Source organism: Bacillus sp. FSL R9-9497 (genome assembly GCF_038005805.1).
Taxonomy (GTDB): domain Bacteria; phylum Bacillota; class Bacilli; order Bacillales; family Bacillaceae_G; genus Bacillus_A; species Bacillus_A cereus.
In genome coordinates, this window is sequence record NZ_JBBOTY010000001.1 from 1,237,325 (window position 1) to 1,294,995 (window position 57,671).

The window sequence follows — 57,671 nt, forward strand, 5'->3', positions numbered from 1 at the left end:
CAAAAGTAGAGACGGTAACGGCACTTTCGTCTTATAATCTTCCATTTCAAAAGAAAAGTACAGAAAAAACAGTTGTTTATAATGTTACTCCAACGCCCGCGACTGGGTATGTATATAATGGTTTCATCTTTCCTGATAGTGATATTCGAAAATTAACGAGCGCAGATTTAACATATTTATCGAAAGAGCAGTTGAAAATTGCTAGAAATGAAATATATGCAAGGCATGGACATATTTTTCAAAACAGCCTTGGTATAGAGAAAATCCTTATTTTAAAGGAACGTTAACAGATATCGAAACTTATAATATTGAACTAATCAAATCAAGAGAATAGAGCGCTTGAAAAAGGTACAGTGTATATTGCTGTACCTTTTCTATCGTTATTTGGCTGGAGCAGGTTCCCTAGAGAAAAAGATATGAAAGAGAAATGTGACTTTACTTGCCCCTCCTGATGTACTGGCTTGCACATCAGATAAAGAACTAGACGTTAAAGCAGCTTCAGAATGTGGAGGGACGATTATTTTAAGAGCATCTTTTGATTCTGATGATATAGTAACCGTTATTGTATCATCAGAAACATTTACAATTTTAACAGTACCGACTGGAAAGATGGCCTTGCTAGCATGTGATGCAGAAGCGAAGCGGGTAGCTTTCCAAATAGTTTGAGAGAAAGTGTCATTGTCTGATAACCAAGCGCGAGCACTGTATAATGTTGCATTAATGGTAAATTCTTGTTCAAGCGGGAGGGCGGCTTTCGGTTCTTTCGGTTCCTCTGGAAACTGAGCGAGAAGACCAGCGCACATGTATGTTTCACCTACTTTCAATAGTTACTGTTATAGCATATTAAACATGTTGTTTATAAGACACGACAGTTACCTATTCATACATAAGTTTGTGCACCAAATTTGAAGATGAAATTCTCTTTCTTTACAATGGAAGTAGGTGTTATTTCTATAAAATATGGAAAACGTAAAGAGTATGTAAAAAAGAAGGAGTGGTAAAGTGAACTATGTCATTATTGGCGGAGATGCAGCTGGTATGAGTGCAGCGATGCAAATTGTTAGAAACGATGAAAATGCAAATGTTGTAACTTTAGAAAAAGGTGAGATTTATTCATACGCTCAGTGTGGATTACCGTATGTCATTAGTGGTGCTATCGCTTCAACTGAAAAGTTAATCGCGCGCAATGTGAAGACGTTTCGTGAGAAATATGGAATTGATGCGAAAGTGCGTCATGAAGTAACGAAAATAGATACGGAAAAGAAAATGGTGTACGCAGAGCATACGAAGACGAAAGATGTCTTTGAATTTTCGTACGATCGATTATTAATTGCGACTGGTGTACGTCCTGTTATGCCGGAATGGGAAGGACGGGAATTACAAGGCGTTCATCTTTTAAAAACAATTCCGGATGCTGAGCGTATATTAAAAACGCTAGAAACGAATAAAGTTGAAGATGTAACCATTATTGGCGGTGGTGCAATCGGACTGGAAATGGCAGAAACATTCGTCGAACTTGGTAAGAAAGTAAGAATGATTGAGCGAAATGATCATATCGGTACGATTTATGATGCAGATATGGCAGAGTACATACATAAAGAAGCAGATAAGCATCATATTGAAATTTTAACGAATGAAAATGTAAAAGCGTTTAAAGGGAATGAACGAGTAGAAGCAATCGAAACGGATAAAGGTACGTATAAAGCAGATCTTGTTTTAGTGTCGGTTGGAGTGAAGCCAAATACTGATTTTCTTGAAGGGACAAATATACGTAAGAATCATAAAGGAGCAATCGAAGTAAATGCATATATGCAAACGAATGTGCAAGACGTATATGCAGCCGGTGATTGCGCAACACATTACCATGTTATAAAGGAAATTCATGATCATATCCCGCTCGGAACGACTGCTAATAAGCAAGGGCGACTTGCTGGACTGAATATGCTTGATAAACGAAGAGCTTTTAAAGGTACGTTAGGCACAGGCATTATTAAATTTATGGATTTGACACTCGCAAGAACAGGGTTAAATGAAAAAGAAGCAAAAGGACTACATATCCCGTATAAAACAGTTAAAGTAGATTCTACAAATATGGCGGGCTATTATCCAAATGCAAAACCACTTTATTTGAAATTACTATACCGTTCTGACACGAAACAATTATTGGGCGGGCAAGTAATTGGAGAAGAAGGTGTAGATAAACGTATTGATGTGATTGCGATGGCGCTTTTCAATAAAATGAGCATTCATGATTTAGAAGACGTCGACTTAAGTTACGCACCACCATATAACAGCGTTTGGGATCCAATTCAGCAAGCGGCAAGGAGAGCAGAATAGCACTTTTTAAAGTGCTATTTTTTTACAATGAGGGAGTAAATAAAGTTTCACTTTATTTTGAATATACCGTTCCCCCTTGAAAACATAGTACGTATCGCTTATATTTTCATATAGTATTTATTTTTTAAACGAAGCAATGAACGAACCAGGGGGCGCAGTATGGCAATTAATATGAAAACAATTGAAGAATGGATTGTTGAATCAAATACAAGACATGAAGAAGACTTTGGACACGTTGTGGAAGAAATGAAAGAAGTATGTGTCGGACTTGATAACGCGACATTAATTTATACGAAAAATGTATTTTGTTTCGGTAAAAAAGTAGAAGTATTTTTCTTCTTCCAAGACCATGTCGTGATCGGACAAGAAAAAGACGAATATATTGAGATTGAAAAATTAAAGTATGATGCCATTACAAATAGTAATTTAAAAACAAATGACAAAAATACAACGTTAGAATTAAAGTTTGCTAACGGACAATCTATCAATTTAGATAGTTTAAATGATAACTACGGTACGAAAAATTGGTTATTTGCTAGACAAATTAAGAGTATCTTTAAATTAATCTAGTAAAAAAGCACGCCGTCCATCGGCGTGCTTTTAACTATGCAAAGCCCCCTTTAACCAATTCCGCGCTCGATACGCCCCAACTGGAACTTGAATAAGAGACGTTTCATTCCCAGCATCAATACCGTACAATTGATCACATGAATTTGTATCAAAACTTAGTAACGGATGCCCGCCCATCCCCATAGCAGTTGCAGCAAAAACGAGTTTATGAACGAGCATACCTGCTTCCATTTGGTGAATACGGTATCCTCTATAGCCTAATGCACGTGTATAGTAATCTTTCTTTCCGACTACATGTAAGCAAAGTGGTACTTGAAAAAGGTTTACGTTATCCATCGTCATACTAGACTGAAGTGGGTAGCGAAGGTCTCCATATCGAATTGGTTGTATGGAATGTGTTTTACTGTTATAAGCGTAAGCCCCGTTTTCAATATTTTTCACGTTATAAAAACATCCATATAAGGAGACGCGTGCATTTTCATTTGCATACTTACCGTCAAGGTCGTTGTAATAGGGGAAGGAGAGGCTCGCTTCTTGTAGTAAAGTAGCGAGCTCGGCTGCATCCCATTTCGTTAAAATAAAGTCCGCATCAGGAGAATATCGTTTTTTACAAAGTTGTAGGAAATCATACGATAACCGTTCTACTTTTGGTAGCTGTACAGCGTACGCATTATGTTGATAGTGCTCTTCATGAAGTAGTGTTTGGAAGTGTGCTGTCGATTCGATCATAGAAGCTTCATTTATTTTTGTTATCATCGGATATTCATCTACATGTTTTGAGCGAACGAAATGTTCATGTGCGAGCGGCGGAATTTGTTGCAACAACTCATGAGAAGTAACTATTTTATTTTCACGGTAATCATTGTGAAACCAATTAGTTTCTGGCTCTGTACTTAAAGGAATAACGGCATACACACTTTCTTCACCTTCTGACAATCCGAGTAAATGGTTCAGTGCACGGTCTAGAAATTGAAAGTATACGCCGTTCGTATAACCGAACTGTTTTGCACATTCTAGCAATTGTCCAATGAGAACCCCGCTATCTAATCCTTGAAGACGATATGAAAAATTATTGTATTTAAAGAAATTTTTCCAAAACATAGTGGATACGAATGCAGCACCGAAACAATCATGTATATTACAGCGATTACCGAGTGCGTCTTCTAAATAAGCATCGAAATTTCCTTCGCGAAGTAAAATAAGTCGGTGATGCGCGGCGTCATAATGGTAAATGCCGTCTGGGTAATCGTCAATCTTTAAATAGATATACAATTCATTCGGGTATAAGGCACCGCCTGAAGGAATGGATCTACGTAATACATTTCTCTCGCTATTTAGATGACATAATTGTGTTACACCAAATGAATACCAAAGGTAGTGACCAATCTTATTTAGAGTAGGTGTAGTAGAAGAGTTCGATAAAGATAACGGGATTTCTAAGGAGAGCGGGATGGTAGGTACATTTCGATATAATTTATAAGGAAGCGGTGCGTCTTTCCAGTCCACCTCATGATTCGGCATAATTTCATCGATAGAGAAATGGAGATGATGTAAAAAAGTATCTAGCTGCATGAAATCCCTCCTTTACTATGGAAACGGATGTGGATGTGGATTTAATCTTTCATTCGTTAAAGGTTCGTCTGTATATCCAAGTGTCATCGGTACGGTATATACCCGGTCCAGTCCTGTAACTCGAGTAAGATGGTGACCAAACGTCATCGGTAGCATGCCTGGAATAATAACTTTTACACAATGTAATCCGTTCTTTTCTATGAGGGGAACGGTTTGATCTACAACGATTATTTCAAGATTAGATTGATGCAAACGATTTAAAAGTTGGTGGAGATCGGATGTTAAATCCATATCAAATGATTGTGATACATTCATTTCTTGGAACGTTTGCACCGGTGCATCTTCTCGTAAAAGGAAGTGAAGACGTTCTTCCGTTTCTTTCAATCCATACAGCATACTATGGTCTTCCATTTTATTAACGAAATAAGGATCTTGTAAGCATTTTTCGTAGTATTCTCTTTTGTGCTCGAGCTCATCGTCTGTTATAAGTAACATGCCTGCTATTTCTTGAATGGCGCTTTTTAAGGCTCGAATAGGATCTAAATGAGCGCCTCCTGCACAAACAACGTTCATTCCATTTTCACGCGTATTTTTTGCAATTACCCATAAGCTCGGGATGCCGTGTTCCATCGTCGCATTAAAAGTGTGTAATTCATACCCGGTAATCGTACGTAACCGCTGGATCATTAATTGTAATTCTGTATCATTTGCTGAATTAAGATCCAGGCGGGGAAGAGGTAATTCGGCATACCAAGTGAGTAAGAAGGCATCACGCTCTACAATTTCTAAAATGCCGTGAAAAATCGCTTCTTCTAAACTACCGCCAATTGCACATCCATTTGATGTTTCATACACGAAAGCATCTCGATGACCGAGGCTATAATAAGCAATTGATTCAGGAACTAAAAGCGGTCTGTTTTGTGATAAAGAATATCCCCATACCCAGTTTTGCTCATAATCAGGATCAAACGGTTTAAATGGAAAACCATCACGATTATAATGTTCATTGGTATGTACACCGAGCGAGAGGGGATTTAGTGCATGTTCCTCTAAATCATGAAAACTACCATGCACATTTGTCTTTTTCCCTCGAGGTGACATACCACAATATCGTTCTAAACCTTCTAAAATAGCAGTTGCTTCACTTACTGCAAATGAATGGGTTCGGCCTGCAACACCTTCATTTCCAAACATCAATGGCATGTTTATAATGACGTCAGCGAATGGTAATACAGAATGCTGCATTTTGCCGTTCAACATACCGACCCGATAATCTAAATAGTCTCTCGTTAAAAATGTGTTTAATTCATGAATGGAACGGCAGCGATACGTTTCGGTGCTTACTTTTAAACTTGGTTGTAAAGAAACTTCCGCCGCATCCGCAGTATCATCAGGTAAATTACTACATACAGGACAGAGAGGATCTGGAAGAAAAGAATGCCGCGTACATTGTAATGTTTGTAAGTTTAGTAAAATAAGTTCATTTTCTAAAGAAGAATGGTTATAAGTTAATATTTTTTCTGTTTCTGCGCAAATAAGATGGCACATTTGCAACATTCCATTTTGGGTGGCACGTACATCACGTCTCGTTACATTATCTGCTTTAAAGGCATATTTCCGCTGTAGTTCCCACATTTCTTTTTGATCAAAGCCAGCGATAAAACGGCGTCCATCAGAACAATGGGAACATCCGGGCGTAAGAGGATGAATGTAAGGACCGATAATACCTTCACCAAATGAAGTAAAACCACGTAGCCACGGAATATGATTTGAACGAAAAATTAGCTCAGCATCATGATGAATAGTAGAAGGAGATCCATCATGTAATACGAGAGCGAGATGAATATTTTCAGGAAGTTCTTCTGTAAGAGTATGCTGACGAATGATGGAATATTGTTTGCATAATTGATCATGTACATAGTCTGCAAGAAGGCCATCTCCTATAAGCAATATATTTTGAATCATAAACCGTCCTCCTTTGCAATTAATACACCATACACACCGTCTAAGTTTTCTTTCAAAAATGGTTCAATCGCTAAATCAAATACGAAGGGGTAAAAATTATGTTCTTCTAAATGTTGTAAGGCGAGTTGTAAAGATTGTACGCTTGGAATTTCTTCTTCCGCTTGTATTTCCACTCTAAAAGAATACGTGTCATATAAAATAATAGAGGATTCAGGCAAGATATTAGCTCTGTAAGGAATTTCTTCATTTTGAACGTGAAAGAGTGATAGTTGTAGTGCGTTTCGTAACGCTAACGTCATATTAATATTAGATGCACCGTACCATCTATCATTTATACCAACCCAAACGACTGGAAAACTGAGAATCTCTTCACTCATTGCGATTTTAGGCGTTTCATGGATTGTAGAGAGAGCATCGTAATAAAATCTACAATGTTTATCTTGAATATCAGTTAACTCAACAGTTGTAAGTTCCTCTAGCATATGTGACTGCCGCTCATACAGTTTATTGTTTAAATGTTGTTGCAGTGCCCGGTAAAATCCTTCTGTCATCGTTTCTCCAGCACCGATACCGATATTGTTATGTTCAGGAATAAGGCGGTGAATGATTTCTGCTACATATGTTTCAATTCCTGTTAAACCAGCTTCTCGGCGTGCTTCATTATGAGTCAATCCACTGCGAGTCATAAGAGGCAGAAGGGAAGCTGGGCCATCTGATAGTGGAGTGGCTACTTGAATATAGCATTGTGATAACGGTAATTGATATGAATCTTGTTCATCCCATACATGGAATATACCGGCTTCTTTAGAAGTTAATGAGTCGAAAAAGCGGAATACATCAGTTGAAGTATGTTGGCCATACCGATGCTCAAGTTTTTCAGAAAGATTTTCTATCGTATCAATTGTAAAACTTTCATCAGTTGCAAGAGGGTGTTTTATAAAAGGATGCCACGTTCCTTCAAGTGTTTCATAGTTTAATAAAAAGAATTGTGATTCTTTTTCACGATATGAATCATCCGCGACATGTTTAAATAATTCAAAAACGATTACATTTGCTAACATGGCAGATGTAATTGGTGAGACGGAATCCGATGAATTTTCATTTTGCAAAGTCGTTTCATGTAGCCGATGCCATGCGGATTCCCAGCATTCATCACGATTTTCTGTTACGACAGGTCCAGCTATACCGAGTGTTGATAAACAAATAGCTGGTATGAAATTCTTTTTCGTTTCTCTACAAATAGTGTGAACTGTTTTTAAACCGTCAATGTCTCCGTTTTGAGAAACATATAAAATCCAATCAAAAGGTTCGAATACCTCATGTAAGGGACGGTCAATTGTAGTATCGATTTCTTGAAAGAGTACACTGTTATCAACTTCATATGCACGTTCTATTAGCTCATGTATTCTGTCATAGTTTGTTTCATCCCGATCTGTAACGAGGTAATGAAATGTAGGTAAACCAGATTCTAATAAAGAAGAAACTAAGGAAGTAAGCATATTACCAGAACCAATTATAAGGACATTTGCCGCGCGATACGTTTCGAATTTTAGAGCACCTGAATGAGAATCTGCTTCTAAAAATTCAATTTGCGAAGCATATCTATCAAGTAATGCGCTGTTTAATTCATGAGGTGCATCTTGACTTACATCACGGACAAATCCATTTGTATATAAAATCTCTCCAATTTCAAGTACACGATTTTGATAGGGAAGAGGGAGACCATCCGTTATTTCTGCTAAAGAATAATTACCGTCAAACATCGGCATTAATTTTTCAATCCAGTTATAAATTCCGTCACCGTCCATACGAAATGAACTGGCGTTATTTCGAAAATAGACACCCCCGTTTGAATCGGGGAGGAAGAAAGTATCCTTATTTACTTTAAGTTTTGCATGAATTGGAAGGTTATTCATTTTAATCCTCCTTACGTTTAGGCATACATTATTACCTTATGTCATGAAATTTGTCCCGTATGAACACAATAAAAAAAGGCTGTAGAATGAATCATTCTACAGCCTTTAATAGATTTTTAATCTATCAACCTTCTAATAATAATGACTTTGGATCTTCAAGCATATCTTTAACAGCAACAAGGAAGCTAACTGCTTCTTTACCATCAACAATACGGTGATCGTAAGATAAAGCAATGTACATCATTGGGCGGTTTTCCATACGCTCGTTATCAATTGCAACTGGGCGTACTTGGATTTTATGCATTCCTAAAATACCAACTTGTGGGCTATTTAGGATCGGTGTTGACATTAGAGAACCGAACACACCACCGTTTGTAATTGTAAATGTACCACCTTGTAGTTCTTTTAATGAAAGTTTGTTGTCACGTGCTTTTTTACCTAATTCACGAATTTCACTTTCAATTTCAGCGAAATTTAATTGGTTAGCATCGCGTACAACTGGAACAACTAATCCATCTGGAGCTGCTACTGCAATACCGATATCATAGAATTTTTTAATGATAAGCTCGTCACCTTGAATTTCAGCATTTAATAATGGGAATTGTTTTAATGCTGCAACAACTGCTTTTGTGAAGAATGACATGAAGCCAAGACGTACATCATGTTTTTTCTCGAAAGCATCTTTGCGTTCTTTACGTAATTCCATGATCGCACTCATATCAACTTCGTTAAATGTTGTTAACATTGCAGATGTTTGTTGAACTTCTACAAGACGTTTTGCAATTGTTTGACGGCGGCGGGACATTTTCACGCGCTCAACTGGTTTTTCGAATTCCGTTTTTGCAACTGGAGCAGGAGCTGGACTCTTTGGAGCAGCTGGTGCTTCTTTTGGTGCTGCAGCATGAGCTTGTACATCATGTGGTCTCACGCGTCCAAGTGGATCTGTGCTACGTACGTCGTTTAAGTCGATTCCTAATTCACGAGCCATTTTTCTAGCAGCTGGTGATGCGATAGGACGGTTTGTATTTGGTAACCCTTGTAGTGTTGCAGTTTGCTCAGCATTTGGTGCCGCAGCTTTCGGTGCTTCAGTCGTTTCTTGTTTTGGTTGCTCAGCCACTGGTGCAGGTGTACTTACTGCAACTGGTGCTCCATTAGCATCTAAAATTGCGATAGTTGCGCCAACTTCAACTGTATCCCCAGGTTCGCCTAGTAACTTCGATACAATACCTGAATCTTCTGCAATGATTTCTACATTGACTTTATCAGTTTCAAGCTCAACAACGCTGCCACCTTTCTCAACTTTGTCGCCTACGTTGATAAGCCATTGTGAGATAGTTCCTTCAGTAATAGATTCTGCAAGCTCAGGTACTTTAATTTCGATCATTTTAAATGTCCTCCCCTTATTTGCCTAACGGTGTGTTTTTTCTTCTTTTGTTTTCGGTAATCTCCATTTGTGAGCCTGCCCCTGGGCAGAATATCTGCCCAAGGAACAAGCTAGAAACTTTCATTGTTACTTTCTAGTTGCTGAAAACTTCAATTTCTTGTTTATCTTGACGGAAGTTATACTTCACATCTAAAGCGTGTGAAACAATTAGTTCTTGCTCAGCTTTGTGAGCGAATGGATCGCCACCAGATGGGCTAGAGCGATCTGGGCGTCCAATATAACCTGTTTTCACTTTATCTCCAGCTAGTTCGAACAGAATTGGAGCCATGTAATGCCATGCGCCCATATTACGAGGTTCTTCTTGAACCCAAATAATTTCTTCTAAGTTTTTAAAGCGTTTAATAATAGATTGAATTTTCTCAGCAGGGAATGGGTATAGCTGTTCAATACGAACGACATGAATTTCATCTAAGTTGTAGTCATGTTTACCAGACTCGATTTCTGCTGCTAAGTCAATCGCCATTTTACCTGTGCTTAAAACAAGGCGTTTTACTTTGTTTGGTTTCGTGCCAAGGTTTTCTTGTTCTAGAGCAGGTTGGAAACGTCCTTCGCTTAACTGACTAGCAGTTGAAAGCGTAAGCGGGTGACGTAATAAACTCTTCGGCGTCATCAGTACTAATGGTCGAACAGCTTCTGTTCCTAAGATAGATGCTTGACGACGCAGGATATGGAAGTATTGTGCCGCACTCGTTAAGTTGGCAACTGTCCAGTTATTCTCAGCAGCTAACTGTAGGAAACGTTCAGGACGTGCACTAGAGTGCTCTGGTCCTTGACCTTCATAACCGTGTGGTAATAGAAGAACTAAACCAGATTTTTGACCCCATTTTGCTCTTCCAGCTGAAACATATTGATCAAATAATGCTTGCGCAGTATTTGAGAAGTCACCATATTGCGCTTCCCACATAACAAGCGTTTCTGGAGCGAATACGTTATAACCATACTCGTAACCAACAACAGCAGCCTCTGATAACGGACTGTTATGAACAGAGAATGAAGCGTTAATGTTTGGTAAGCGATGTAATGGTGAATATGTTTCATTTGTATCAGTATCGTGTAATACGATGTGACGATGAGCGAATGTACCACGCTGTGAGTCTTGACCAGTTAAACGAATTGGCGTACCTTCTTGTAAAATAGAAGCGAATGCTAATGACTCAGCAAGTGCCCATTCAATTTTACCGTTCTCTTCAAGAGCATCTTTACGGCGTTCAAGAATTTTCTTCACTTTCGGATATACGTTAAAGCCTTCTGGCCAAGATAGTAGACCTTCATTAATTGCACGAAGTGAGTCAAGCTCAACACCAGTATCAATTGACTGAATGCCCTTTGCAACAACATCTGGCACTTTAACGTGAATTGTTGCATCGCTCGTATCAGCTGGTGGTACTTGTGCATAGTCAGATTTTAATTGTTCTTGTGTAAACTGAGTAATTGTTTCAATCTCATCTGCATTTAGAACACCGGCAGCTTGTAATTGATCTGCATAAATTGCTCTTACAGTTGGGTGATTCTTAATCTTTTTGTACACTTGTGGTTGCGTAACTGCTGGGTCATCCATTTCGTTATGACCGTAGCGGCGGTAACCAATTAAATCGATTAAGAAATCTTTTTTGAACAACATGCGATATTGAATCGCAAGGTTAGCAGCTGCAAGACAAGCTTCCGGATCATCCGCGTTCACGTGAACAATCGGAATATCGAAACCTTTTGCAAGGTCACTAGAATATTTTGTAGAACGAGAATCATAGCTATCAGTCGTAAAACCAACTGCATTGTTTGCGATAACATGAATCGTTCCGCCTGTTTGATACGCGTTCAATCTGCTTAAGTTGAGTGTCTCAGATACAATACCTTGACCAGGGAATGCAGCATCACCATGAACTAAAATTACGAATGATTTTGAAGTATCTTGATCTGGAAGACCAGATTTTTTACGATTCTCTTGAGCCGCACGTGCGAAACCTTCTACTACAGGATTCACGAACTCAAGATGACTCGGGTTATTTGCTAATGTAACGCGAGTGCTAACTTCTTCGTTACTAACGACTTGTTCTCTACCTAGGTGGTATTTCACGTCGCCAGTCCAGCCAGAATTAGCCACTGCGCCTTCTATTTTTGCATGTTTGAACTCAGCAAACATGTGGCTATATGGTTTTTCTAATACGTGAGCAAGTACGCTTAGGCGACCGCGGTGAGCCATACCAATCATGACATCCTCTACGCCGTTCTTAGCACCTTCTAGAACAATTTCATCTAAAACAGGTACAAGCATATCAACGCCCTCGATAGAGAAACGTTTTTGCCCAACGAATGTTTTATGCAAGAATTGCTCGAAACCTTCAACAGCTGTTAAACGTTTTAAAAGAGCAGTTCGTTTTTTATTTGATAGTGGTTGACGCAATGAATTTGATTCCACCATTTGATGCAACCACGCGCGTTCTTCACTATCTTGTATATGAGAAAATTCATAAGCTAAAGATTTTGTATAAACGTCTTTTAATCTATGAATTACATCAAGTGCAGTGTGAATACCTTCTGGTGCATCTGGCCATACTGTTTTCGCTGGAATCGCTTTCAAGTCAGCATCGCTCAGTTCGTTCATTGCTTTCTCAAGAAGAGATTGTCCATTTGTAGCATCTTCCATCGGGTTGATGTGAGCCAACGTGTGCCCGAAAGAACGAATCTGCTCAACAAGTTGAACGACTTTAAGAATTTTTTCAATATTACCTGTGTTTTGAGGAGAAAAATGTGTTGCTGTGTTGTCCCCTGTTACGACATCATCTTGAAACGAAGGAGCTCCAAAAATTTCAAAAAGCTCTTGTAATTCCGGATCAACAGAACCTGCTCCAGTTACGTAAAGATCATACTGCTCAATAACATAACCAAGGTTCGGACCGTGGAACTTGGCCCAAGGGTTTGTCGTTGTATTCTTCCTCGTCATTTGTTTAAACCTCCCAATGCATATAATCCTTTTCCATACAAAGGTGCATTTTGCTCTTTTTCAATAAGTAATGAATCAGTAATCAATGTAAATGTTTTCTTTACTCTTATGTTATTACAATAATTTACATAATACCAAACACTATTACTTATCTGTTTTGTAAAAAAACATTCACAATAACTTATCACCCAAGTTAATCTTTCATGTTATAAAGTAATTTTACAGAAAAATGGGGTGGATATATTTGGTATGCCTATACTAATAGCTATAATTGTTGCATTTAAATATAGGTACAATAGTTAGAATGTTTCGATAAAAATAGTTTGAATTATGTATATTGAAATAATAAGCGCTTTCATAGATATTATACAACAATATAACGGAATATAGTATAAAAAATAAAAAATTATGAATTTATCGTAAACTTTATTTAGATAGTGTTAAATATTAAAAGGAAAGTGAAGGATTTCTACAAAAAAAGTTGCTAAACATAAAAAATGCTCCATAAACAGTTAGTTTCTATAAATATGACGAAAAACACTGTAAAACAAATAACGTATTTCGTGAAATAAAGAAATAAATGAAATATTTTAAAAGGATAAAACAAATATGGAGATATTAAATTTTAAAAAAAGAAGTGAGGAGATATAGTAACATTTATTTACAGTGTTCCGTGTTTCGCTTCAAAATAGACGTGCTGAAATTTAAAAAAGTTTCTTCTATATAAATAGCGTGAATAATAATCAAAATATATGTAAAGGGAACTTGACGTAAAGTTTCCTTTACATATATACTCGGTATATGGAAGGAGGGAGAAATTTCCTTGGAAAATAAAATGGTCGAATACCGAAAAAAAATTGGACTATCTCAAGAAAAGTTGGCTGAGAAACTTGGAGTTTCCAGACAAACCATTATCTCAATTGAAAAAGGGAAATACGATCCATCACTTCCGCTAGCATTTGAAATAGCGAAAACATTTCAGACAACAATAGAACATGTATTTATTTATGAAGGAAAAGAAGAGGGGGAATAGGGATGAATTATTCACAAAAGTACTTTGTAATTATGGGGATTATTTTTCTATTTATGAGTGGATTTATGATATTAACAGGTATAATGACGCATTCTGCACCGCCAGCCATAACGTATCCATTGCTGGGGATGATGATTATGAGTTTCTGTCTAAGCTACTTGCATCCGCAATTTAAAGAAAAAGACGAGCGAATGAAACTTATTCGTTATAAAGGAATGTTTGTAACCTTTTTTGCATTAACGGCATATTATCTTCTTTTCTCTATCGGCTTAAACTTAAAAATACTTATACTATCAGCTACTGAATTATTGAATATACTTATGGCACTTACAATGAGTACCGTCTTTATCTCATTTGTTGTTTTGGCAAAAAGATATTAAGATGGAGGAGAGAAAGGAAGATTAACATATGCAAATGATGTATGCTTTTGGCATTGGGCTTGTATTATTTTTAGCCGTATTCTTATTTATTCGTAAAGACGTTCAAGGCGGGACGTTAACGAAGCGAGGATTTTATAAATTAATCGGCTGTTTAGTTGTTATGCTTATAGCAATTATTGTAATGATCGTATTAATTAATCAGTCACTATAGAATGTAAAAACGGAACCTTACTTCGGTAAGGTTTTTTTATTATTAAACCTAAAAATTACCACCAAATCCATTTACCGTAAATAATTTGTGTTATATAATCCAATGAAATGATAGATAAGGAGTGTAGTATATGAATAAAAGAACTATCTTCTATTTATTAACTTGTATACTACTGGTAGCTAGTACTACTTATATAATATGTAACAAAAGAGAACAAGTGCCACCTATATTAGTATGGGACGAACAAGAATACTATGTTACGAATGAACCTGCCAAAGTAGAAGAAGTTGGGCAAAAACTTGGCGAAGTAACAAAGAAAATTAAAACAAGTAAAAAACCTACTAAAAATAGAGAATCTAATACATTACAAGAGAAAACAGAAGTATTCATAATGATTGAGGAAGAAAAAAGTGATTACCCGCCTTTAATCATAAAGGAAGCTTATAGTGATGAATATAGGGTAGTGAGACCGATGTTGAAGCAAGTATTATGATGAAAAGGGGATTCATATGCAGACAGTAACTTTGTATCCGTAGTCGTTAAGAAAAATATTTGTCTTTTTCCTCCTATTGGTGCCGCTTACATTTTTGATGAATAGAGGAGCAATACAAAAGAGAGATTTCATTTTATATTTATTATTTGCTACTATGAATATATCGCTTTGGTTATCGCTTATGATTTTTGATTGGAGTATGTGGATGGTATTAGATAGTAGGGAACAGAAAATGTGGTTCATTTGTGCTACGGATACAGATTGATATAAGAGAGGCCTTGTAGGAATGCTGCAAGGCCCTTTACCTTTTGGGAATTAATAGAAAACGAATCATATAAATGCTATACTAAAAAATGTTTGTAATGTCAGTTTCATAATATTGTATGATGCTGACTTACTAGAAAAGATAAGAGGAGAATGAGCGTGCAAAAGATAAAGAGATTATTGCTATTAATGATGGTAGTAGGATTAACAGCAGGTGTTTTAGCAGGGTGTGCAAATCCGAAAGATACTACAGAAGAATTTTTAACAGCGATACAAAAAGGTGATGTAGAAAAGGCTCGTACATTTGTTGAGAGTGACAAGGAATTTAATAAACTAAATGAAAAAACAGATGATGCTGAGGCAAAAGCAATGCTGAGTGCAATTACGAAAAACTTTAAATTTGAAAAGCTAGAAGAAGTATCGAAAAAGGATGACAAAGCAGAAGTGAAAGTGAAAATTACATCTGCAGATCTATCCGTTGCTGTAACAAAAGCAGTGGGAGAAGTTATGCCAATGGCCTTCGCTAGCGCATTTAGTGAAGACAAAGAACAATCTGAAAAAGCGATCGAAAAAACAATGACCTCAACTATCATCAAAAACTTAACGGATAAAGATGCAGCAATGGCAACTCGCGAAGTTACATTGAACTTAAAGAAAGACAAAGATGGCGACTATAAAATCGTTGCTGACGATAACTTGAAAGAAGTATTGTTTGCCAATGCGAAGTCTTTGGAGAAGATGTTTGGTGGAAAGTGATTGAATTAGATAAAAAGAGACACCATATCACGTAGAAGGTTGATATGGTGTCTCTTTTTTATGACCCCGGAGAGGCTCGAACTCACGACCTCCACCCTGTCAAGGTGGCGCTCTCCCTGCTGAGCTACGGGATCCCAACTATAAATATTACGACCAGCAATATGTTTTCATTCATATAATAAGATAATTTCTATAATTTATTGAATATTGTAACATTTGGTGTATTCCTATAATAGCAACAAACTTCAATAGTGTAAAGATGAAATTTTCGTAATATTAATGCTCGAATTTTTATATAAAAAATAAGCCCCGAAGAGCTTATTTTAATAATAATATCACCGCAATTATCAATGATAGTATCAAAAATACAATCATAAATAATGCAACTCAGTCATGAGCTATCGCCCTGTAACTGTCATTCCTGCTGTGTAAATTGTATCAATAGAACCGTCAGCGCCTTTTATTTCGACTTTATAACGATATGTTCCATCCTCATAAATATCATCGCCATATCCTGTGAAAGTTGCAATTTCATCATTGCTTCCAGCTGGGACCCATTGATTTTGCCAACGGAAGTTGGTTTCAAATTCTCCCCATCTATCGCCATATTTCTTTTCAAGGCTGACATTGTAATGAATTTCTTCAGCTCGGTCATTTGTAATTCTTGCAATTACGCTGTTACCAAAAGTAACTTGTGTAGAGTGTACCTGAACTGTAACACCGTTCACCGTTTCACCAGGACCACAAATGTAATGACAACCATCCCATTCGTCAGCATGTGCCTTCGGTGTATCAATGTTCATAGCTGTTAAACCGCCTAAAGCTAAAGCGCCTGTTAATAATACCTTACTAAATGCGTTCACTTGAAATTCCCCCTAAGTATATTCTCAATTCGTTCGATAGATATCACATTAATCTAATCGAACGTTTTTTCCTTAAGTGTATTCGCTATGAATCTTTCATCTTGTAGTAATCTAATCACTACATAAAATTTCATAGTTTTGATTCCATATATGTATCATGATTTATATAGAACAAATCTGTTAATAGGCTTTGGTTATTTACTTATTCCACTACTTCTTATTACCTTTTATTGGTAAAATGTTGGTTTTATTATATAACATTATTATCTATTTACAAGAGAAAATAATACTGTATGCAAAAATGCATAATAAAAAACACTGCTTGTATTCTAGATTACAGATTAAATGGAGTGTTGGGTTTCAATTAATATTTGAGTGGAACTTAATGCTAATTTTTTATGCTTAACAGTATGCATATATCATCGTTTATTAAAGTCATAATTGATAAACCTTGTTCAGAGGACGCTCTTCCTGCTGAGCTACAGAATCTTCAAAAGGGAAAGTATAAGCGATTATGCTAGTAATGTATGAAGGAATAATGATGAGAAGCGAATTTAGTAGAAAGTAGTCTTTGGATGTAGTGGTTATATTATTTACGATACCAATCCGAAGGACCTTCAGCACTCAAATCAACAAGAAAAGGGAGTAAGAAATGTAAAGGTAAGCTTATAAGTTCTGGCATAGCGTTCACCGTTTTCTTTGATAGATATTGTCTCATAAAACAATACGGACAATCCTTTTCAAATGTCACGAGTATTGCCCATACATCTTTTATTGTCCACTTCGTTTTACAATACGTACAACGCGTCATGAGATTCCTCCTCATTTTAAGTTTTCTTCTAATATACTCCATTCTATTGTAAGAAAGTCATTTGTATTTAGTGTGGTAAAATGTAAGTTATTTTATTTTTATGTGAATCTATTTAGTCATTTATGATCAATTACATATCATTTGATATTTTTGCAGAATGATAGATTTTCAGTTTCAATATGCCAATTGGCCAATATATCCTTTTTACAATTTACTGAAAATCATGTATAACAGAGATACATGATTATTTTATCTCGCTATTTGCGGGCAGTAAGATTCCTTACCTCGAAATTCAGCAAAAGTAAAGAAGTTAGGTTCGGGTCGGAATGCCCGTAAAAGTCCGATTCGTGAGGGTTGATGAAAGTGTCATTTTATAAATATTCAGAAGTAGAGGGAGAAAAGTTGTAATGGTAAGAAAAACGTTCAAGATGCGCGTGTCTAAAAATAGAACGATTTCGATTAATGGATCGATTCTTGATGTGGATGTTACACATGATGAATTTTTACAAGAGTTTGTTGAGTGGGTTGATTCTAAAGGTTGGTCGTTTATGGGAATAACAGATGAGATTACGCCCGAGGAAGCTAGTCAAAAGTTAATAGATTCGTTGATTGATGAGAAGGATAAGAAAGAGTAATTCCTTCTTATTTTTATTGTATATTTATGTTCTTTATCGTAAAAGTATGATATAGTAAAAAATAGTGAAAATTCTTCCAATATAATACAAATTACATATGATTGGTAGATTTATTATTTTGTTAAGGAGTAAATGGAAAAGGGAGAGTCATATGGTAAATTTTAAGAAAATTTTGGTTTTTATTACAGTTATTTGTTCGTTTTTTTTGACGCCCATAACATTGCGTGCTGAGACGAATATTGGAGTAAATCCAGAACAAGTTGCACCACCACCTGCGGAAGGACCGAATGTTTTTAGTCAGTTTGCAACGACAATTGATGCAAAAACAGGAGATGTTTTGTATGACAAAAACGCATATCACCGCGCATTTCCTGCTAGTACGACGAAGGTGTTAACAGCGATTTTACTCATGGAGCATACAAAGCCAGAGGATCAATTTACATTTTCACAATTAGCATTAGATCAAGAGAAGAGCAATTATCAAATTGAGTTTCAACCTGGAGAGACAATTAATAGAAATACTGCGCTTATGATTTTAATGGTGCTGAGTGCGAATGATGTGTCGTATGCGATTGCGGAGCGGATTGGCGGGAGTGTTGAGAATTTCGCTAATATGATGAATGAGAAAGCGAAGCAATTGGGGGCGAAAGATAGCCACTTTGTAACACCGAATGGATTGCATGATCCGAACCATTATACGACGCCGTATGATATGGCTATGATTACGAAGGGTGTGCAAAAGTATCCTGAAATTTTACAAGCGATGAATACGAAAAGAACGACAGTTACGACGTCTAGGCAGACGGTGTCTATTTTTAATAAATCTAATTTTTTTGAAAATCCATATAGCATTGGCGGTAAGACAGGGTTTACGAATGAAGCACGTAATACACTTGTTTTATTAAATGAGAAAGATGGAAATCGTATTATAAGCGTAGTAATGGCTTCTCAAAGACCTGAAATTTATGAAGATTTGAAGCAGATGGCGGAATATTCTTTCGGTCAATTTACGAAGCAAATGGTGCTTGATAAACATAATTGGCATCAAAAAACAACATATTTAAATAAAGATGTTAATTCTGAGTTGGAACAAAGTGCGGAGCTTATGCTTAAGAAAGATGAAGGGAAAAATGTGAAAACTATTTTCCGGGCGGCTTCATTAGATAAAGAATCTTTATATCATAAAGGAATACATCGTGGTGAGGTAGTTGGTGCAGTTGATATTACGAAAAATAATCAAACAATTGCGACGGTAAATGTTCTTTCAACAGAAGATGTCACTTTTACGATGCCTAAAAAAGATACAACTATGCTTGAAGTAAAAGACTCAAATGTGAAAGTAATAAGTGTTGGGATAGGTGCGATTATATTATTTGGAGCAATTTTATATGTAGTGTTGCGCCGAAATACAAAAGGAATGAAATCAGAAGGTAAATAAATTACTAATAAAAAGACTGTGTAAAATTTTGGCACAGTCTTTTTTCTATATTTTAAATAACTAATAATTGTAAATTTTCTTATTGCAATAACTTGAAGTTCGTTATATCATTTACTTGTGTTCTTGTTAAAGAACAAAGTGGATATTGCATACTTCAAATAATATAAAACAACGGAGAGGGAGAGAGACGATGAAATTAATATGGAAGATAATTAGCAACGCGATCTCATTTGTTTTATTTGCATTGATGGTTTTTTTAGCTTTTGTAGTTATTTCTTCAAAAGCAAGCGGTGGTGATCCGACAGTGATGGGATATCAATTTAAGAGCGTTCTTTCAGGATCAATGGAGCCGACGTTTTTAACAGGATCAATCATTGCAATAGAACCAAACAAAGATGGTTCCAAATATCAAAAAGGTGATGTTATTACCTTTAAAGAGAAAGATCAAAAAATTATCACTCACCGTATTATCGGTGTGAAAGATACAAATGGAAAAGTAATGTATGAAACAAAAGGGGATAACAACAACGGACCAGATTTAGAGCCAGTACTTGCAGAAAATGTAGTTGGAAAGTATGCAGATATTACAGTTCCGTATGTTGGTTATTTACTGAATTATGCGAATTCTAAAACGGGAGCAGCATTGCTTCTTATTATTCCAGGAGTCTTTTTACTTGGTTATTCCGCGATTTCTATTTTTGGCGCTATTCGTAGCATTGATGGAGAAAAGAAAGATAAAAAAGTAGAACAATCCGTCTAGTTCGTTTGGTTATACTTTCCTTTTAGGAAGTTAACAAATATATATTAAGGGGATATGGACATGACTTTAAAGAAAAAATTAGGAATGGGTATTACATCAGCAGTATTAGGAGCAGCGTTAGTTGGTGGAGGAACATTTGCATTTTTCAGTGATAAAGAAGTGTCAAACAATACATTTGCGGCTGGAACACTGGATTTAGCATTAAATCCATCAACAGTTGTTAACGTATCGAATTTAAAACCTGGGGATACAATTGAAAAAGAATTTAAACTAGAAAATAAAGGCTCTTTAAATATTAAAAAGGTTCTACTGAAAACAGATTATAATGTAGAAGATGTAAAGAAAGACAATAAAGATGATTTTGGTAAACATATTAAAGTAACATTCTTAAAAAATGTAGATAAGCATGAGACAATTGTGAAACAAACTACTTTAGATAAATTAAAAGGTGACACACTTACAGCTGTAGATAATGATTTATCGGCTTGGTTCTGGGATGAAAAAGGTATTTCAGCAGGTAAATCTGATAAATTCAAAGTGAAATTTGAGTTCGTTGATAATGGAAAAGATCAAAATCAATTCCAAGGCGATAAGTTACAATTAAATTGGACGTTTGATGCACAACAAACAGCAGGTGAAGAAAGATAATAAGAAAAAGGGCTATCACATGGATAGCCCTTTTTCTATTTTTCTAGTATTTGTCTATCAATTTTAATAGTTCTTTACTATAATATAGATAATGTTCTGTATAAAGAACGTAATGTTCGATGGGAGAGATTAAGATGCTGAAAAGACCGCGTAATTTTAAAAAGATGCTTATATTGCCGTGTATGTGTTCTATTACGTTTTATTTAGGATCTCAAATTATGACGCATACAGAAGCGGCGTTCATTCATGAAACGAAAGTAGAAGCGACGCTTTCTACAGCAATCATATTTCCGAAAACAGTTAATACGTTAAAAGAGCAATCTGAGAAACATAAACAGTTTATTGAGCGTGAGTATGGAACGATGAAGGGAAAATCGAAAGCAACTTCTATTGAAGAAATAAAACAGGCGATTTCTGTATGGCAACAAGGGCGTGAGAAAATTGTTGCTGAGAAGGAAGCCCTGCAAAATGTATATACTGAAATAGAAGCTCCTTACAATCAAATACAAGAAGAATTAAAGGTAAATAAAGATGAGTCGATGCAGCAAGTGTCCATATATGTAAATGAAGGCTTCCGCAGTATCAAAGAGAAGCGTGACTATATTGAGAAAGAAATTAGCTTGAAAGCTATTGATGAGCAAATTCAGGCTCTTCAGCAACAATTAAACGTTGCAATTGAAGCGGAAGGACAAAAGAAAGCAGAAGAACAGAAGAAAGCCGAAGAACAAAAGAAAATAGAAGAACAAAAGAAAATAGAAGAACAGAAGAAAATAGAAGAACAGAAGAAAGTAGAAGAACAGAAGAAAGTAGAAGAACAGAAGAAAGCAGAGGAACAGAAGAAAGTAGAAGAACAGAAGAAAGCAGAGGAACAAAAGAAAGCTGAAGAACAGAAAAAAGTAGAAGAGCAAAAGAAAGCGGAGTAACAAAAGAAAGCTGAAGAACAGAAAAAAGTAGAAGAGCAAAAGAAAGCGGAGTAACTGCTTTAGTGAAACAGCCGGAAAACAAGAATGTGGTGTAAGAGAGAGTGAACGAATAAGCAAGACTAGTAATATTTATACGAGTGTGAGGGAACGTTAGCCCTCACCTCTTTGTTTTTCTTTTTTCTTATAGTATTAAATGATTTGAGTGTGAAAAAAGTTATAAATTATCATTGTTTTTTTCTGAAAAGTCTAAATGATATTGAGAAATAAAAATAACTGAAAATATTAATAAATATGTGTTGTGTTTATATAGGGTTGTTCGTTATAATGAACATAAGGTTTTTAAAAAAGAACGCATATTAGCTAAGCTAATATAGTTTTCTTTACATCTCTTATTGAAAAATAAGTGATAAAAATATAAAAAAAAGCTAGGGGGAATTGATTGTGAGTCTGAAAAAGAAATTAGGTATGGGAGTTGCATCAGCAGCATTGGGGTTAGCTTTAATTGGTGGAGGAACATTTGCATTCTTTAGCGATAAAGAAGTATCAAACAATACATTTGCAGCTGGGACGTTAGACCTTACATTAAACCCTAAGACGCTTGTAGATATTAAAGATTTAAAACCAGGGGATTCTGTTAAGAAAGAGTTCTTATTACAAAACAGCGGTTCGTTAACTATTAAAGACGTTAAATTAGCAACAAAGTATACTGTTAAAGATGCAAAAGGTGATAATGCTGGTGAAGACTTTGGTAAGCACGTTAAAGTAAAATTCCTTTGGAACTGGGATAAACAAAGTGAGCCTGTATACGAAACAACTTTAGCAGACTTACAAAAAGTTGATCCAGATCTTTTAGCTAAAGATATCTTTGCTCCTGAGTGGGGAGAAAAGGGTGGATTAGCAGCTGGTACAGAGGATTATCTATGGGTACAATTTGAATTTGTAGATGATGGAAAAGACCAAAATATCTTCCAAGGTGATACATTGAATTTAGAATGGACATTCAATGCTAACCAAGAAGCTGGGGAAGAAAAATAATAAAAAAGCGGGTATTCCCGCTTTTTTTTATAAAGAAAAAGAAGTGCTGGTTGTAAGCACTTCTTTCTATTATTATTTTTGATTTTGCTTCCACTTTGTAAATTCAAGAAATTCACGAAATTGTTCTTTGGAGACACCAGAGTTCATTGCATCTTTAACGAGTTGTGTCCATTCGGAGTCTAGGTTAGTTTCCTTTGTTGTTTCATCATGAAGTAAAGTATCAACTGGAATTTGTAGAACTGCTGCGATCTTTTCAAGAAACTGAATGGAAGGGTTTTTTTGTAAATTTCGTTCTATAGAACTAATGTAAGATTTAGCAACGCCAGCTTTTTCGGCAAGTTCAGTTAATGAAATCCCTTTTTGTAAACGAAGGCGTTTTATACGTTCTCCAATCATATTTGCGCACCTTTCTATCAATATGTAGTTGTCTTATGATGTCATTATTATAACATAAACTTCGTTAAAAAGAACAAACCTATTGAGCCTGACTGGATGGCTTCATACGTTGGAAAAATTGCTCGATGTCTTGCATGGCGATACCAGCATCTAGAGCTTCAAGTATTAAATCAATCCATTCTTGATCCAGTGCGTCTGTCTTATCTTTGTACAAATGTAATTCCTCCCTAATTATCGGTCATAATTGCTGCTACAGAATACATGATAATGAAATCCGATTTTGTGTTTTATATAGTGAATTATCAAATATTGTGTAGATGAAACAAAGATAAAATCCCCATTAAACTCCCTCTATGGAAATTATAAATTGTTCGATAAAAACTTTCAATATTTTCAGAAAACATTGTTGAATTGTGATATATTCGTATGCTAACTATGAAATTTTTACAAATATATTAAAAACATTACATAATATGACTAAATATTGAAAAAATATTGAATTTTTAATAAAATTCAATTTGTAATACATATTATTTATTAGGGGAGGAAATAAGGGATGAACAAGAAACCGTTCAAAGTTTTGTCATCAATCGCATTGACAGCTGTATTAGGCCTTTCATTCGGAGCTGGCACTCAATCTGCATATGCTGAAACGCCTGTGAATAAAACAGCTACGAGCCCAGTTGATGATCATTTAATTCCGGAAGAACGTTTAGCAGATGCATTAAAAAAACGTGGGGTAATTGATTCGAAGGCTTCAGAGACAGAAACAAAGAAAGCAGTCGAAAAGTATGTAGAGAACAAAAAGGGTGAAAATCCTGGGAAAGAAGCAGCGAATGGGGACCAACTTACGAAAGATGCATCCGACTTTTTAAAGAAAGTGAAAGATGCGAAAGCAGACACGAAAGAAAAATTAAATCAACCAGCAACAGGCACACCTGCAGCAACAGGCCCAGTTAAAGGCGGTCTAAATGGTAAAGTACCAACTTCTCCAGCGAAACAAAAAGACTATAACGGTGAAGTTCGTAAAGACAAAGTACTCGTTTTACTTGTAGAGTACGCTGACTTTAAACATAATAATATCGACAAAGAGCCTGGATATATGTATTCTAACGATTTTAATAAAGAACATTATGAAAAAATGTTATTCGGCAACGAGCCATTCACATTAGATGATGGAAGTAAAATTGAAACGTTTAAACAATATTACGAAGAACAATCTGGTGGTAGTTACACAGTGGACGGAACAGTTACAAAATGGTTAACAGTTCCTGGTAAGGCGGCTGATTATGGTGCAGATGCTGCTAGCGGCGGCCATGATAATAAAGGACCAAAAGGGCCACGTGATTTAGTAAAAGATGCATTAAAAGCAGCTGTAGATAGTGGTATTGATTTATCAGAGTTCGACCAATTTGATCAATACGATGTAAATGGTGATGGAAATAAAAATCAACCAGACGGTTTAATCGATCACTTAATGATTATTCATGCGGGTGTTGGACAAGAGGCAGGCGGTGGTAAATTAGGCGATGATGCAATTTGGTCGCACCGTTGGACAGTTGGACCAAAGCCATTCCCAATTGAAGGTACACAAGCGAAAGTACCATATTGGGGTGGGAAGATGGCAGCATTCGACTACACAATTGAACCAGAAGATGGAGCGGTTGGTGTATTCGCACATGAATATGGTCACGATTTAGGTCTTCCAGATGAGTACGATACACAATATAGTGGTCAAGGTGAGCCGATTGAAGCTTGGTCTATTATGAGTGGCGGAAGCTGGGCTGGTAAAATCGCTGGAACGACGCCAACGAGTTTCTCACCACAAAATAAAGAGTTTTTCCAAAAAACAATCGGTGGTAACTGGGCAAATATCGTAGAAGTAGATTACGAGAAATTAAATAAAGGTATCGGTCTAGCGACATATTTGGATCAAAGTGTTACGAAATCTAACCGTCCGGGTATGATTCGTGTTAACTTACCAGACAAAGATATAAAAACAATTGAGCCGGCATTTGGAAAACAGTATTACTACAGCACAAAAGGTGATGATCTTCATACGAAGATGGAAACACCACTGTTCGATTTAACAAATGCAACGACTGCAAAATTTGACTTCAAATCATTATATGAAATTGAAGCAGAGTATGATTTCCTTGAAGTACACGCTGTAACGGAAGATGGTCAACAAACGTTAATTGAAAGACTTGGTGAGAAAGCAAATAGTGGAAATGCAGATTCGACAAATGGAAAATGGATTGACAAATCATATGATTTAAGTCAATTCAAAGGCAAGAAAGTAAAATTAACATTTGATTACATTACTGATGGTGGTTTAGCATTAAATGGATTCGCTCTTGATAATGCTTCATTAACAGTAGATGGTAAAGTAGCATTCTCTGATGACGCAGAAGGTACACCACAATTAAAATTAGATGGTTTCGTTGTATCTAACGGAACAGAGAAGAAAAAACATAACTACTATGTTGAGTGGAGAAACTATGCTGGGGCAGATAACGCGTTGAAATTTGCTCGCGGTCCAGTATTTAACACTGGTATGGTTGTATGGTATGCAGATTCAGCTTATACAGATAACTGGGTTGGTGTACATCCAGGACACGGTTTCCTTGGTGTAGTTGATTCTCATCCAGAAGCAATTGTTGGTACTTTAAATGGTAAACCAACAGTTAAGAGTAGTACACGATTCCAAATCGCTGATGCAGCGTTCTCATTCGACAAAACGCCAGCTTGGAAAGTCGTATCTCCAACGCGTGGAACATTTACGTATGATGGTTTAGCAGGCGTACCAAAGTTTGATGATTCTAAAACGTATATTAATCAACAGATTCCAGATGCAGGACGTATTTTACCGAAGCTTGGTTTGAAATTTGAAGTAGTAGGACAAGCTGATGATAATTCTGCAGGTGCTGTTCGTTTATATCGTTAATACAGTAAAACTACCGAGAGATTTTCTTTCGGTAGTTTTTTTGTGAGCAATGAATTTTATATAGCTGAAAAAGTCATATATAATGTAACCTTAAGAATAGAAATTTGTTATATATGAAGTCTATATAAATAATGAAAGAATTGGATAAAAATAGTGGGAGAAGGTGAGTGAATGAGTATTTCCTCTATTGTAAGTAGGCAAAAGGAATATTTTTTAAAAGGGCATACGAGAAGCATCGAAATGAGGAAGAATAATTTGAAGAAGCTTTATGAAGGCATTCAGCGTTTTGAAGAAGAAATATTTCAGGCATTGAAATTAGATTTAAATAAGTCAGTTCACGAGTCGTTTACAACGGAAGTTGGATATGTATTAAAAGAAATTTCCTTTCAATTGAAACATATGTCATCGTGGAGTAAACCGAAACGAGTTCGAACAGCACTCACTCATTTTGGATCAAAAGGAAAAGTAGTGCCAGAACCGTATGGTGTGACGCTTATTATTGCACCGTGGAACTATCCTTTTCAATTAGCAATTGCACCACTTGTAGGAGCACTGGCAGCTGGAAATACAATCGTTTTAAAGCCGTCAGAGTTAACGCCAAGCGTTTCAAAAGTGCTTAAGAGAATGTTAGATGAATTATTCCCAGAAGAGCTTGTAGCGGTAGTAGAAGGTGGCGTTGAAGAGAGTACATCTTTGCTGAGGGAACCGTTTGATTATATTTTCTTTACTGGTAGTGTTGGAGTTGGAAAAGTTGTAATGGAAGCAGCAGCGAAACAGTTGACACCGCTCACTTTAGAACTTGGCGGGAAAAGTCCTTGTATTGTACATAAAGATGCAAAGATAGAGATGACAGCAAGAAGAATTGTTTGGGGTAAGTTTTTAAATGCAGGGCAGACGTGTGTAGCGCCTGATTATATGTATGTGCATTCTTCCGTGAAAGAAAAGCTAATTGAGGCACTGCGACATGAAATTACAGAGCAGTATAGTAAAGAACCTTTGCGAAATGAAAATTATGTGCGTATTGTAAGTGAGCGTCATTTTGAACGATTATGTGGATTCTTACAAGATGGTCAAGTCGTAATTGGTGGAAACTATAAGAAAGATACATTACATATTGAACCGACAGTACTAGCGGATATTACATGGAAAGATACTGTTATGGAAGATGAAATTTTTGGTCCGATTTTACCAATCATAGAGTACGACAACATAGAAGATGTAATTGGCACAATCCAGCAACATCCGAAGCCGTTAGCGTTATATGTATTTTCTGAAGATAAAGAAGTACAAAAGAAAGTGACGAGTAATATTTCATATGGTGGAGGCTGTATTAATGATGTTGTCTATCATCTTGCCACGCCATATTTACCTTTTGGGGGTGTTGGAAGTAGTGGATTAGGGGGTTATCATGGGAAAGAAAGTTTTCGGACTTTTTCACATTATAAAAGCATTTTAGCCCAATCTACAGCATTCGACATGAAAATTCGTTACTCTTCTACAAAAAGTGCTTTAAAATTCATACGAAAGTTGTTAAAATGATGATGGTGTTTATCAGTAGGCGTAGCCGTATGATAATAGCCCCTTCGCAATGGAAGGGGTTTTTCTGTTCGACGTTATGTATCATGCGAAAATGAATCCAACATACTACATAAAGAATAGAAACGAACGCTTGTTAAATAATCATTTTTGTTTGGATCGAAACAAAAAATAGTCTATAGAACATAAATATTTATTCATGAATATAAAAATTAAAAATTTAAGGTAGATAGGACGGGAAAATGAAAAAGATTATTAAAGTTGAAGCAGTTGAAAAACATTTTGGAAATCAAGTGATTATCCCACCTCTTTCTTTAGATATTAAAGAGGGAGAGTTTTTAACAATTTTAGGACCGAGTGGCTGCGGGAAAACGACTTTACTTCGTATGATCGCAGGATTTGAAACTCCAACTAAAGGGAATCTTTTATTAGATGCTGAAAGAATTAACGATTTGCCGCCATATAAGCGTCATATGAACCTAGTGTTCCAACATTACGCACTATTCCCACATATGACAGTAGAGAAGAATATTTGTTTTGGTATGAAAATGCAGAAAGTATCAGCAGCAGAGCAGAAAGAGCGTGCTGAAGAGGCAATGCGTTTAACGCAGTTACTTGAGTTCCGTAATCGTAAACCTGCGAAGCTTTCTGGTGGACAACAGCAGCGTGTTGCAATTGCAAGAGCGATTGTAAATAATCCGCGTGTATTACTATTAGATGAGCCGCTTGGAGCGCTTGACTTTAAGTTACGAAAAGACTTGCAACGTGAATTGAAAAACTTACAACGTAATTTAGGAATTACGTTCATATACGTAACGCACGATCAAGAAGAAGCAATGAGCATGAGCGATCGTATTGTAGTTATGAATAAAGGACATATCGAACAAATCGGAACACCGAAAGAAATTTATAATAAGCCGAAAACATTGTTCGTTGCGACATTCATCGGTGAAAATAATATTGTGAAAAACGGGGAAGGCTATGTAGCAATTCGCCCTGAAAATGTAAAAGTACGTTCGGTTGAAGAGTCAATTTTAAAAGAATACCATCTTGGACATATTGAAGATATCGAGTTTGTCGGAAATATGGAGAAGCTTTATGTACGTGATGAGAAAACATCAGAATTACTAATGGCATATCAAACTGCTGAAGAGGCAGCGCAGTGGAGCATTGGAGATAATGTATATGTAGGCTGGGAGCAAGAGGACGAGGTGACCTTAAATTGAAAAAAGGGAAATTACTCGCACTACCTACAGTCGCGTGGCTGTTAATTTTCTTCCTAATCCCGCTCGTATTCGTATTAGGATTCGCCTTCATGCAGCGCGGAGCTTACGGGACAGTAGAAATGCAATTTACGCTGGAGAATATATCCCGTGTGTTTGATCCTTTGTACTTAGGAACGTTATGGGAAACTGTTAAGATCGCAGTTATTACAACAGTAATATGTTTATTAATTGGTTATCCGTTTGCGTATACAATTACAATTGTTGACCGCAAATACCGCTCTATTCTTTTATTATTGGCAACGATCCCGTTTTGGATTAACTTTCTTGTTCGTTCATACGCATGGATTGTTATTTTACGTTCACAAGGTCTTGTGAATACGTTGTTATTAAAGCTTGGCATTATTAGTGAACCGTTAAATTTATTATATAATACTCCTTCTGTAATACTCGGAATGGTCTATTCTTTATTACCATTTATGATTTTACCAGTGTATGCAGCAATTGAGCAGCTGGATAAGCGTAAGCTAGAAGCGGCTTATGATTTAGGAGCAACACCAATAAAGGCATTTTGGAATATAACAGTGCCGATGACGATGTCAGGAATTGCGACTGGTTCTATTTTAGTATTCGTTTCTTCTATCGGAATGTTTGTTGTATCAGACGTGATGGGCGGATCGAAAGTAGCATTAATCGGAAACGTTATTCAAAATCAATTCTTAGGTGCACGTGACTGGCCATTTGGATCTGCGTTATCGATTATCGTTGTTCTATTCTCTGTTCTGTTAATTTACTTATATTATCGTGCAACGAAAGTATATAAATATAATGAGAACGGAGGGGAATAGGCAAAGATGAAGAAGTTTTTAGTTTCTTATTCTTGGTTAATTTTGTTATTCTTGTATTTTCCAATGATGGTTTTAATGGTCTATTCTTTCAACGACTCTCGCATTAATGCGGAGTGGGAAGGTTTTACATTCCATTGGTATACAGATTTATTTCAAAAACAAGATGTTATTGATGCATTTGTAAATAGTATTACGATTGCAGTTATAACAACGATTGTGACAACGGTACTTGGTGTATTCTTTGCAATTGCTTTACATCGTTATAAATATCGTTTCGAAGGGGCTATTAATGGCCTTGTATATTTACCAATTTTAATTCCTGATATTTTAATGGGATTATCTTTACTAATTCTTTTCAGCCAGTTAGGAATGGAACTTGGACAAACAACGATTATTATTGCACATATTACATTTAGTATTTCGTTTGTTGTTGTTATTTTAGCTGCGCGTCTTTCAAGTATGGGACGTGACTTAGAAGAAGCTGCAAATGATCTAGGAGCAACGCCTTGGCAAACGTTTCGTTATGTAACGTTCCCAGCAATTGCACCGGGAGTTATTTCGGCAGCATTATTAACATTCACATTATCAATTGATGATTTTGTAATTAGTTTCTTCGTATCAGGACCAGGATCAACAACATTGCCATTATATATTTACAGTATGGTTAAGCGCGGAGTATCACCAGAAATTAATGCTCTTTCTACAATTTTAATTGTTGCTATCGTAGGATTAATGGTTCTATCTGAAATCTTCCGGAATAAAGGTGCAGATGGTGAAGAAAACTCTGGAGGACACCTTCCTTTATAATACGAACGATATAGAAAGTACAAGGGGGTAATAAACCGATGAAATTAATGAAAAGAATAGCTGGCGCAGCAATTAGTTTTAGCCTTGTTGCTGGTGTGCTTGCTGGTTGTGGTGAAAAGAAAGAAGAATTAAATATTTATAGCTGGGCTGACAATTTTGATGAGCAAGTGCTAAAAGATTTTGAAAAGAAATATAATGTGAAAATTAACTATGACAAGTACGCAAGTAATGAAGAAATGCTTGCGAAATTACAAGCTGGTGGCGCAAAGTACGACTTAATCCAGCCGTCTGATTACATGGTTAAAACAATGGCGAAAATGGACTTATTAGCGCCGTTAGATAAAAAGAATATCCCGAATATCGAAAATATGGTTTCTAATTTCAAAACACCTGCGTTTGATCCAGAGAATAAATATTCTTTAGTGTACACTTGGGGTGTAACAGGGATTGCATACAATAAAAAGTATGTGAAAGAAGCACCTACAAGCTGGGCGGACTTATGGAATGAGAAATATAAAGGACATGTAACGTTACTGAACGATTCTCGTGAAGTATTAGGAGTGGGTCTTAAGAAGCACGGGTTCTCAAACAGTACGAAAGACGATGCACAATTAAAGACAGCAGCAGATGATTTAAAGAAGCTGCTTCCAAACTTATTAGCATTTGATACAGATAACATTAAACAAAAATTCATTACAGAAGATGCTTGGATCGGAACAGTTTGGTCTGGAGATGCAGCATTTATCGCAAAAGATAATAAAGATGTAGAATATGTTGTACCGAAAGAAGGCGGCACAATTTGGGCTGATACGTTAGCAATTCCAAAAGGTGCAAAACATAAAGAGCTTGCTGAGAAATTTATGAACTACTTACTAGATGAAAAAGTAAGTGTGAAAAACTACGAGTCAATTGGTTACAGCAATCCAAATGAAAAAGCTCATCCTCTTCATAGTAAAGAATACCGTGATAATCACATGATTTTCTTAACGAAAGAAGAGTTAGATCGTACAGAATGGCTTGTTGATGTAGACGATAAGTTAAAAGACTATGATCGTTACTGGACAGAGCTAAAAACAAAAGGTAAATAAGTAAGGAAATGCGGTTTCTAAAGTAGAAATCGCATTTTTTCATAGTAGGAGGAAATCGTTTGAAGAAGAAGTTACATCAGTATGAGGTAATGTGTATCGGTTTGTTATTTGCTGTATTTGGTATTGTTGCTTGGCGCGTACATGCAGGTGGCGTTACAGTGATGGATACATATGTCCGTGGATTAGTAAGAGGGCTACAAACGGAAAGTTCTCTTATATTTTTCTCGTACTTTACAAAATTGGGATCAGCAATTGGGATAGTCACTACGCTCGTTATAAGTTTGCTTGTTTTTTGGAAGAAGCGTTATTATGCTGCGATGATTGTATATCCAATGGGGATTTTAATAACACATCTTGTGAATAAAGGGATAAAAGAGATTGTAAAGAGAGAACGTCCGTCATTAAATGAAGGGCTAGATGCACTTGGATATAGTTTTCCTAGTGGACATGCAATGCTATCGATTATGACATTTGGATTTCTTACTTATATCATTGCTGCTAATTTGAAAAGCGTAGCTGGGAAATGTGTCACAACGATTTTGATGGGTATAGTAATTCTATCGATTGGATTAAGTAGAGTCATTTTAAATGTACATTACCCAACTGATATTTTAGCTGGTTACTGCGTAGGTGGTATTTTGTTAATTATCGCGATTTACTACCATCGTTTACTTACTGAGAGATTAGGGCTTAATAAGGAGAGATAGAAAAACGTCTGGAAAAACTATTATTATAGTTTTTCCAGACGTTTTTTGTTTATATCAAGATGTGATACAGTATAAGTGACAATTGAATTATTTAAAGTAGGTGAAAATGTGTGAAGACAAATGTACATAAAGTTGATAAGTGGGGGAAGTTAGGAGCTTTTTTGTATCAGTTTCGTTATACAGTAATTGTAGCGTTACTGTTGCTCGCAATCGCACTTGGGATTTTTGCTCCAAAGTTACCGGGAGTATTAGGTGGTGACGGTTTCCAAACGGAAGGCGACTATCAAAAAACAAAAGAAATTTTAGATCAAGATTTTAAGAAGTCTCAAGATACGCTACTGCTCGTTTTTGAGAAAAATAAAGATGCTTCGCATGAGGAATTTAAAAAGCGAATAGATGAAATTGTAAAGAATGTTCAAGAGAAAGAGAGCTATGAATCTTTCCATCACCCAATCCAAAATAAAGAAATGCTACAAGATGACATCGGTTATGCGACAATTTTATTTTCCGGGAAAACAAATAAAGAAAGAATGGAAAAGACATTACAATTTGCTGATGAGATTGGGAAAGAAAGTAATGTAGCATTAAAAGTAACACCTACAGGATTCCCGAAAATTAATCAAGAGATTAATGAAAGAACGCAAAATGATTTAAAAGTAGCAGAAATGATTGGATTACCAATTGCGTTTCTTGTATTACTATTTTCGTTTGGTAGTCTTTTGGCATCAATTTTACCGATTTTGAATGGGGCGCTTAGTGTTATTAGTACGATGGGGATATTGTATTTCATCGGTGTTGATAAAGAACTATCTATTTTCGTGTTAAACGTTGCGCCGATGATTGGACTTGCATTATCTATTGATTTTGCGCTATTATTTGTGAACCGTTTTCGAGAGGAAGTTGCTAAACGAACGGTAAAAGAAGCGATAGCAATTACATATCAAACGGCAGGACGTGCGATTGTATTTTCAGGATTATGCGTATTTGTTGGGTTATCCGGTTTGTTTTTCTTTAAGATAGATTATATTCAATCTGTCGCGATTAGCGGAATGATTGTTGTCATTATGAGCATTTTATTCTCACTCACACTTCTTCCAGCACTATTATCGTTAATAGGTAAAAGAATATTAAAAAAGAATCAAGTAGCACATACGCCGGCAAAAGCATGGCGTAAATTTGCACAATTTGTCATGAAACATCCAATTGCAATGATTATTGTTGTTACAACATTTATTGTTATTTGCTTATTACCATTACGTACAGCGAATTTGCAGTTCCCTGGTGTTGAAGCTTTACCTGAAAAGAGTGATACAAGGATTGCATATGAAAAGTATGAAGAAGCATTTAATGAAACTTTCAAAACACACGCTGATGTTACGTTAGTTGTAGAGACGAAAAAAGATATGAAAGAAAAAGAAAGTCTACAAAAGATAGAAGAAGTCGTTCAAAAGTTAAAAGATGATAAGAAAGTACATGAAGTAAGAAGTTTATACGACGGGTTAACTGGAATGAAAGCAGATCAAGTTGTTGGAATATTGCAGTCGCCAGAATCAGCGAAACTAACTCCTGTATTTGAAGCATACACGCAAGGGAATAAGACGACGATAGAAATCTTTTTGAAAACAAAACCACGTACAGAGACTGCAAAACAGTGGGTACGTGACTTTAAAAAGAACTATAAAGAAACGGATGTTACGTATTATCTAGGCGGAATGACGACGTTTCAACAAGAATTAGAAGATGAAATTAAAGATAAAGTTGTAATTGGTATGTCTGTTATATTTGGATCGACCTTTGTTATATTATTATTTGCATTCCGATCTATACTCATTCCAATTAAGGCAATTGTTATGAATATACTTAGTTTAAGTGCAACCATTGGAATTGTTGTTTGGTTATTTGAAGGTGGTCATTTCGGTTTAGAAGCAAGTCCGGTTCTGTTTGTCTTACCAATCTTCATTTTTGGCCTCGTATTTGGGCTTAGTATGGATTATGAAGTATTTCTTATTTCACGTATTCATGAGCTCTATGAAGAAACAGGAGATAACGATCAAGCAACGTTAGAAGGGCTCGTTTCAACAAGTAGAATCATTACATCAGCTGCTTTAATAATGATTGTTGTAACTGGTGCATTCGCATTTACTGATATTTTACCAGTAAAGCAGATGGGTCTTGGCGTTGCATTAGCAATATTTCTTGATGCAACAATTATTCGTCTTATGCTCGTACCAAGCTTAATGAAGTTATTTGGAGACTGGAACTGGTGGTTACCATTTCGAAAAAAACGAGAAAAAGCATCGTAAAAAATGCTCATCAATATGATGAGCATTTTTTATGAATAGCAAAGCCTACATTTTGCAAATAGTATGTGATAAGAACATTACATAATAAGTAGGTGAAGGCAATGTTTCGTTATTTTAAGTTTAAGTTAAATGATACAGTACAGTTTGCCGAGAACGATGGGCATATGTATCGCATTGTCGGTTATCGGTTAGAAAAAGGATTTTATCCAAAAGATGAATGGACTCATATCATTTATGAACTACTTAGAGAATTTGACGGGTATACGATGGATGCAGAAGAGGAAGAACTTGTAAAGGTCGTTCAAGTAGAGGATGAGTATTACAAAATACAAGAAGTATCAGGTTATCGCTATCCAGTAAAAATGAAACAAAAACAACAAGTGATGAAAATAGAAAAGATGGACGATTTATTAGATGCTTACAATGATTATAAAAGGTTGGCGGATTTCTTTAAAGATTTATCGTATGAACAAAAAGCTGAAGAAGTATTATTAGAAATGAAAAGACTTAGAGCTTGAGGGGCAGTCTATTATAAGACTGTCCTCTATTTTTGACAGTGCATCAAAGTGTGTTTTCCGTTACAATGAGAGAATCAATAGAAATAAGGTGATAAACAGTATGGAAACAAAGAAAAAGGGTGAATGGTGTGAAATTATCGTTCCAGCTAAATGGAATGGTATAAGTATTGAATCGGTATTAAAAGTAGAATGGGAAATACCGAAAAAGCTATTACATCAGCTTCGTATGGAAAAAGGTGTTACGGTTAACGGGGAACAAAGAAGATGGAATGAGCTTTTAAAAGAGAACGATAAGTTACAAGTCCATATGTTTGCAGAGGAAGAGTACGGTGTAGATCCAGAATATGGTGAATTACATGTAGTATACGAAGATGATCACGTACTTATCGTAAATAAACCAGAGCAAATGGACACACACCCTGCTGAAAAAGGTGGAACCGGGACGCTTGCAAATCTTGTTGCTTTTCATTTTCAAATGCAAGGTTTAGAGACGAAGGTGCGTCATATTCATCGTTTAGATAAAGATACGACAGGTGGTGTCGTGTTTGCTAAGCATAGAATTGCTGGTGCAATTATGGATCGTCTATTAATGGAAAGAAAAATTAAAAGAACGTACGCAGCGCTCGTTGAAGGGAAAGTAAAGAAGAAACAAGGAAAGATTGATGCTGCTATCGGAAGGGATCGCCATCATGCTACAAGGCGTCGTATTTCTCCAAAAGGTGACCAAGCTATCACATATTATAAAGTAGAAAAGTATTTTAAGAAGCAAAACACGACTTTCGTAACGTTACAATTAGAAACGGGTAGAACACATCAAATTCGTGTTCATATGAGTCATAATGGTAATCCACTAGTTGGGGATGTATTATATGGTGGACAAACAAAATATATGTCCAGTCAAGCATTGCATGCGATGAAGATAAATTTCTTGCATCCAATTACGAAAGAAGCAATTGAAGTTGATGTGCCGTTTCCTACAAATTTAAATAAAAAAATAAAAGAATTTCAAAAAGAAAATGCGTAAAGTATAAGTTTTAACTTGAAAAAAGTAGATTTTTGCAGGGATTTCTCTAAAAGAAGCGAAGCCGTTAAGAGAAAAGAGAGGTGAGAATCACTTGATCAAATATAAGTATGTACTTGGAATATTTTTCGCTTGTCTTTTACTTACTCTATTTCTCTATCCCTATTTACCAAATCGTATGGCAGTACATTGGAATGTAAATGGTGAGCCAAACGAGTTTATGAGTAAACAAGTTGTTGTAGCATTTATTCCTTGTTTTATTATTTTTTCATATGGATTTTTGTATATTATTTCACATAATATATTTAAGTTTAATGAAAGAGAGCATGGTATTATAGGCGGATTTATAAAGAAAATTACGTTATTTATGTTGTTTATTCATATGCTTATCCTCTTTATTAATTTTGGGGATTTGATATCCTTTCAAACAGGATTAACGATTGGGATTAGTATGTTTCTTTTTATGCTGAGTAAAGAATTTAAGAAAATAAAAGGCAAAGAAAAAGATCCAATTAAATTACAAAAAATTCGTTTAGTAAGTAGACGAATTTTTCAAGTGATGGCATGTGGCATATTGTTTTCATTGTTTTTGAACTTAGAGTGGGGATTTTATGTATTGCTTAGTGTAATAAGCTGTGGATCTATGTTGTTTATGTTATATATTTTCTATTCATACATAATAGAAAGCTATGAAACTTAAAAAAGAGTCTTCTCATGAGAAGACTCTTTTAATCTATTTATTTCGTAATAAATTGTTGTGTCCAGTAGTTGCCGCTTTCTACATAGCCAACACCGATGTGAGTGAAGCCGTTATTTAAGATGTTTGCACGGTGTCCAGCGCTGTTCATCCAAGCTTGTACTACTTCTTCAGGTGTACGTTGGCCTTGAGCGATGTTTTCACCTGCAGATGTATAAGAAATACCAAATTTCTTCATCATATCAAACGGAGATCCGTATGTAGGACTGTTATGATCAAAGTAGTTGTTTTTTTGCATATCTTCAGACTTAATACGTGCTACTTTACTTAATTCAGTATCGATTTTTAGTGCTGGTAAGCCTTGTTTTGCACGCTCAGCGTTTGTTAATTCAACAACACGTTGTTCGAACTCGCTTAAAGATTTTGCTTCTTCAGCAGGCTTTTGCTCAGCTGGTTTTTGTTCAGCAGGTTTTTGAGTATTGTTGTTTTCAGCAGGTTTTTGAGCTTCTGGTTTTTGAACTTCTTCAGCAGGCTTTTGCTCGGCTGGTTTTTGTTCAACTGGCTTTTGAGTTTCTGGCTTAGCTGTTGGTTGCTCAGTTACAACATTTTCAGTAGGTTGTTGACCAGGAATGAAGCAGTTTGGTTGGAAGTTTCCTTGTTGCCATTGTGCTAATGATTCAACTCCCATAGATTGTAAGAATGCTTGTAATTCTTGTTGGCTCATTTGTTTCATCATCACTTTTGAATGCTGAATATTTTGAACCTTTAAGTTAGATGGTTGTACTGTTGCAGCTTGTGCATCTAGAGAAGATACTCCTAAAGTAAGAGCTGTTGCAGCAGCTACAGATAATAAAACACGCTTTTTCATGATGTGTGTCCCCCTATATAAAGTTTTAATTTGTTTTCACACGATTTGTTTTTGACAGCCTGTCTGACTGACAAATTCATCGTAGCATACAATTTGCGAGAAAAAAGATGGAAAAAAATTCATAGACTTTAAAATTACCTAATTTATCCTAAGAGAAGGAGGGAGCAAAAATAAGAGAAATATAGAGTATAAAAGGAATTTATAGTGTTTTTATACTTGGTTTTAAGAGGGGGTTTTTGGATAAAGTTACCTAAATAGAAAATGAAGAATCCTATTGTATCAATGGTTTGAGCGATTTTTTGAGGAATATAATGGATTGATTTTTACAAAACTGTAATGTTTCTGTTGTTCTTTTTTATAATAAAGTAACATATTTTTAATGTTGTAGCAGACAAAAAAGCGGCTATCTCTTTACATAGACGAAGGAGATAGCCGTTTTCCTATTATTACGTATGTTACGAGTTATTACGAGTTAGTTTCAATTGCTTCTAATAATAAATCCACAATGTGAATTCCTCTTATCTTATGAGAAAGCCCTTCTCGCTCAATACCCAATTTCATTTGTAATAAACAACCTGGATTTGCAGTAACAATGGTTGCTGCTTCTGTTTCATGCACACGGTCCATTTTGTAATCTAGAAATTCCATTGATAACTCTGAATGAACAATATTGTAAATACCAGCAGAGCCACAGCAACGATCGGCATCTTTCATTTCTCGATATGTTGCACCTTGGATAGCCTCTAGTAACATACGAGGTTCAGAAGATGTGCGCATAACATTGCGTAAATGACAAGAGTCTTGATACGTAATAACTTGCGGCGTGAGTCGTAAGTCAGTTCGCTTATGGAAGTCTAGTTCTACTAGTATAGCAGTAATATCTTTAATCTTAGAAACAAACTGCTTAGCACGTTCAGCCCAATCCGGATCATCCTTTAAAAGATAATCATAGTCTACGAGGTAAGCTCCGCAACCACCTGCATTCGTAATAATATAGTCGATGTTTAAGTCTTCGAATGCTTTTATATTGCGCTTTGCTAATTCTTTTGCTCCACTCTTTTCACCAGCATGTCCATGCAATGCACCGCAGCAACTTTGTGTTTTCGGAATAACGATATCACAACCAGCTAATTGAAGAAGTTTCATCGTTGCGTTATTTGTTTCTAAAAACATCGTATCCATTAAGCAGCCTGTGAAGAATGCAACTTGTTTTTTCTTTGTACTTTCTGCAGGTAAAAATGAAGGACGATCTTTCATCGCTTTCATTTTAGGGACTTTTGGTAAAACGAGATCCATCGTTGCAAGTGTTTCGGGGAATAACTTCATAATCCCTGTTTTATGTGTTAGCGTTTGTAAACCAGAACGTTGATAAAATCCGATTAGTCCAGTTAATGTTCTCATTCGATTTTGATGGGGGAATAATCCTTCAAAAACGACTTTTCGAACAGCTTTCACTGGCACCGAGAATTTTTTATTTTGATTAATAATATCACGAGCTTCTTCTAATAAATGCCCATAATTTACACCAGATGGACAAACAGGCTCACAAGCACGGCAACCAAGACAAACGTTTAATGTATTCTCAACATCTTCATCTGGTTCGATTAAACCATCAACGACAGCTTTCATTAATGCGATACGTCCGCGCGGTGAATGTGACTCTTTATATCCGGATTGAATGTAGGTAGGACAAGTAGGTAAACAAAAACCGCATCGCATACAGTTTAGTAATTCATCTTCACTTAATCGTTCTTTAAATTCTTTTTGAATATTTTCTTTATTCAATGTCGTCATCGCTCAACCACCACTCTTTTTCGGGTGTCTTTCGCGAACATTTTTCCAGGATTCATAATGTTATTTGGATCGAAAGCTTGCTTTATTCCTTGCATAGCTGCAATACCTTCCTTACCTAATTTCATTTCTAAATATGGAGCTTTCATCGCACCAACACCATGTTCACCAGTAATTGTGCCACCAAGTTCAATTGCTTTCGCAAATATTTCAGCAAAAGCTTGTTCAGCTCGGTGCATTTCTTCTGCATTACGAGCGTCTGTCATACAAGTTGGATGTAAGTTACCATCACCAGCGTGTCCAAACGTACAAATAGGAATATTATATTTTTTTGCAATGGTATTAATAGCTTCAACCATTGGAGCTATTTGTGAACGTGGTACAGTTGCATCTTCTAATATTGTAGTAGGTTTTAATCGTGCGAGCGCTGATAGGGCACTACGGCGAGCGGTACGAAGCGCATCTGCTTCCGTCTCATCTTTTGCAACGCGAACATCAACTGCATTCATAGAGTGACAAACGTTAGCCATTTTTTCAATATCTCGATTGACTACTTCGGGTGGACCGTCTTGTTCGATTAATAAAATTGCTTTTACATCTGTAGGTAAACCGATTTGTGCAAACTCTTCTACTACTTCAATTGTCGGTTGGTCTAAAAACTCCAGTGTTGCTGGAATGATTTTATTTGCAATAATAGAAGAAACAGCACGTGCAGCTTCATTAATATCTTCATATAATGCAAGCATTGTTTTCTTTGTTTCAGGCATAGGAACAAGTTTTAATATGGCTTCTGTTACCACGCCAAGTGTTCCTTCAGAACCGATAAATAAACGAGTTAAATCGTAACCAGCTACATCTTTTGCTAATTTACCACCAGTGCGAATAATATCACCATTTGGTAAGACAAGTTCAAGCCCCATTACATAATCACGTGTTACGCCATATTTCAAACCGCGTAATCCACCTGAGTTTTCATTAATATTACCGCCGATTGTAGAAATTTTCATCGAGCTTGGATCTGGTGGATAAAATAAACCTTTTTCTTCTACCGCTTTAATAATATCAAGTGTAATGACACCAGCTTGTACAGTAATTGTTAAGTTTTCTTCATCAATTTCTAAAATATTGTTCATATGGCGGAAAATAAGGACGATACCGCCTTCAAGTGGACATGTTCCTGCGCAAAGATTTGTTCCAGACCCGCGCACATACACAGGAATTTTGTGAGTGTTACATACTTTTAACACTTCAGCTACTTCATTTGTATTACGAGGAGCAATGACTGCATCAGGCATTGCTTGGAAGTTTGGAGTGGCATCATAACTATAAGTTAAACGCCCCATATTGGATGTATCTACATTATCTTCGCCAACAATAGATACGAATGAATGAATAATTTGTTTTTCTAACATTGGAAATCCCCCTCAAACTGTTAACGTGTTTAGTTATAATAAACAACGTGGTAACAGTGCTTTCATTATAATGATAAAAAAGTCGAGGGATTCTTTCTATGTATAATCATCTAAAGATTAATCTGTTTTATCGTTCTTTTTTGTATGATTATCTAATAGGAGGAGTGCGAAGTATAAAACGTTTAAGTCTTTGAATTGTTTTGGATCAAGTCCTGTATGTTCTTCAATCTTTTTTAGCCTATAATGTAAGGTGTTAATGTGTATATGTAATTGTTTAGCTGTCTGTTTATAAGATTGGTTATAATCGATAAATAAGCGTAAAGTGTGCATAAGCTCAGGAGATGATAGTAAGCTTTCGATGGTACGCTCTAGAAATTGTTCACGCGTTTCGGCAGAAATATCTTGTAAACACATTTCTAAACGTAAATCTTCATTAAATACAATTTTTTTCGTTTCCAATGATACAGAAAGAGCACGTAATGCTTGTTCGTAACATATGTTCATATTGTTTGGGGTAACTGTTTGCCCAATCCCGATATATAAAGGAATAGAAAATAAAGCTTCGCAGTCTTGTTTTAACCGTTTTAAAAACTGATAAGTTTGTTCTTTGGAGCTCATCGCTGTAAATAAAATAAAACGATCATTTCCCCAGCGAACAAATAGATGCTCTTTTGTTAAAATATTTCGTACATGTTGCCATATTTTACGCTGGAGCATTGTGTCATTTTTGCCAATAGAAAACAAAACAAGTTGTTTTTTCTTATATAAATCAATGCCAAGTGTTTTGGCACGATCAAGAAAACTCGGGGACCACTCTGTATTTTGAAGCCAATCAAAGACAAAAGCTTCATAAGAACGGTGCTCAAGTTCTAATTGCTCTAAAAAGTAGTTTTCATGAATTAATAATTCGGTCATCTTACGCAATATTTCTCCGTAGCGTGAAATATTTTCAGGTTCTCCGGTAATCCCAATGACACCAATTACTTCATCATGAAATAATAGAGGAAGATTCATCCCAGCCTTTACACCTTGCAATCGCCTTTCATCTTCTTTTGTAATGATGACGGTTTTCTTTTGTTTAGCGCAGCGGAGTGCACCTTCATGAAATTGGCCAATTCTTTCTGTATCTGTACTTGCGATAATAACGCCTTCTATATTAATGATAATTATATTTTCTGTAATTAGTCTGCGTACTTCTCGTACAATTTTATTCGCTAAATCAGGAAATAGCATAATTGACACACCTCAAATTCTATTTGTTGTACATTATATATGTAAATTGAGTAAGAAAGGGAAATTTCACACTTTCCACACATTTATTTGTTATTTTACAATTATAACGAAATCATCTGAAGATGGAGGGAATCTTTTGAGAAAGTATGTTTTTCTTCTCTGTTTTTTATTTCTATTAGTAGGGTGTCAAGGAAGTTCATATACACCAATTGCTAAAGATAAAAATGTTATTATAACTACGAATATAAAAGAAGGCAGTATTAGTTTTATTGATAAAAAAGATAAAAAGTTAATTACGACATGGGAACTAAATGAGCCAATGGCCGGAATCACACTGCTTCCAAATGGCGATGAAATACTTGTATACGGTAAGCAATTAGAATATATGTATGTATATTCACTAGCGGAAGGAAGGCAAGTGGAAAAATATAAAACTGGAAAGGGCATTGTAAATGTGGTCGTATCAGCAGATAAAAAACAATTATTTGCTGCTGATCAAAATGTTCAAAAGGTAAGGTTCTTTACGATAAATGGGAAAGAGACAGGAAATGTTTCAACAGGAAAAGGGCCTATAACGATGGTAGAGTATCAGAATCGGTTATCTGTACTAAACTTTTATGATACGAAACTAACGACAATTGATACGAAGAAAAAAGAAGTTGTTCAATCCTTTATGATTCCGCCAGCATCAACAGGAGCGACGATTAGTCCTGATGGGAAAGAAATATGGATTGGCGGGCATGGTGATGGAAATCAAGTGAATGAGAAAGTATTAGTGTATTCTTTACAGAGCGGTGAAATGGTACGTTCTTTACACGCTCCATTTATGCCTGTGAACATAACGAAAGATAATAAGTACATATATGCATTAAGCCACGGTTCGAATATGCTTAGAAAATTTGATATTAGTACGTATAAAGAGGTAGCTTCCGTTGAAATAGGCTCAAATCCATTTGCATTTTTGAAAAGCGGAGCAGAAGGATATGTAGCAAGTTATGATAGTGATGAAGTGTGCGTCATGGATATGAAGAGTATGAAAATAAAACAAACAATTAAAGTCGGAAAAGGACCGTTTCAACTCATAGAGAGGGAAGGGAAGGACAATGAATAAATATAGAGTGCTAGTTGTAGATGATGAAAGTGATATGAGACAGCTTGTTGGAATGTATTTGGATAACTTTGGATATGAGTGGGGAGAAGCTGAAAACGGAAAAGAGGCTCTTAAAAAACTAGAAACGGATCATTATGATTTCGTTGTATTAGATATAATGATGCCAGAAATGGATGGACTTTCAGTTTGTAAAGAAATTAGAAAAACGTCAGATGTGCCGATTATATTTTTAACCGCAAAAGGTGAAGAGTGGAATAGGGTGAATGGCTTACGTATGGGAGCAGATGATTATATTGTAAAACCGTTTAGTCCTGGTGAATTGGTTGCCCGTATGGAAGCTGTACTAAGAAGATATACAAAGCAAGAACAGCAAGAAGAGATTCAATTTGGACCAATTCTTATCAATGAAAAAAGCAGACGAATTGAGGCGAATGGTGAGTCGATTTCTCTTACTGTAAAAGAGTTTGATTTACTATATTTTCTTTGTCAGCATACAGGACAAGTATTTAGCCGGGAGCAATTACTTGAAAAGGTATGGGGATATGATTATGCCGGAAGTACAAGAACAGTAGATACGCACGTGAAAACGATGCGCTTGAAGCTTGGAGAAAGTGGAAACTACATTCAAACTGTTTGGGGTGTAGGCTATAAATTTGAGGTGTAACATATGTTTACGATGGTACAAAAACTTTGGCTTACAGTAGTATGTGCAGTATGTGTAACAGTGTCCTTTCTTTATTTCGTATCTTTATACTCGTATGAAAAGTTATACGTTGATAATTTAAAAGCTTCGTTAGTAATGGAAGGAAAAAGTCTTGCTGCTCAATATGATAAGCGTGAAGGAATATCAACTTTTGAAGAGAAAGTAAGATCGTTTGATCAAATATCTAGTTCGGACGTTATTTTCGTATCTAATCCGCGTGATTTAAGCGCATGTTTGCCTTTTGATGTGCATCATCATTCTCTTATAAGTGAAGGAGATAGGCAAACGCTATTAGATGGGGAAACTGTGACAAAAATAGGATATGAAGAACATTTTGACCGTAATATTATGGGGGTTGTCATTCCTGTATTGGAAAATAAAAAATTAGTCGGAATTGTCTATTCGTATATTCCTTTAAAAAGTATAAAAGATTTAATCTATGATATGGGTCTTATTTTAGCACCGTTAGCAATTGCTATGATTTTAATTACGATATGGGTTGGAAGAAAAATTATAATTGCAATTACGAAGCCACTTTCGCAAATGGAGCGGGTTGCAAATCATTTGGCTACGGGAGATTTTTCGGAGCGGATTACAGTTTCTTCAGAGGATGAAATTGGACGATTAGGAAAAGCATTTAATAAAATGGCAAATTCATTAGAAACAGAAGATGTAAAGCGTAAGGAATTTTTAGCAAATGTTTCGCATGAACTTAGAACACCACTTAGTTATATAAAAGGGTATAGCGAGGCTATTTTAGATGGTGTTGCAAAGGGAGCTCAGCAGGAAAAAGTAACTCAGCTAATTCATAAAGAAGCAGGTCGTATGCAGCGTCTCGTTCATGACTTGTTAGACTTAGCACAATTAGAAGGTGAGCACTTTCCGTTAAAGAAGCAACCTATCGTTTTTTCACAGCTGATTGAAGACGTATTAGATACGTATGAGATTAAGTTTATAGAAAAGGAAATTCATATTTCAACCAATTTAAATCCAGAGGTCATTGTCATGATTGATGAGGATCGTATGCAACAAGTGCTTCATAATGTGTTAGATAATGCGATACGATATACAAATCAAAAAGGAAATATCGTTATAACTTTAGAGCAAATCGATGATTACTGTGAATTAAAAATAAAAGATACAGGAATTGGCATTGATATAGAGCATTTGGAGAATCTTGGGGAACGCTTTTACAGAGTTGATAAAGCGAGAAGTCGTCAACATGGTGGAACAGGTTTAGGCCTTGCTATTGTGAAACAAATTGTTCATATACATGGTGGACAGTGGAAAATTGAAAGTGAAAAAGATAAGGGAACAACGGTTATTATTAAACTGAATGTACAGGATGAGGGGGGCATGTTCTAATTTTTAGGGCATGTTCTTTATATTGAAGAAAATATTTATCCCGCTATTCGCTGGTCAGTAAGACCCTCACTGATTAAAGTTTCACTTTATACGTAAAAATATAAATTAATATGTAATAAATATCGAAAATTTGACTATTTTATGAACAAAACATTTGTACTTCTTATCAATTCGGTCTAAAATAGTTATGATGCAAAGTTCTTATAAATCGTTTCAATTGTTGTTTGGAAGATACTGAGGTGATTTAACTGGAGTACAAATCTATTAAACCGAAAAAAATTTACGAAGAAGTATCTGAAGCTATTTTAACAATGATTAAAAATGGTACGTTAAAACCTGGTGACAAACTACTCCCTGTGCATCAATTAGCTGAGCAGTTTCAAGTTGGCAGATCTGCTGTTCGTGAAGCGCTAAGTGCGCTAAGAGCGATGGGCTTAATTGAGATGAAACAAGGAGAAGGTACATATGTGAAGAACTTCGATTCTTCTTCATTAACGAAATCATTAAACAATAGATTATTAATGAAGAAAGAAGATATTTTGAATTTATTAGAAGTACGAAAGGTGCTTGAAGTGGGGGCAGTTCGAGTAGCGGCGGCAAAACGTACGGAAGATAATTTACAAAATATGAAACATTGGTTAGATGAAATGGCAAAGAGCATTGGAGATGAAAAGGCTGGCGAAAAAGCCGATTTTCAATTTCATATGGGAATTGCAGAGTCTTCGCATAATAGCATTTTGCTTGAACTCATGAATCATGTTTCAGAGATGATTGCTGAAACGATTGGTGAATCAAGACGCATTATTTTATATGGTGAACAAACGACATCAGAACGACTTATAGAAGAGCATCAAGTTATATATGATGCGGTGTTAAAACAAGATGTAGAATTAGCGCAGCAAGCAATGCTAGATCACTTAACAAATGTAGAACATATTGTCACAGGTAAAAACGATATAAATTCGTAATTTAATCTTTTAAAAATTTAATTTTCTGATAAAATAGAGAAAGATTAAGTAAGCGTTTTCTTTAGGAGAGGGAGAGGATAGGCCATGGTTGAGCCTATTTCTTCTCTGCTAAGTCATCTGATGACCATATGTTTGTTGGTGAAGTTGTAAAAAGGGGGAGTAATAGTTATGAAAGTTACTTTATTTGTTACTTGTTTAGTCGATATGTTTGAAACAAATGTCGGCAAAGCAACGGTTGAAGTGTTGGAGCGTTTAGGTTGTGAAATTGAATTTCCAGAAGCGCAAGTTTGTTGTGGTCAGCCTGCTTATAATAGCGGCCATGTAGAAGCAGCAAAAGAAGCAATGAAACATATGATTGAAACTTTTGAAGATGCAGAATATATTGTTACGCCATCTGGTTCTTGTGCGACAATGTTTCATGAGTATCCACATGTTTTCAAAGATGATCCAAAGTGGGCTAAACGTGCACAAAAAGTTGCTGATAAAACTTATGAATTTACACAGTTTATTGTGGATGTTTTAAAGGTTACTGATGTTGGTGCAAGTTTACCAGGGGTCGCTACTATTCATAAATCATGTCATATGACACGTATGCTTGGAATAAAAGAAGCACCAGGAATTTTATTATCAAATGTAAAAGGATTAACTGTGAGAGATTTGCCAAACGTGCAAAATTGTTGCGGGTTTGGGGGAACGTTTTCAGTTAAGATGACTCCAATTTCTGAGCAAATGGTAGACGAAAAAGTAGATAGTGTAATGGAAACAGGTGCAGATTATTTAATCGGTGCAGATTGTGGGTGTTTGTTAAACATTGGCGGACGTATTGAGCGTTTAGGAAAAGAAGTAAAAGTAATGCATATTGCTGAGGTACTGAATAGTCGCTCATGAAGGGGGAACATAAGCTATGTCTATGAAAATCAGTGAGAAAAAATTTAATGATCGCGTTGGTGATGGAATTCAAGATTCGTTTATGCGCGGAGCAGTATCTTCTGCACAAACGCGTTTATATACGAATCGCTTAAAAGCCGCAGATGAACTAGGAAACTGGGAAGAGTGGCGTGAACTAGGTGAACAAATTCGTCAACATACGTTAGAAAATCTTGATTATTACTTAATGCAGTTAAGTGAAAATGTATCAAAAAGAGGCGGACACGTGTACTTTGCGAAAACGAAAGAGGAAGCAGCAAAGTATATTCAAGACGTTGCAAAAAAGAAGCAGGCAAAAAAGGTAGTAAAATCAAAGTCGATGGTAACAGAAGAAATTAGTATGAACCATGCGCTTGAAGAGATTGGCTGTGAAGTGTTAGAGAGTGACTTAGGAGAGTATATCTTGCAAGTAGATAACGATCCACCTTCACATATTATTGCACCTGCACTTCATAAAAATAGAACGCAAATTCGCGATGTATTTAAAGAAAAGCTAGGCTATGAAAATTCTGATGACCCGTATGAAATGACAAAGTTTGTTCGTAAACAACTTCGTGAGAAATTTATGGATGCAGAAATTGGTGTAACTGGTTGTAACTTTGCTGTTGCAAATACTGGCTCTCTTTGTTTAGTAACGAATGAAGGTAATGCAGATCTTGTTATGTCAATTCCTAAAACACAAATAGCGGTAATGGGTATGGAACGTATGGTTCCGACAATGGAAGAATTAGATGTTTTAGTTGGTTTACTATGTCGTAGTGCAGTAGGTCAAAAATTAACAAGTTATGTAACAGTAGCGGGGCCAATTCAAGAAGAGGAAGTTGATGGACCTGAAGAATTTCATTTAGTTGTTGTTGATAATGGTCGCTCTCAAATTCTTGGATCTGAATTCCGTTCAGTATTACAATGTATTCGTTGCGCTGCTTGTGTTAATGTATGTCCTGTATATCGTCACGTTGGTGGACATTCATATGGATCGATTTACTCAGGACCAATCGGTGCGGTATTAACACCGCTTCTAGGTGGATATGATGATTACAAAGAGCTTCCTTATGCATCTAGTTTATGCGGAGCATGTACAGAAGCTTGTCCAGTAAAAATTCCATTGCATGATTTATTATTAAAACATCGTCAAGTCATCGTTGAGCAAGAAGGTCGTGCACCACTTGCAGAAAAACTGGCTATGAAAATGTTTAGTATGGGTGCTTCTTCAGCTGCTTTATATAAAATGGGTTCAAAAATGGCACCAGCGGCAATGAGTCCATTTACATCTGGTAATCGTGTATCAAAAGGTGTTGGACCACTTAAAAACTGGACGGATATTCGTGAATTCCCAGCTCCAAGTAAAGAACGATTCCGTGATTGGTATAAAGATCATAAGAAAGGCGGGGATAAATAATGACAGGATTAATTCAAAACCGTGATGCCTTTCTAGATAACATTGCAAAAGAACTTGGGCGCGCGCGTAAAACAGAAGGCTTAGAGCGTCCAGTATGGAAAAGTAATGTGAATATAGAAACGTTAAAAGATTATTCACAAGAAGAATTACTAGAAGTGTTTAAAGAGCAATGTACAAACATTCATACAACTGTAGTAGAAACGACAAACGACCGTTTAGGTGAAGACCTTCAAAAAGTAATCATGGAAAACGGCGGGGGACCTATTTTATTATCAGCAGATGCGCGTTTTGATGCATATGGTTTAACATCTTTATTTAAAGAAGAACTTCCAAAGCGAGATGTTGAAGTAAATGTATGGGATCCAGAGAGAAAAGACGAAAATATGCGTTTAGCTGAAAAAGCGAATATTGGTATTGCATTTAGTGATTATACATTAGCTGAATCTGGTACAATTGTTGTACAAAGTCATAAAGGTCAAGGGCGTTCTTTACACTTTTTACCGACTGTATATTTTGCTATTATTCCACGTGAAACACTTGTGCCTCGTATTACACAAGCAGTTCAGGATATGAACTCACGCGTAGAAAATGGGGAGACAGCGGCATCTTGTATTAACTTTATTACAGGGCCAAGTAACTCGGCTGACATCGAGATGAATCTTGTTGTCGGAGTACATGGACCATTAAAAGCAGTTTATTTCATCGTATAAAAGAGGGGAAAGCAGGCCAGGAAATGGCCTGCTTTTTAGTAGAATAAAGGATAATATGAAGTAGAAGTTCTCTCCTTTTTTTGCTATGTTTTTTGGGAAAGGAGAGGAAGGGATGTTCACTTATTTATATGCACTGTTAGCAGGGATGGTGTTTGGTTCTTTTTTTATGCTAGTTGCGATGAGGGTTCCATTAGGTGCTTCTATTATTACCCCGCGTTCACATTGTGGTTATTGCAAATATGTGCTAAGGACAAAAGAACTAATCCCTATCATTTCATTTTATATACAAAGAGGCTGTTGTACGAATTGTAAGAGGAAAATTCCAATTATGTATGTAGCATTTGAATGTATAACAGGAGGTATATTTCTTCTTACAGTGTATATGATTGGAATAGAACGAGAGCTTATTATTATTTTATCCCTTTTTTCGCTACTTCTTATTATTTCAGTTACAGATTACTTATATATGTTAATTCCTGATTGTATTTTAATTTCGTTTGCCTTTTTACTCATTCTCGAAAGTGTTTTTGTACAATTAGTTACTTGGACAGATAGTATAGCTGGTAGTGGTGTTATATTTATTTTGTTATATTGCATGCAAAAGATATATCCAGAAGGGCTTGGCGGAGGAGATATAAAACTACTTTCGTTACTTGGATTTATAGTAGGAGTGAAAGGAGTTTTTATCGTTTTATTTTTAGCATCTTGTTTTAGTCTTTGTTTTTTCGGGATTGGTATCGGATTAAAACGTATAGAAGTACGAAAGCCAATTCCATTTGGTCCTTTTATTAGTCTCGGGGCAATATGTTATGTATTGGCCGCATATTCAAATTAGAGAGGGAATCGAAAATGAACGTATATATGGATGATCAAAGAAGTTGCCCGTTCGGGTATGTGCCCGCAACTACAGTAGAATGTGCTTTGCAAATGGTTCGGGATTATGATGTGAATATTCTTTCTCTTGATTTTAATATGGGATGGGGAGCGAAAAATGGACTAGATTTTGTAGAAGCTTTTTGTACAGAGGGGTTATATGTAAATGAAATTCACTTTCATACGAATGATGTTATCGGTATGCACAAGATGAAACAGAGAATGGATAAGGGAAAGGAAGAAGGAGAAATTACTCCTCACCTTGTTGTTAAATACGTGGGAAGCTAAAAACTCCAAAGTAAAACTTTGGAGTTTTTAATGCTTCATATGGGCTTGTAAAGGAATAATCTCTTCTTGTTGAGCTGTTGCGATTTCAGTTTCTTCCTGTTGAACTTCAGGCGTTTTCTTTGTTAAGTAGTGGTATACCATACCGACAAATACTGATCCGCCAATAATGTTACCAATTGTAACAGGAATTAAGTTATGAATAGCACCTGAAAAAGAAATTGTCTCAGGATGCGGTGAAACTAAAGATAAAGCAAAGAGTGATAAGTTTGCAATACTATGTTCGTAACCAGATAAGAAGAATGTGAAAACAAGTAGCATCATGACCATTATTTTTGCTGTGTCACCTTTAACCTGAGAAGGTAAGAAGCAAGCAAGACATACGAGCCAGTTACATAAAATGGCTTTAAAGAATAACTGCATTGTAGGTGTATTCATCTTTCCTTCAACGACTTTACTCATTAAGTGACCGTGATCAATTGCTTCAAAAATTCCAGTTGCGTAAAATAGTAAGGCAAAGAATAATGCGCCGGCTAAGTTACCTGCATAACAAGCAACCCAGTTACGAAGTGTATCAGAAATCGTTGTTTCTTTTCTTAAAGTTGCTACAGTAAAGTACATTGTGTTTCCAGTAAACAATTCAGCACCGCCATATATAATAAGTACGAGAGCAATCCCGAAAAACATAGAGGCAGATAAATAAGTTGCTGGTGAATCTGCAATGTGAAAAAAGTTACCTAATTTAAAACATAGTACAATAATAAAACCGATATAAATCCCCGCAAGTGCAGCACGAATGAAATATTGCATTGGGTTTGTATCTAGTATTTTCTTTTTGCTTTTAGCCAGTTTGACAACATAATCTAGTCCTTGTTCTAGCATGAGTAATACGCTCCTTTAGTAAATCTTCTATAAATACTCCTTATATGAATAAAGTACATGGAATTGTTCCTACTTTCAATGAGTTTGTGCAATGTTTCACAAAAAGGACATACATACATTAAGAAAACGTTTACAAAAGGTAGTATAATGGAATTTTTTCTGGACATTGCGAGGAAGAAAGGAAAAAGAAAAAGCGCTGTAATTACAGCGCTTTTTCGTCTAAATTCTTTTCCACTTTTACTTCTACTTCTTTTGAGAAGAACCAACCACCAACTGCGATTCCGACTAATACAATCCAGAATGTAAGCTTCCACGGAGTGGATTCTGGGAATGAATGTGGAATTACATTTAATGCAGGGTGTGCTAACGTATAAACTGCTAGCTTCACACCAACCCAACCTACAATTAAGAATGCTGCAGTTTCAAGCCCTGGTTTACGTTTTAAGATTTGTACGAAAGCAGTTGCTGCAAATCGCATAATGATTAATCCGATAAGTCCACCTACAAAGATAACAACGAATTGCCCAGTATCCAGACTACCAATTGTACCTAGTCCTGTTTTTGGTAAAGTCATTGCTAGTGCAACAGCAGCTAAAATTGAATCAACTGCGAAGGCGATATCAGCAACCTCAACTTTAAATACAGTCCACCAAAAGTTCTCTTGTTTTTTCTTTGCTTCTTTTTCTTCTGTTTCTTCATCTGTATTCTTTTTAACATATGTTTTAAATAAGTGATTACCAGCGATAAACATAAGGTAGATGGCACCGATTGCTTGCACTTGCCATACATCGACTAAGAACGAAATCATAAATAACGATCCAAATCGGAAAACGAATGCCCCCGCTAATCCGTAAAATAGTGCTTTCTTTCGTTTTTCTTCTGGTAAATGTTTTACCATAATTGCAAGAACAAGAGCGTTATCAGCCGCTAAAATCCCTTCAAGTGCAATTAGGATGAGTAATACCCAACCATACTCCAATAATAATGATACATCCATGTACATTCTCCTCTCATCTCTATAACTTCTAAATAAGTGAAGAATTTCCCCACTATTTAGTTTCCCCATACTCCTGCCTATTAACTTTGGAAGAATCTGGAAATGAATGCAAAAAAGACCTCTGCCGTTAATAGGCAAAGGTCTTGCTAGACATATGTAATAAAAATGCCAACAAAGCCGGAAGAACTAAGTTCTACGTAATGACGACTTTGTTTCCAAGATATATTCTTGGACGCTACTCCCCTTTGGAGATATGTTATTGTATTCTCATTATATGGATAATTTATACGGTTGTCAACCTGTTAAAATATCTTCATTCGGATATTTTATTTTTCGGTTCTTTTTACGAGCAAATGAAAATGCCAATGTTAAAGGACCCATTTTCCCAAAAAACATCATAAAAATAATAATCGCTTTTCCAATTATAGTTAAGTGGGGTGTTAAGTTCATACTGAGGCCAACAGTCCCAAATGCTGAAAATACTTCGAAAGCACTCATCAATAGAGGAACTCGTTCAGTAATACTCAAAATTAAAATAGCAAAAAAGATAAATGAAATAGAAATAATAGTAATGGTTAATGATTTGACAATGAGAGTATCTTTAATGGATTTTTTAAATACGACAATATCTTCTTGTTCTTGTAAAAATTTAAATACGCCAAAAAATATGATTAAAAATGTTGTTAACTTAATCCCCCCACCCGTTGAAGCACTACCAGCACCAATAAACATAAGTAGCATCATTAATAGCAGGGAAGGTTTTGACAATGTAGAAATATCAACTGTATTAAACCCGGCAGTTCGCGTTGAAATTGCTTGGAAATAAGAGGCCATTCCTTCTTCAAATGGGGTAAAACCTCTCATAGAAAGAGAGTTATGGAACTCGAATATAAAAATAAAAAGGGTAGCAATAATGTTGATGATTAGAGTAGAAGAGAGCATAAGTTTTGAATGTAGTGTAAGGTTTTTAAAGTTTTTCTTTCTTTTTATGTCTACGATCACTGTAAAACCAATTCCACCTAAAATGATGAGAGAGGAAATGACGAAATTGACAATAATGCTATGAGAATGGGACATTAAATTATCGCTCCACACAGAAAAACCAGCATTGTTAAAGGCTGAGATTGAATGGAAAAAACTATAATAGATCCCTTTGGTAACCCCGTATTTTGGTACCCACTCAAAAGAAAGAATTAAAGTAGCGATACATTCGACTGTAAAAGAGAATAAAAATAATGCTTTGGCAAGACGGATGACGCCGCCTATATTCGTTTGATTTAATGCTTGTTGTAATAAAATACGGTTTTGAAGACCGATTTTTCTGCCGAGCATAATCGCAATTAAGACAGCAAAGCTCATAATACCAAGTCCGCCAACTTGTATAAGCGTTAAAATGACACATTGTCCAAACAAAGTAAATACTTTTCCAGTGTCCACAACACCAAGCCCTGTAACCGTACAGGCAGAAACTGTTGTAAATAAAGCATCGAGCCATGAAATAGACGTTGTTGTAGCGATTGGAAGTTTTAATAAGCATGTACCTATAATTGATAACATGATAAAAGACAAAGTAAGAACGCGGGGAGGACTCATACGAATGTTAATCCGTTTCATGTTATATATCGTTCCTTTCTGTTTGCTCTTACTAGTATGTGAAAAAGTCCGATTATGTATGTGAAAAATAGAAAGAGGCAGAGAATATCTGCCTCTAAGCCATATGTTATATTATTATCCACGTAATTGTTGTTGAGCTAAAGAAACAAGACGTTTTGTTACTTCACCGCCAACTGATCCGTTAGAACGAGATGCTGTATTAGACCCTAAGCTTACGCCGAATTCTTGTGCAATTTCATATTTAAATTGATCAAGTGCTTGTTCAGCACCTGGAACTAGTAATTTGTTTGTTTTTGCCATGATGATACACATCCTTATGAGTAATCCAGTCCAGATAAGTACTTATCTGAATTGGTACTGTTATTTTATGTGGAACCGGCGTGCTCATACGCGGAAGTAATCGGTGTGATTAGAAGTTATTGGATAGAAAAAAGAGTAGCAAATTTGCTACTCTTTTTTTAGTATTGTCGCTGTACCTTCCACGACAATATCATCCGATTGATTATATATATTTGTTTGCAACGTAATGATTTTTTTATCGTCACGCTTCTTAATAACCTCTGCCACAACGCGAAGTGTATCACCGATTTTGACAGGGGCACGGAATGAAACATTTTGGGATAAATAAATCGTATTTTTGCCTGGGAGTTTCGTTCCAAGGATGGTAGAAATAAAACTCGAAACGAGCATACCATGGGCAATGCGTTCTTTAAACATTGTCGTTTTTGCAAAAGAGTCTAAAATGTGAATAGGATTCACATCCCCAGTCAATTTTGCAAAATTGATAACATCTTCATCTGTAATTGTTTTTGTAAGGGATGCTTGATCACCGACTTGAATCTCATCATAACGAAGCTCCGGGACGGTTTGTGCTTCTTGAAATGGATTCATTTTGTCCTCCTTCTTTTCCATATCGAAAAATGCCAGCCATCTTGATGTAGTAGGAGGAAGAAAGAGTTTTGTTTGTGCTGCAGTTAGCTCCCACATTTTTCTTACTTGATGGAAGTAAATAGATTTTTTGAGTTTTCCTCGAACTTTTTTGCGAGTTCCAACTGTTTTGACTTGAACTCTTCCAAAAAACCTTCTAACTGTTTTTGAGCCTCTTCACGTTGTAATTGTTGTTGCTCAATAAATTGTTTTGTTGTTTCTTCAAATTGACCGCTTGTTTGTGTAAGAATTGACAAAGATGTTTTTGTAGGAGAAACAGTAAGTTGATGCATATGAGCAGAAAGTTCCTTCCATTTGTCCTGCCACTCGTTAATTTGATCATTTAAGGAGTTTCCAGTTAATTGTTTCACGTAATCTGTATATTGGTTGTTGAACTGAGCAGTGAGTTGTTGTAGTTCTTTTTCTAGTTCATCTACTCCTGATGTTAATTTATGCAAAGCGTCTTGTTGTTGTTTTAATGTTTCTAAAGTAAGCTGCTCTAATTGTTTCCCAGCTGAAGAGAAAAGGGAAAGTGATTGAGACCAGTTTTTCCAAAATGCATCGACTAATTCGTATGGTTTAGTTTCCATTATTTGACCCCCAAATGTTTTTTTGCATATTGTGAACGCAGATTACTCTGCTGTACCACCAGGTGAAGATGAAGAATCCTTTTCATCCTTTTCTGGAGAAGTAGAAAATGGAAAGAATGCATTGGTGTATAACGTGAAAAACGTTCGCAACATATTTTGATAATGTTCAAAAGAAGTCGCACATGTTGTTAAATATTGCTCTCCATATTCAGTTAAAGAATAAATTCTTTTTGCCGGCCCTCCATCGCTTGTATCCCAAGTAGAAGAAATAAGGTTTTCTTTTTCTAATTTGCGTAGTGTTCTATAAACATTACCTTGGTCAACAGAAGAAAAGCCGATATCCATTAGCATTTGAATAAGTTTGTAACCATGAAGACTCCAGTCTTTTAGACATAGAAGTAAGAAGGGAACTAAGAAGTTTTTTGGCATGGAGTTTGGTTGTTTCGCTTGGTTGCTCTCCAAACTTTCGCGTTGTTCTGGTTCATTTTGTAGCATGATTGTGCATCACCTCATGAATCAGTTAGATGGAATTTTTTGCTTATAAGTGCAATTTACACCTATCTGTTTTTAAAGTCAACACATTTGTTAGAAAATAGAAAAAAATAAAATATAGACTTGAAGTTTTATTCAGAATATTAGAAAATAGTGAATAGGTTGAATTGTTTCAAAAACGAAAAAAGGAGTGTAGGTAAAGTGATTGATCAAAAATTCGATCCACTACAAGCATGGAAAAATGCTTATGAACAAACCGAAACATTTTGGGGAAAAGCGCTCAATGAAACAATTAAAACAGAAGAATATTCTGCTTGGATGGGCAGCGTTCTAGATTTGAATTTGTTTTATCAAAAAGCATTAAATGATACGACAAAAAACTATTTAGAACAAGTAAATGTGCCGACGAAAGAGGATATCGCAAGAGTGGCTACGCTTGTTATTAACTTAGAAAATAAAGTAGATAACATTGAGGAGTTTCTAGAGGAGAAAGTCGATTCTTTAGGACAAGCTCCTACATTAAAGCGTGATGTGACGAAAGTGAAACAAGATATTCGTACGCTTGAAACAAAAGTAGATCAAATTTTAGAATTGCTAGAAAAGCAAAATGCAGTACTAGCTAAACTACAAGTACCTGTAAAAGAAGAGGTAAAGCCTGCGAATAAGCCAGAAAATAAAAAATGATAAAAGCGCTTGTTTATAACAGATAAAAGAGAGAGGGAGAATCTCTTTTCACGTATAAACAGCGAAACATAATTATATATGGACTCTATAGTATGAGTACCAAAATGATTCATAACAATCGTTCACAAATTCATTTAAGGGGGAAAAGAAATGGTTCAATTAAATGGAAAAGTAGCAATCGTAACAGGTGGAGCAAAAGGAATTGGAAAAGCAATTACAGTAGCATTAGCACAAGAGGGAGCGAAAGTAGTTATTAACTATAATAGCAGTAAAGAAGCAGCTGAAAATTTAGTAAATGAATTAGGAAAAGACGGACATGATGTTTATGCAGTGCAAGCGGATGTTTCTAAAGTAGAAGATGCAAACCGACTTGTAGAAGAAGCTGTGAATCATTTTGGTAAAGTTGATATTCTTGTTAATAATGCTGGTATTACAAGAGATCGTACATTCAAAAAGTTAAATCGTGAAGATTGGGAGCGCGTAATTGACGTGAATTTAAGTAGCGTATTTAATACGACAAGCGCTGTTCTTCCATACATAACAGAAGCGGAAGAAGGAAGAATTATTAGCATTTCTTCTATTATTGGTCAAGCAGGTGGATTTGGCCAAACAAACTACTCAGCAGCAAAAGCAGGTATGCTAGGATTTACAAAATCGTTAGCGTTAGAACTTGCAAAAACAAATGTCACTGTAAACGCTATTTGCCCAGGATTTATTGATACTGAAATGGTAGCAGAAGTACCAGAAGAAGTAC

At 35.8% G+C, this 57,671-nt stretch carries 57 protein-coding genes, 1 tRNA gene, 1 pseudogene and 1 riboswitch (2 of these 60 running past the window's edge); of the genes and pseudogenes, 37 read left to right on the forward strand and 22 right to left on the reverse strand.

All coding sequences use genetic code 11. The features are described from left to right. Positions 1-334, forward strand: a pseudogene (locus tag MKY21_RS06415) (TcaA 3rd/4th domain-containing protein); it begins 874 nt to the left of the window's first position. A gap of 46 nt (positions 335-380) precedes the next feature. Here the strand turns inward: MKY21_RS06415 and MKY21_RS06420 are convergent. Continuing rightward, a complete protein-coding gene (locus MKY21_RS06420) occupies positions 381-803 on the reverse strand; it encodes a hypothetical protein (protein WP_000332394.1) in 423 nt (140 codons plus the stop codon). 199 nt (positions 804-1,002) lie between these two features. Here MKY21_RS06420 and MKY21_RS06425 point away from each other — a divergent pair, with 199 nt between their 5' ends. Next, a complete protein-coding gene (locus tag MKY21_RS06425) occupies positions 1,003-2,337 on the forward strand; it encodes a CoA-disulfide reductase (protein WP_001110227.1) in 1,335 nt (444 codons plus the stop codon). 159 nt (positions 2,338-2,496) lie between these two features. Then, positions 2,497-2,907 (forward strand): DUF3908 family protein, encoded by a 411-nt coding sequence (locus MKY21_RS06430; protein WP_000996806.1) that lies wholly within the window; start codon positions 2,497-2,499, stop codon positions 2,905-2,907. A 30-nt stretch (positions 2,908-2,937) separates the two neighbouring features. Here MKY21_RS06430 and MKY21_RS06435 read toward each other — a convergent pair whose 3' ends face one another. The 5 genes from MKY21_RS06435 to odhA all read right to left on the reverse strand — a co-directional run bounded on the left by MKY21_RS06435 (position 2,938) and on the right by odhA (position 12,745). Further along, positions 2,938-4,479, reverse strand: a complete 1,542-nt coding sequence (locus MKY21_RS06435) for a SagB family peptide dehydrogenase (RefSeq protein WP_086392118.1) — start codon at positions 4,477-4,479, stop codon at positions 2,938-2,940. A 15-nt stretch (positions 4,480-4,494) separates the two neighbouring features. Further along, entirely contained in the window at positions 4,495-6,444 is a 1,950-nt protein-coding gene (locus MKY21_RS06440) for a TOMM precursor leader peptide-binding protein (protein ID WP_086392119.1), read from the reverse strand. After that, positions 6,441-8,360: a putative thiazole-containing bacteriocin maturation protein gene (locus tag MKY21_RS06445; RefSeq protein ID WP_086392120.1), complete on the reverse strand. Its 1,920-nt coding sequence runs from the start codon at positions 8,358-8,360 to the stop codon at positions 6,441-6,443. The genes MKY21_RS06440 and MKY21_RS06445 overlap by 4 nt, the downstream gene beginning before the upstream one ends. Positions 8,361-8,484: 124 nt before the next feature. Next, positions 8,485-9,744, reverse strand: coding sequence for a 2-oxoglutarate dehydrogenase complex dihydrolipoyllysine-residue succinyltransferase (gene odhB, locus MKY21_RS06450; RefSeq protein ID WP_000569926.1), 1,260 nt, complete (start codon positions 9,742-9,744; stop codon positions 8,485-8,487). 133 nt (positions 9,745-9,877) lie between these two features. Beyond that, on the reverse strand, positions 9,878-12,745 hold the full coding sequence (odhA, locus tag MKY21_RS06455; protein ID WP_086392121.1) for a 2-oxoglutarate dehydrogenase E1 component: 2,868 nt from the start codon (positions 12,743-12,745) through the stop codon (positions 9,878-9,880). An 823-nt stretch (positions 12,746-13,568) separates the two neighbouring features. On the opposite strand from odhA, the gene MKY21_RS06460 reads away from it, so the two are divergent. From MKY21_RS06460 to MKY21_RS06485, 6 genes are all read left to right on the forward strand, one after another. Further along, positions 13,569-13,778, forward strand: coding sequence for a helix-turn-helix transcriptional regulator (locus MKY21_RS06460; protein ID WP_000428519.1), 210 nt, complete (start codon positions 13,569-13,571; stop codon positions 13,776-13,778). Between the two features lie 2 nt (positions 13,779-13,780). Beyond that, positions 13,781-14,158, forward strand: a complete 378-nt coding sequence (locus tag MKY21_RS06465; protein WP_001109899.1) for a hypothetical protein — start codon at positions 13,781-13,783, stop codon at positions 14,156-14,158. Between the two features lie 28 nt (positions 14,159-14,186). Beyond that, positions 14,187-14,369, forward strand: a complete 183-nt coding sequence (locus tag MKY21_RS06470) for a DUF3976 domain-containing protein (protein WP_001178294.1) — start codon at positions 14,187-14,189, stop codon at positions 14,367-14,369. Positions 14,370-14,499: 130 nt separating this feature from the next. Further along, positions 14,500-14,862: a hypothetical protein gene (locus MKY21_RS06475; RefSeq protein WP_001042763.1), complete on the forward strand. Its 363-nt coding sequence runs from the start codon at positions 14,500-14,502 to the stop codon at positions 14,860-14,862. Positions 14,863-14,917: 55 nt separating this feature from the next. Next, positions 14,918-15,127: a hypothetical protein gene (locus MKY21_RS06480; protein WP_341077891.1), complete on the forward strand. Its 210-nt coding sequence runs from the start codon at positions 14,918-14,920 to the stop codon at positions 15,125-15,127. A 158-nt stretch (positions 15,128-15,285) separates the two neighbouring features. Beyond that, positions 15,286-15,882 (forward strand): DUF4878 domain-containing protein, encoded by a 597-nt coding sequence (locus MKY21_RS06485; protein WP_001169495.1) that lies wholly within the window; start codon positions 15,286-15,288, stop codon positions 15,880-15,882. A 61-nt stretch (positions 15,883-15,943) separates the two neighbouring features. Here the strand turns inward: MKY21_RS06485 and MKY21_RS06490 are convergent. From MKY21_RS06490 to MKY21_RS06500, 3 genes are all read right to left on the reverse strand, one after another. Then, positions 15,944-16,016: transfer RNA gene (locus MKY21_RS06490), tRNA-Val, on the reverse strand. Positions 16,017-16,280: 264 nt separating this feature from the next. Continuing rightward, entirely contained in the window at positions 16,281-16,745 is a 465-nt protein-coding gene (locus tag MKY21_RS06495; protein ID WP_000991074.1) for a hypothetical protein, read from the reverse strand. Between the two features lie 589 nt (positions 16,746-17,334). Further along, a complete protein-coding gene (locus tag MKY21_RS06500; RefSeq protein ID WP_000196289.1) occupies positions 17,335-17,556 on the reverse strand; it encodes a hypothetical protein in 222 nt (73 codons plus the stop codon). Positions 17,557-17,963: 407 nt separating this feature from the next. On the opposite strand from MKY21_RS06500, the gene MKY21_RS06505 reads away from it, so the two are divergent. From MKY21_RS06505 to calY, 6 genes are all read left to right on the forward strand, one after another. Continuing rightward, positions 17,964-18,191, forward strand: a complete 228-nt coding sequence (locus MKY21_RS06505) for a hypothetical protein (protein ID WP_000251856.1) — start codon at positions 17,964-17,966, stop codon at positions 18,189-18,191. Between the two features lie 151 nt (positions 18,192-18,342). Further along, positions 18,343-19,629 carry a D-alanyl-D-alanine carboxypeptidase family protein gene (locus MKY21_RS06510; protein ID WP_086392122.1) on the forward strand — a complete coding sequence of 429 codons (1,287 nt, stop codon included), beginning with the start codon at positions 18,343-18,345 and terminating at the stop codon, positions 19,627-19,629. Between the two features lie 190 nt (positions 19,630-19,819). Continuing rightward, positions 19,820-20,389, forward strand: a complete 570-nt coding sequence (gene sipW / locus MKY21_RS06515; RefSeq protein ID WP_000767793.1) for a signal peptidase I SipW — start codon at positions 19,820-19,822, stop codon at positions 20,387-20,389. Between the two features lie 60 nt (positions 20,390-20,449). After that, positions 20,450-21,037: a CalY family protein gene (locus MKY21_RS06520; protein WP_000172854.1), complete on the forward strand. Its 588-nt coding sequence runs from the start codon at positions 20,450-20,452 to the stop codon at positions 21,035-21,037. A gap of 134 nt (positions 21,038-21,171) precedes the next feature. Continuing rightward, on the forward strand, positions 21,172-21,960 hold the full coding sequence (locus tag MKY21_RS06525; RefSeq protein WP_341075775.1) for a DUF4047 domain-containing protein: 789 nt from the start codon (positions 21,172-21,174) through the stop codon (positions 21,958-21,960). A 441-nt stretch (positions 21,961-22,401) separates the two neighbouring features. After that, complete coding sequence (calY, locus tag MKY21_RS06530; protein ID WP_000053713.1) at positions 22,402-22,995, forward strand: biofilm matrix protein CalY; 594 nt, start codon at positions 22,402-22,404, stop codon at positions 22,993-22,995. Positions 22,996-23,067: 72 nt separating this feature from the next. Here the strand turns inward: calY and MKY21_RS06535 are convergent, their stop codons facing one another. Both MKY21_RS06535 and MKY21_RS06540 read right to left on the reverse strand, forming a co-directional pair. After that, positions 23,068-23,391 carry a helix-turn-helix domain-containing protein gene (locus MKY21_RS06535; RefSeq protein ID WP_000578885.1) on the reverse strand — a complete coding sequence of 108 codons (324 nt, stop codon included), beginning with the start codon at positions 23,389-23,391 and terminating at the stop codon, positions 23,068-23,070. Positions 23,392-23,470: 79 nt separating this feature from the next. Beyond that, entirely contained in the window at positions 23,471-23,605 is a 135-nt protein-coding gene (locus MKY21_RS06540) for an anti-repressor SinI family protein (RefSeq protein ID WP_000276219.1), read from the reverse strand. A 342-nt stretch (positions 23,606-23,947) separates the two neighbouring features. Here MKY21_RS06540 and inhA1 point away from each other — a divergent pair, with 342 nt between their 5' ends. The 11 genes from inhA1 (at position 23,948) to MKY21_RS06595 (ending at position 37,089) form a co-directional block, all read left to right on the forward strand. After that, positions 23,948-26,338: a M6 family metalloprotease immune inhibitor InhA1 gene (gene inhA1, locus MKY21_RS06545; RefSeq protein ID WP_001035944.1), complete on the forward strand. Its 2,391-nt coding sequence runs from the start codon at positions 23,948-23,950 to the stop codon at positions 26,336-26,338. Positions 26,339-26,509: 171 nt separating this feature from the next. Beyond that, positions 26,510-27,877: an aldehyde dehydrogenase gene (locus MKY21_RS06550; protein WP_000028383.1), complete on the forward strand. Its 1,368-nt coding sequence runs from the start codon at positions 26,510-26,512 to the stop codon at positions 27,875-27,877. A gap of 239 nt (positions 27,878-28,116) precedes the next feature. After that, positions 28,117-29,100, forward strand: a complete 984-nt coding sequence (gene potA, locus MKY21_RS06555) for a spermidine/putrescine ABC transporter ATP-binding protein PotA (RefSeq protein WP_000720318.1) — start codon at positions 28,117-28,119, stop codon at positions 29,098-29,100. Continuing rightward, positions 29,097-29,945 carry a spermidine/putrescine ABC transporter permease PotB gene (gene potB / locus MKY21_RS06560; RefSeq protein WP_000715500.1) on the forward strand — a complete coding sequence of 283 codons (849 nt, stop codon included), beginning with the start codon at positions 29,097-29,099 and terminating at the stop codon, positions 29,943-29,945. The genes potA and potB overlap by 4 nt, the downstream gene beginning before the upstream one ends. Positions 29,946-29,951: 6 nt before the next feature. Further along, complete coding sequence (gene potC, locus MKY21_RS06565) at positions 29,952-30,752, forward strand: spermidine/putrescine ABC transporter permease PotC (protein WP_000714192.1); 801 nt, start codon at positions 29,952-29,954, stop codon at positions 30,750-30,752. A 38-nt stretch (positions 30,753-30,790) separates the two neighbouring features. After that, a complete protein-coding gene (gene potD / locus MKY21_RS06570; RefSeq protein WP_000772485.1) occupies positions 30,791-31,840 on the forward strand; it encodes a spermidine/putrescine ABC transporter substrate-binding protein PotD in 1,050 nt (349 codons plus the stop codon). Positions 31,841-31,899: 59 nt separating this feature from the next. Continuing rightward, on the forward strand, positions 31,900-32,547 hold the full coding sequence (locus MKY21_RS06575; protein ID WP_044584239.1) for a phosphatase PAP2 family protein: 648 nt from the start codon (positions 31,900-31,902) through the stop codon (positions 32,545-32,547). Positions 32,548-32,657: 110 nt separating this feature from the next. Continuing rightward, positions 32,658-34,850 (forward strand): MMPL family transporter, encoded by a 2,193-nt coding sequence (locus MKY21_RS06580; protein WP_000856421.1) that lies wholly within the window; start codon positions 32,658-32,660, stop codon positions 34,848-34,850. A 101-nt stretch (positions 34,851-34,951) separates the two neighbouring features. Continuing rightward, complete coding sequence (locus MKY21_RS06585) at positions 34,952-35,368, forward strand: hypothetical protein (RefSeq protein WP_000490301.1); 417 nt, start codon at positions 34,952-34,954, stop codon at positions 35,366-35,368. Positions 35,369-35,468: 100 nt separating this feature from the next. Continuing rightward, the gene (locus MKY21_RS06590) at positions 35,469-36,392 is read left to right on the forward strand and encodes an RluA family pseudouridine synthase (RefSeq protein WP_000448322.1); all 924 of its coding nucleotides are present in this window, start codon (positions 35,469-35,471) and stop codon (positions 36,390-36,392) included. Between the two features lie 91 nt (positions 36,393-36,483). Continuing rightward, complete coding sequence (locus MKY21_RS06595) at positions 36,484-37,089, forward strand: DUF1648 domain-containing protein (RefSeq protein ID WP_000598995.1); 606 nt, start codon at positions 36,484-36,486, stop codon at positions 37,087-37,089. 37 nt (positions 37,090-37,126) lie between these two features. On the opposite strand, the gene MKY21_RS06600 is transcribed toward MKY21_RS06595, so the two are convergent. From MKY21_RS06600 to MKY21_RS06615, 4 genes are all read right to left on the reverse strand, one after another. Beyond that, a complete protein-coding gene (locus MKY21_RS06600) occupies positions 37,127-37,954 on the reverse strand; it encodes a CAP domain-containing protein (protein ID WP_000747588.1) in 828 nt (275 codons plus the stop codon). A 465-nt stretch (positions 37,955-38,419) separates the two neighbouring features. After that, a complete protein-coding gene (locus MKY21_RS06605) occupies positions 38,420-39,748 on the reverse strand; it encodes a (Fe-S)-binding protein (RefSeq protein WP_000209648.1) in 1,329 nt (442 codons plus the stop codon). Then, a complete protein-coding gene (gene glcD, locus MKY21_RS06610) occupies positions 39,745-41,157 on the reverse strand; it encodes a glycolate oxidase subunit GlcD (RefSeq protein WP_000890754.1) in 1,413 nt (470 codons plus the stop codon). Before glcD ends, MKY21_RS06605 begins: the two co-directional genes overlap by 4 nt. 117 nt (positions 41,158-41,274) lie before the next feature. After that, positions 41,275-42,399 carry a CdaR family transcriptional regulator gene (locus MKY21_RS06615; RefSeq protein ID WP_001999325.1) on the reverse strand — a complete coding sequence of 375 codons (1,125 nt, stop codon included), beginning with the start codon at positions 42,397-42,399 and terminating at the stop codon, positions 41,275-41,277. Between the two features lie 127 nt (positions 42,400-42,526). On the opposite strand from MKY21_RS06615, the gene MKY21_RS06620 reads away from it, so the two are divergent. From MKY21_RS06620 to MKY21_RS06660, 9 genes are all read left to right on the forward strand, one after another. Beyond that, positions 42,527-43,501, forward strand: coding sequence for a YncE family protein (locus tag MKY21_RS06620; protein WP_001234145.1), 975 nt, complete (start codon positions 42,527-42,529; stop codon positions 43,499-43,501). Continuing rightward, positions 43,494-44,165, forward strand: a complete 672-nt coding sequence (locus MKY21_RS06625) for a response regulator transcription factor (RefSeq protein WP_001046400.1) — start codon at positions 43,494-43,496, stop codon at positions 44,163-44,165. Before MKY21_RS06620 ends, MKY21_RS06625 begins: the two co-directional genes overlap by 8 nt. A gap of 3 nt (positions 44,166-44,168) precedes the next feature. Beyond that, positions 44,169-45,569 carry a sensor histidine kinase gene (locus MKY21_RS06630; RefSeq protein ID WP_000494794.1) on the forward strand — a complete coding sequence of 467 codons (1,401 nt, stop codon included), beginning with the start codon at positions 44,169-44,171 and terminating at the stop codon, positions 45,567-45,569. Between the two features lie 278 nt (positions 45,570-45,847). After that, positions 45,848-46,537 carry a FadR/GntR family transcriptional regulator gene (locus MKY21_RS06635; protein ID WP_254904472.1) on the forward strand — a complete coding sequence of 230 codons (690 nt, stop codon included), beginning with the start codon at positions 45,848-45,850 and terminating at the stop codon, positions 46,535-46,537. A gap of 168 nt (positions 46,538-46,705) precedes the next feature. Continuing rightward, a complete protein-coding gene (locus MKY21_RS06640) occupies positions 46,706-47,425 on the forward strand; it encodes a (Fe-S)-binding protein (protein ID WP_000869150.1) in 720 nt (239 codons plus the stop codon). Between the two features lie 16 nt (positions 47,426-47,441). After that, positions 47,442-48,863: a LutB/LldF family L-lactate oxidation iron-sulfur protein gene (locus MKY21_RS06645; RefSeq protein WP_000061930.1), complete on the forward strand. Its 1,422-nt coding sequence runs from the start codon at positions 47,442-47,444 to the stop codon at positions 48,861-48,863. Continuing rightward, complete coding sequence (locus MKY21_RS06650) at positions 48,863-49,573, forward strand: LutC/YkgG family protein (RefSeq protein ID WP_341075778.1); 711 nt, start codon at positions 48,863-48,865, stop codon at positions 49,571-49,573. Before MKY21_RS06645 ends, MKY21_RS06650 begins: the two co-directional genes overlap by 1 nt. A 112-nt stretch (positions 49,574-49,685) precedes the next feature. After that, entirely contained in the window at positions 49,686-50,408 is a 723-nt protein-coding gene (locus MKY21_RS06655) for a prepilin peptidase (protein ID WP_000495718.1), read from the forward strand. Between the two features lie 14 nt (positions 50,409-50,422). Further along, positions 50,423-50,734 (forward strand): cyclic-phosphate processing receiver domain-containing protein, encoded by a 312-nt coding sequence (locus tag MKY21_RS06660; protein ID WP_001103761.1) that lies wholly within the window; start codon positions 50,423-50,425, stop codon positions 50,732-50,734. Positions 50,735-50,761: 27 nt separating this feature from the next. Here the strand turns inward: MKY21_RS06660 and MKY21_RS06665 are convergent, their stop codons facing one another. From MKY21_RS06665 to phaQ, 7 genes are all read right to left on the reverse strand, one after another. Continuing rightward, complete coding sequence (locus MKY21_RS06665) at positions 50,762-51,613, reverse strand: formate/nitrite transporter family protein (protein ID WP_000893029.1); 852 nt, start codon at positions 51,611-51,613, stop codon at positions 50,762-50,764. Between the two features lie 202 nt (positions 51,614-51,815). Next, positions 51,816-52,610: a TerC family protein gene (locus MKY21_RS06670; protein ID WP_000383326.1), complete on the reverse strand. Its 795-nt coding sequence runs from the start codon at positions 52,608-52,610 to the stop codon at positions 51,816-51,818. Positions 52,611-52,692: 82 nt separating this feature from the next. Beyond that, a riboswitch (yybP-ykoY riboswitch) is annotated at positions 52,693-52,866 on the reverse strand. Between the two features lie 38 nt (positions 52,867-52,904). Then, positions 52,905-54,224, reverse strand: coding sequence for a TrkH family potassium uptake protein (locus tag MKY21_RS06675; protein WP_000822339.1), 1,320 nt, complete (start codon positions 54,222-54,224; stop codon positions 52,905-52,907). A 114-nt stretch (positions 54,225-54,338) separates the two neighbouring features. Then, complete coding sequence (locus MKY21_RS06680; RefSeq protein ID WP_001140707.1) at positions 54,339-54,524, reverse strand: alpha/beta-type small acid-soluble spore protein; 186 nt, start codon at positions 54,522-54,524, stop codon at positions 54,339-54,341. Positions 54,525-54,671: 147 nt separating this feature from the next. Further along, entirely contained in the window at positions 54,672-55,115 is a 444-nt protein-coding gene (locus MKY21_RS06685; RefSeq protein ID WP_001067916.1) for a MaoC family dehydratase, read from the reverse strand. A gap of 101 nt (positions 55,116-55,216) precedes the next feature. Continuing rightward, positions 55,217-55,741: a polyhydroxyalkanoic acid inclusion protein PhaP gene (gene phaP / locus MKY21_RS06690; RefSeq protein ID WP_000448594.1), complete on the reverse strand. Its 525-nt coding sequence runs from the start codon at positions 55,739-55,741 to the stop codon at positions 55,217-55,219. 42 nt (positions 55,742-55,783) lie between these two features. Then, positions 55,784-56,236, reverse strand: coding sequence for a poly-beta-hydroxybutyrate-responsive repressor (phaQ, locus tag MKY21_RS06695; RefSeq protein ID WP_000939955.1), 453 nt, complete (start codon positions 56,234-56,236; stop codon positions 55,784-55,786). 198 nt (positions 56,237-56,434) lie between these two features. On the opposite strand from phaQ, the gene phaR reads away from it, so the two are divergent. Next, on the forward strand, positions 56,435-56,917 hold the full coding sequence (phaR, locus tag MKY21_RS06700; protein ID WP_000566942.1) for a polyhydroxyalkanoic acid synthase subunit PhaR: 483 nt from the start codon (positions 56,435-56,437) through the stop codon (positions 56,915-56,917). A 150-nt stretch (positions 56,918-57,067) separates the two neighbouring features. Next, a protein-coding gene (locus MKY21_RS06705; protein ID WP_000250407.1) for an acetoacetyl-CoA reductase crosses the window boundary here: on the forward strand, positions 57,068-57,671 show its 5' portion. The gene runs 140 nt beyond the window's last position; 604 of the gene's 744 nt are visible here — the first part of the coding sequence; its start codon is at positions 57,068-57,070; its stop codon lies beyond the right edge, outside the window.

Coding starts and splice junctions, on each gene's coding strand:
- MKY21_RS06420 (WP_000332394.1), bottom strand. CDS start 803: ATGTGCGCTGGTCTTCTCGCTCAGTTTCCAGAGGAACCGAAAGAACCG.
- MKY21_RS06430 (WP_000996806.1), top strand. CDS start 2,497: ATGGCAATTAATATGAAAACAATTGAAGAATGGATTGTTGAATCAAAT.
- MKY21_RS06435 (WP_086392118.1), bottom strand. CDS start 4,479: ATGCAGCTAGATACTTTTTTACATCATCTCCATTTCTCTATCGATGAA.
- MKY21_RS06440 (WP_086392119.1), bottom strand. CDS start 6,444: ATGATTCAAAATATATTGCTTATAGGAGATGGCCTTCTTGCAGACTAT.
- MKY21_RS06445 (WP_086392120.1), bottom strand. CDS start 8,360: ATGAATAACCTTCCAATTCATGCAAAACTTAAAGTAAATAAGGATACT.
- odhB (WP_000569926.1), bottom strand. CDS start 9,744: ATGATCGAAATTAAAGTACCTGAGCTTGCAGAATCTATTACTGAAGGA.
- odhA (WP_086392121.1), bottom strand. CDS start 12,745: ATGACGAGGAAGAATACAACGACAAACCCTTGGGCCAAGTTCCACGGT.
- MKY21_RS06465 (WP_001109899.1), top strand. CDS start 13,781: ATGAATTATTCACAAAAGTACTTTGTAATTATGGGGATTATTTTTCTA.
- MKY21_RS06470 (WP_001178294.1), top strand. CDS start 14,187: ATGCAAATGATGTATGCTTTTGGCATTGGGCTTGTATTATTTTTAGCC.
- MKY21_RS06475 (WP_001042763.1), top strand. CDS start 14,500: ATGAATAAAAGAACTATCTTCTATTTATTAACTTGTATACTACTGGTA.
- MKY21_RS06500 (WP_000196289.1), bottom strand. CDS start 17,556: ATGACGCGTTGTACGTATTGTAAAACGAAGTGGACAATAAAAGATGTA.
- MKY21_RS06505 (WP_000251856.1), top strand. CDS start 17,964: ATGGTAAGAAAAACGTTCAAGATGCGCGTGTCTAAAAATAGAACGATT.
- MKY21_RS06510 (WP_086392122.1), top strand. CDS start 18,343: ATGGTAAATTTTAAGAAAATTTTGGTTTTTATTACAGTTATTTGTTCG.
- sipW (WP_000767793.1), top strand. CDS start 19,820: ATGAAATTAATATGGAAGATAATTAGCAACGCGATCTCATTTGTTTTA.
- MKY21_RS06520 (WP_000172854.1), top strand. CDS start 20,450: ATGACTTTAAAGAAAAAATTAGGAATGGGTATTACATCAGCAGTATTA.
- MKY21_RS06525 (WP_341075775.1), top strand. CDS start 21,172: ATGCTGAAAAGACCGCGTAATTTTAAAAAGATGCTTATATTGCCGTGT.
- MKY21_RS06535 (WP_000578885.1), bottom strand. CDS start 23,391: ATGATTGGAGAACGTATAAAACGCCTTCGTTTACAAAAAGGGATTTCA.
- inhA1 (WP_001035944.1), top strand. CDS start 23,948: ATGAACAAGAAACCGTTCAAAGTTTTGTCATCAATCGCATTGACAGCT.
- MKY21_RS06550 (WP_000028383.1), top strand. CDS start 26,510: ATGAGTATTTCCTCTATTGTAAGTAGGCAAAAGGAATATTTTTTAAAA.
- potA (WP_000720318.1), top strand. CDS start 28,117: ATGAAAAAGATTATTAAAGTTGAAGCAGTTGAAAAACATTTTGGAAAT.
- potC (WP_000714192.1), top strand. CDS start 29,952: ATGAAGAAGTTTTTAGTTTCTTATTCTTGGTTAATTTTGTTATTCTTG.
- potD (WP_000772485.1), top strand. CDS start 30,791: ATGAAATTAATGAAAAGAATAGCTGGCGCAGCAATTAGTTTTAGCCTT.
- MKY21_RS06585 (WP_000490301.1), top strand. CDS start 34,952: ATGTTTCGTTATTTTAAGTTTAAGTTAAATGATACAGTACAGTTTGCC.
- MKY21_RS06590 (WP_000448322.1), top strand. CDS start 35,469: ATGGAAACAAAGAAAAAGGGTGAATGGTGTGAAATTATCGTTCCAGCT.
- MKY21_RS06600 (WP_000747588.1), bottom strand. CDS start 37,954: ATGAAAAAGCGTGTTTTATTATCTGTAGCTGCTGCAACAGCTCTTACT.
- MKY21_RS06605 (WP_000209648.1), bottom strand. CDS start 39,748: ATGACGACATTGAATAAAGAAAATATTCAAAAAGAATTTAAAGAACGA.
- glcD (WP_000890754.1), bottom strand. CDS start 41,157: ATGTTAGAAAAACAAATTATTCATTCATTCGTATCTATTGTTGGCGAA.
- MKY21_RS06625 (WP_001046400.1), top strand. CDS start 43,494: ATGAATAAATATAGAGTGCTAGTTGTAGATGATGAAAGTGATATGAGA.
- MKY21_RS06630 (WP_000494794.1), top strand. CDS start 44,169: ATGTTTACGATGGTACAAAAACTTTGGCTTACAGTAGTATGTGCAGTA.
- MKY21_RS06640 (WP_000869150.1), top strand. CDS start 46,706: ATGAAAGTTACTTTATTTGTTACTTGTTTAGTCGATATGTTTGAAACA.
- MKY21_RS06645 (WP_000061930.1), top strand. CDS start 47,442: ATGTCTATGAAAATCAGTGAGAAAAAATTTAATGATCGCGTTGGTGAT.
- MKY21_RS06650 (WP_341075778.1), top strand. CDS start 48,863: ATGACAGGATTAATTCAAAACCGTGATGCCTTTCTAGATAACATTGCA.
- MKY21_RS06655 (WP_000495718.1), top strand. CDS start 49,686: ATGTTCACTTATTTATATGCACTGTTAGCAGGGATGGTGTTTGGTTCT.
- MKY21_RS06660 (WP_001103761.1), top strand. CDS start 50,423: ATGAACGTATATATGGATGATCAAAGAAGTTGCCCGTTCGGGTATGTG.
- MKY21_RS06665 (WP_000893029.1), bottom strand. CDS start 51,613: ATGCTAGAACAAGGACTAGATTATGTTGTCAAACTGGCTAAAAGCAAA.
- MKY21_RS06670 (WP_000383326.1), bottom strand. CDS start 52,610: ATGGATGTATCATTATTATTGGAGTATGGTTGGGTATTACTCATCCTA.
- MKY21_RS06675 (WP_000822339.1), bottom strand. CDS start 54,224: ATGAAACGGATTAACATTCGTATGAGTCCTCCCCGCGTTCTTACTTTG.
- MKY21_RS06680 (WP_001140707.1), bottom strand. CDS start 54,524: ATGGCAAAAACAAACAAATTACTAGTTCCAGGTGCTGAACAAGCACTT.
- MKY21_RS06685 (WP_001067916.1), bottom strand. CDS start 55,115: ATGAATCCATTTCAAGAAGCACAAACCGTCCCGGAGCTTCGTTATGAT.
- phaP (WP_000448594.1), bottom strand. CDS start 55,741: ATGGAAACTAAACCATACGAATTAGTCGATGCATTTTGGAAAAACTGG.
- phaQ (WP_000939955.1), bottom strand. CDS start 56,236: ATGCTACAAAATGAACCAGAACAACGCGAAAGTTTGGAGAGCAACCAA.